53 protein-coding genes are annotated in these 57671 nt (G+C 69.2%); 28 read left to right on the plus strand and 25 right to left on the minus strand.

The features are described from left to right. Positions 1-230: 230 nt before the first annotated feature. From dnaN to AB0B96_RS23695, 3 genes are all read right to left on the minus strand, one after another. Complete coding sequence (gene dnaN / locus AB0B96_RS23685) at positions 231-1331, minus strand: DNA polymerase III subunit beta (RefSeq protein WP_362901872.1); 1101 nt, start codon at positions 1329-1331, stop codon at positions 231-233. Positions 1332-1551: 220 nt separating this feature from the next. After that, positions 1552-2205 (minus strand): response regulator transcription factor, encoded by a 654-nt coding sequence (locus AB0B96_RS23690; RefSeq protein ID WP_329093772.1) that lies wholly within the window; start codon positions 2203-2205, stop codon positions 1552-1554. A gap of 2 nt (positions 2206-2207) precedes the next feature. Continuing rightward, on the minus strand, positions 2208-3740 hold the full coding sequence (locus tag AB0B96_RS23695; RefSeq protein WP_362901875.1) for a histidine kinase: 1533 nt from the start codon (positions 3738-3740) through the stop codon (positions 2208-2210). A 156-nt stretch (positions 3741-3896) separates the two neighbouring features. On the opposite strand from AB0B96_RS23695, the gene AB0B96_RS23700 reads away from it, so the two are divergent. The 7 genes from AB0B96_RS23700 (at position 3897) to AB0B96_RS23730 (ending at position 9373) form a co-directional block, all read left to right on the plus strand. After that, positions 3897-4796: an ABC transporter ATP-binding protein gene (locus AB0B96_RS23700; RefSeq protein WP_362901877.1), complete on the plus strand. Its 900-nt coding sequence runs from the start codon at positions 3897-3899 to the stop codon at positions 4794-4796. Beyond that, positions 4793-5527, plus strand: a complete 735-nt coding sequence (locus tag AB0B96_RS23705) for an ABC transporter permease (protein ID WP_362901879.1) — start codon at positions 4793-4795, stop codon at positions 5525-5527. The genes AB0B96_RS23700 and AB0B96_RS23705 overlap by 4 nt, the downstream gene beginning before the upstream one ends. Positions 5528-5683: 156 nt before the next feature. Continuing rightward, positions 5684-6427, plus strand: a complete 744-nt coding sequence (locus AB0B96_RS23710) for a phosphodiesterase (protein ID WP_362901881.1) — start codon at positions 5684-5686, stop codon at positions 6425-6427. 331 nt (positions 6428-6758) lie between these two features. After that, positions 6759-6911, plus strand: coding sequence for a hypothetical protein (locus tag AB0B96_RS23715; RefSeq protein ID WP_362901883.1), 153 nt, complete (start codon positions 6759-6761; stop codon positions 6909-6911). Between the two features lie 134 nt (positions 6912-7045). Beyond that, positions 7046-7540, plus strand: coding sequence for a sigma-70 family RNA polymerase sigma factor (locus AB0B96_RS23720; RefSeq protein ID WP_350943522.1), 495 nt, complete (start codon positions 7046-7048; stop codon positions 7538-7540). Beyond that, positions 7537-8253 (plus strand): zf-HC2 domain-containing protein, encoded by a 717-nt coding sequence (locus tag AB0B96_RS23725; protein ID WP_362901885.1) that lies wholly within the window; start codon positions 7537-7539, stop codon positions 8251-8253. The genes AB0B96_RS23720 and AB0B96_RS23725 overlap by 4 nt, the downstream gene beginning before the upstream one ends. 73 nt (positions 8254-8326) lie before the next feature. Continuing rightward, positions 8327-9373, plus strand: a complete 1047-nt coding sequence (locus AB0B96_RS23730; RefSeq protein ID WP_362901887.1) for a CHRD domain-containing protein — start codon at positions 8327-8329, stop codon at positions 9371-9373. Positions 9374-9639: 266 nt separating this feature from the next. On the opposite strand, the gene AB0B96_RS23735 is transcribed toward AB0B96_RS23730, so the two are convergent. Then, positions 9640-10056 (minus strand): helix-turn-helix domain-containing protein, encoded by a 417-nt coding sequence (locus tag AB0B96_RS23735; protein ID WP_362901889.1) that lies wholly within the window; start codon positions 10054-10056, stop codon positions 9640-9642. Positions 10057-10150: 94 nt separating this feature from the next. Here AB0B96_RS23735 and AB0B96_RS23740 point away from each other — a divergent pair, with 94 nt between their 5' ends. After that, a complete protein-coding gene (locus tag AB0B96_RS23740; RefSeq protein ID WP_362901891.1) occupies positions 10151-11083 on the plus strand; it encodes an NADP-dependent oxidoreductase in 933 nt (310 codons plus the stop codon). A gap of 18 nt (positions 11084-11101) precedes the next feature. Here AB0B96_RS23740 and AB0B96_RS23745 read toward each other — a convergent pair whose 3' ends face one another. The 5 genes from AB0B96_RS23745 to AB0B96_RS23765 all read right to left on the minus strand — a co-directional run bounded on the left by AB0B96_RS23745 (position 11102) and on the right by AB0B96_RS23765 (position 15105). Further along, complete coding sequence (locus tag AB0B96_RS23745; protein ID WP_362901893.1) at positions 11102-11695, minus strand: NAD(P)H-dependent oxidoreductase; 594 nt, start codon at positions 11693-11695, stop codon at positions 11102-11104. A gap of 180 nt (positions 11696-11875) precedes the next feature. Further along, entirely contained in the window at positions 11876-12637 is a 762-nt protein-coding gene (locus AB0B96_RS23750; protein ID WP_362901895.1) for a sulfite exporter TauE/SafE family protein, read from the minus strand. After that, positions 12634-13239: a rhodanese-like domain-containing protein gene (locus AB0B96_RS23755; protein WP_362901897.1), complete on the minus strand. Its 606-nt coding sequence runs from the start codon at positions 13237-13239 to the stop codon at positions 12634-12636. The genes AB0B96_RS23750 and AB0B96_RS23755 overlap by 4 nt, the downstream gene beginning before the upstream one ends. Positions 13240-13275: 36 nt before the next feature. Next, positions 13276-14619 (minus strand): MBL fold metallo-hydrolase, encoded by a 1344-nt coding sequence (locus AB0B96_RS23760; protein ID WP_362901899.1) that lies wholly within the window; start codon positions 14617-14619, stop codon positions 13276-13278. A 216-nt stretch (positions 14620-14835) separates the two neighbouring features. Next, positions 14836-15105: a metal-sensitive transcriptional regulator gene (locus tag AB0B96_RS23765; protein WP_362901901.1), complete on the minus strand. Its 270-nt coding sequence runs from the start codon at positions 15103-15105 to the stop codon at positions 14836-14838. Positions 15106-15342: 237 nt separating this feature from the next. Here AB0B96_RS23765 and AB0B96_RS23770 point away from each other — a divergent pair, with 237 nt between their 5' ends. Together AB0B96_RS23770 and AB0B96_RS23775 are read left to right on the plus strand one after the other, a co-directional pair. Continuing rightward, positions 15343-16179, plus strand: coding sequence for an alpha/beta hydrolase (locus AB0B96_RS23770; protein WP_362901903.1), 837 nt, complete (start codon positions 15343-15345; stop codon positions 16177-16179). Then, positions 16172-16735: a TetR/AcrR family transcriptional regulator gene (locus tag AB0B96_RS23775; protein ID WP_362901905.1), complete on the plus strand. Its 564-nt coding sequence runs from the start codon at positions 16172-16174 to the stop codon at positions 16733-16735. The genes AB0B96_RS23770 and AB0B96_RS23775 overlap by 8 nt, the downstream gene beginning before the upstream one ends. A gap of 99 nt (positions 16736-16834) precedes the next feature. On the opposite strand, the gene dnaB is transcribed toward AB0B96_RS23775, so the two are convergent. Next, entirely contained in the window at positions 16835-19465 is a 2631-nt protein-coding gene (gene dnaB, locus AB0B96_RS23780) for a replicative DNA helicase (RefSeq protein WP_362901907.1), read from the minus strand. Positions 19466-19907: 442 nt separating this feature from the next. On the opposite strand from dnaB, the gene AB0B96_RS23785 reads away from it, so the two are divergent. Together AB0B96_RS23785 and AB0B96_RS23790 are read left to right on the plus strand one after the other, a co-directional pair. Beyond that, the gene (locus tag AB0B96_RS23785) at positions 19908-21227 is read left to right on the plus strand and encodes an MATE family efflux transporter (RefSeq protein WP_362902155.1); all 1320 of its coding nucleotides are present in this window, start codon (positions 19908-19910) and stop codon (positions 21225-21227) included. A gap of 220 nt (positions 21228-21447) precedes the next feature. Then, positions 21448-23016 carry an amino acid permease gene (locus AB0B96_RS23790; protein WP_362901909.1) on the plus strand — a complete coding sequence of 523 codons (1569 nt, stop codon included), beginning with the start codon at positions 21448-21450 and terminating at the stop codon, positions 23014-23016. A gap of 102 nt (positions 23017-23118) precedes the next feature. Here the strand turns inward: AB0B96_RS23790 and AB0B96_RS23795 are convergent, their stop codons facing one another. The 7 genes from AB0B96_RS23795 to rpsF all read right to left on the minus strand — a co-directional run bounded on the left by AB0B96_RS23795 (position 23119) and on the right by rpsF (position 27760). Continuing rightward, positions 23119-23862 (minus strand): amino acid ABC transporter ATP-binding protein, encoded by a 744-nt coding sequence (locus AB0B96_RS23795; protein ID WP_350941829.1) that lies wholly within the window; start codon positions 23860-23862, stop codon positions 23119-23121. Between the two features lie 70 nt (positions 23863-23932). After that, positions 23933-24799 carry an amino acid ABC transporter permease gene (locus AB0B96_RS23800; RefSeq protein WP_350941830.1) on the minus strand — a complete coding sequence of 289 codons (867 nt, stop codon included), beginning with the start codon at positions 24797-24799 and terminating at the stop codon, positions 23933-23935. Between the two features lie 115 nt (positions 24800-24914). After that, positions 24915-25802, minus strand: a complete 888-nt coding sequence (locus tag AB0B96_RS23805) for an ABC transporter substrate-binding protein (RefSeq protein ID WP_350941831.1) — start codon at positions 25800-25802, stop codon at positions 24915-24917. 230 nt (positions 25803-26032) lie between these two features. Continuing rightward, entirely contained in the window at positions 26033-26479 is a 447-nt protein-coding gene (gene rplI / locus AB0B96_RS23810) for a 50S ribosomal protein L9 (RefSeq protein ID WP_344744211.1), read from the minus strand. A 14-nt stretch (positions 26480-26493) separates the two neighbouring features. Continuing rightward, positions 26494-26730, minus strand: coding sequence for a 30S ribosomal protein S18 (gene rpsR, locus AB0B96_RS23815; protein WP_344892480.1), 237 nt, complete (start codon positions 26728-26730; stop codon positions 26494-26496). Between the two features lie 107 nt (positions 26731-26837). Beyond that, complete coding sequence (locus tag AB0B96_RS23820; protein WP_350941832.1) at positions 26838-27392, minus strand: single-stranded DNA-binding protein; 555 nt, start codon at positions 27390-27392, stop codon at positions 26838-26840. A 77-nt stretch (positions 27393-27469) separates the two neighbouring features. Beyond that, complete coding sequence (gene rpsF, locus AB0B96_RS23825; RefSeq protein ID WP_350941833.1) at positions 27470-27760, minus strand: 30S ribosomal protein S6; 291 nt, start codon at positions 27758-27760, stop codon at positions 27470-27472. A gap of 265 nt (positions 27761-28025) precedes the next feature. On the opposite strand from rpsF, the gene AB0B96_RS23830 reads away from it, so the two are divergent. Next, a complete protein-coding gene (locus AB0B96_RS23830; protein WP_350941834.1) occupies positions 28026-28328 on the plus strand; it encodes a hypothetical protein in 303 nt (100 codons plus the stop codon). Positions 28329-28501: 173 nt separating this feature from the next. Here the strand turns inward: AB0B96_RS23830 and AB0B96_RS23835 are convergent, their stop codons facing one another. Next, on the minus strand, positions 28502-28684 hold the full coding sequence (locus AB0B96_RS23835; protein WP_350941835.1) for a hypothetical protein: 183 nt from the start codon (positions 28682-28684) through the stop codon (positions 28502-28504). A gap of 95 nt (positions 28685-28779) precedes the next feature. On the opposite strand from AB0B96_RS23835, the gene AB0B96_RS23840 reads away from it, so the two are divergent. Further along, positions 28780-29538 (plus strand): deoxyribonuclease IV, encoded by a 759-nt coding sequence (locus AB0B96_RS23840; RefSeq protein ID WP_350941836.1) that lies wholly within the window; start codon positions 28780-28782, stop codon positions 29536-29538. A 165-nt stretch (positions 29539-29703) separates the two neighbouring features. Here AB0B96_RS23840 and AB0B96_RS23845 read toward each other — a convergent pair whose 3' ends face one another. The 3 genes from AB0B96_RS23845 to AB0B96_RS23855 form a co-directional block, all read right to left on the minus strand. Further along, a complete protein-coding gene (locus AB0B96_RS23845) occupies positions 29704-30858 on the minus strand; it encodes a hypothetical protein (RefSeq protein ID WP_362901914.1) in 1155 nt (384 codons plus the stop codon). Between the two features lie 300 nt (positions 30859-31158). Further along, positions 31159-32466, minus strand: coding sequence for a glycosyltransferase 87 family protein (locus tag AB0B96_RS23850; protein ID WP_350941838.1), 1308 nt, complete (start codon positions 32464-32466; stop codon positions 31159-31161). Further along, positions 32466-35165 (minus strand): transglycosylase domain-containing protein, encoded by a 2700-nt coding sequence (locus AB0B96_RS23855; protein WP_362901916.1) that lies wholly within the window; start codon positions 35163-35165, stop codon positions 32466-32468. The genes AB0B96_RS23850 and AB0B96_RS23855 overlap by 1 nt, the downstream gene beginning before the upstream one ends. 598 nt (positions 35166-35763) lie before the next feature. Between AB0B96_RS23855 and AB0B96_RS23860 the strand changes: the two genes are divergently transcribed. Both AB0B96_RS23860 and AB0B96_RS23865 read left to right on the plus strand, forming a co-directional pair. Next, positions 35764-36438 (plus strand): PadR family transcriptional regulator, encoded by a 675-nt coding sequence (locus tag AB0B96_RS23860; protein WP_350941840.1) that lies wholly within the window; start codon positions 35764-35766, stop codon positions 36436-36438. A gap of 33 nt (positions 36439-36471) precedes the next feature. Continuing rightward, positions 36472-37551, plus strand: a complete 1080-nt coding sequence (locus tag AB0B96_RS23865; protein WP_350941841.1) for an inositol-3-phosphate synthase — start codon at positions 36472-36474, stop codon at positions 37549-37551. A gap of 147 nt (positions 37552-37698) precedes the next feature. On the opposite strand, the gene idi is transcribed toward AB0B96_RS23865, so the two are convergent. Then, complete coding sequence (gene idi / locus AB0B96_RS23870; RefSeq protein WP_362901919.1) at positions 37699-38280, minus strand: isopentenyl-diphosphate Delta-isomerase; 582 nt, start codon at positions 38278-38280, stop codon at positions 37699-37701. Positions 38281-38415: 135 nt separating this feature from the next. Here idi and AB0B96_RS23875 point away from each other — a divergent pair, with 135 nt between their 5' ends. Beyond that, on the plus strand, positions 38416-39717 hold the full coding sequence (locus AB0B96_RS23875; protein ID WP_362901921.1) for an MFS transporter: 1302 nt from the start codon (positions 38416-38418) through the stop codon (positions 39715-39717). Positions 39718-39819: 102 nt separating this feature from the next. On the opposite strand, the gene AB0B96_RS23880 is transcribed toward AB0B96_RS23875, so the two are convergent. Both AB0B96_RS23880 and AB0B96_RS23885 read right to left on the minus strand, forming a co-directional pair. Next, a complete protein-coding gene (locus AB0B96_RS23880; RefSeq protein ID WP_362902157.1) occupies positions 39820-41034 on the minus strand; it encodes an adenosylmethionine--8-amino-7-oxononanoate transaminase in 1215 nt (404 codons plus the stop codon). A 106-nt stretch (positions 41035-41140) separates the two neighbouring features. Then, complete coding sequence (locus AB0B96_RS23885) at positions 41141-42577, minus strand: CCA tRNA nucleotidyltransferase (protein WP_362902159.1); 1437 nt, start codon at positions 42575-42577, stop codon at positions 41141-41143. Positions 42578-42733: 156 nt separating this feature from the next. On the opposite strand from AB0B96_RS23885, the gene AB0B96_RS23890 reads away from it, so the two are divergent. The 8 genes from AB0B96_RS23890 (at position 42734) to trxA (ending at position 52379) form a co-directional block, all read left to right on the plus strand. Next, positions 42734-43255: a YbaK/EbsC family protein gene (locus AB0B96_RS23890; protein ID WP_362901923.1), complete on the plus strand. Its 522-nt coding sequence runs from the start codon at positions 42734-42736 to the stop codon at positions 43253-43255. Between the two features lie 57 nt (positions 43256-43312). After that, a complete protein-coding gene (locus AB0B96_RS23895) occupies positions 43313-45439 on the plus strand; it encodes a DUF6049 family protein (protein ID WP_362901925.1) in 2127 nt (708 codons plus the stop codon). A gap of 37 nt (positions 45440-45476) precedes the next feature. After that, positions 45477-47081, plus strand: a complete 1605-nt coding sequence (murJ, locus tag AB0B96_RS23900; RefSeq protein ID WP_362901927.1) for a murein biosynthesis integral membrane protein MurJ — start codon at positions 45477-45479, stop codon at positions 47079-47081. Between the two features lie 195 nt (positions 47082-47276). Beyond that, a complete protein-coding gene (locus AB0B96_RS23905) occupies positions 47277-48800 on the plus strand; it encodes a protein kinase family protein (protein ID WP_362901929.1) in 1524 nt (507 codons plus the stop codon). 114 nt (positions 48801-48914) lie between these two features. Then, positions 48915-49562: an RNA polymerase sigma factor SigM gene (gene sigM / locus AB0B96_RS23910; protein WP_362513147.1), complete on the plus strand. Its 648-nt coding sequence runs from the start codon at positions 48915-48917 to the stop codon at positions 49560-49562. After that, entirely contained in the window at positions 49552-50475 is a 924-nt protein-coding gene (locus AB0B96_RS23915; RefSeq protein ID WP_362901931.1) for a zf-HC2 domain-containing protein, read from the plus strand. Before sigM ends, AB0B96_RS23915 begins: the two co-directional genes overlap by 11 nt. Before the next feature lie 258 nt (positions 50476-50733). Further along, positions 50734-51669 (plus strand): thioredoxin-disulfide reductase, encoded by a 936-nt coding sequence (gene trxB, locus AB0B96_RS23920; protein ID WP_362902161.1) that lies wholly within the window; start codon positions 50734-50736, stop codon positions 51667-51669. Between the two features lie 386 nt (positions 51670-52055). Further along, complete coding sequence (trxA, locus tag AB0B96_RS23925) at positions 52056-52379, plus strand: thioredoxin (protein WP_329088095.1); 324 nt, start codon at positions 52056-52058, stop codon at positions 52377-52379. 311 nt (positions 52380-52690) lie between these two features. Here the strand turns inward: trxA and AB0B96_RS23930 are convergent, their stop codons facing one another. Beyond that, positions 52691-53311, minus strand: a complete 621-nt coding sequence (locus AB0B96_RS23930; RefSeq protein WP_030919650.1) for a hypothetical protein — start codon at positions 53309-53311, stop codon at positions 52691-52693. Positions 53312-53612: 301 nt separating this feature from the next. On the opposite strand from AB0B96_RS23930, the gene AB0B96_RS23935 reads away from it, so the two are divergent. The 3 genes from AB0B96_RS23935 (at position 53613) to AB0B96_RS23945 (ending at position 57323) form a co-directional block, all read left to right on the plus strand. After that, positions 53613-54845: a PLP-dependent aminotransferase family protein gene (locus AB0B96_RS23935; RefSeq protein WP_350943528.1), complete on the plus strand. Its 1233-nt coding sequence runs from the start codon at positions 53613-53615 to the stop codon at positions 54843-54845. A gap of 185 nt (positions 54846-55030) precedes the next feature. Further along, on the plus strand, positions 55031-55984 hold the full coding sequence (locus AB0B96_RS23940; protein ID WP_362901933.1) for a D-alanine--D-alanine ligase: 954 nt from the start codon (positions 55031-55033) through the stop codon (positions 55982-55984). A gap of 268 nt (positions 55985-56252) precedes the next feature. Then, positions 56253-57323: a beta-eliminating lyase-related protein gene (locus tag AB0B96_RS23945; RefSeq protein WP_362901935.1), complete on the plus strand. Its 1071-nt coding sequence runs from the start codon at positions 56253-56255 to the stop codon at positions 57321-57323. Positions 57324-57671: the final 348 nt, after the last annotated feature.

Raw genomic sequence — 57671 nt, forward strand, 5'->3', positions numbered from 1 at the left:
CAATAAACACGTGCGAACGGGGCGACCCCCCGACACCCCGCCCCACCCCCTTCATCACCCTACCCGGCCCGCCCCCCCCCCCCCCTGGGGGGGGCCCCCCCGCGACATGAGAGCGCCTGACATGCGCGAGGGCACCCGGCAGGAGAGGCCGGTATGGGTTCGGGACGGACGCGGAGAGCGCTCGTATCGAGCACTCGTCTCGAAACGGCGCGGCCGGCGGCAGGGTCCGATCAGGTGAGGCGCAGGGACATCACGAGGTAGCGGAAAGCGGGGTCGGCATCGCCGGGAACCTCCGTGATGAGGGCCGGTCGGCTCGGTGACTCCATGTTGAGCCTGACGAGCTCGGTCTCGACCCCGTGCAGGCCGTCGAGCAGGAACTGGGACTGGAAGGCGATCTGGATGTCGCCACCGGAGATCTCCGCGTTGACGACCTCGGTGCCCCGGCCGATGTCACCACCGCCCGCCTGGATGAGGACCTGCCCCTGGGCGAAGGAGAGCCGGACCGCGGTGTTGCGCTCGGCGACCAGCGCGACCCGTTTGATCGCGTCGATGAACGGCGTCACCGGCAGGTCGGCCCTGATCGACCAGTCGTCGGTGAGCCGCGAGCGATAGTCGATGAACTGCTCGTCGAGCAGGCGGACCGTGGTGGCCCGGCCGATGCTCTCGAAACCTGCCACGCCGTCGCCCAGCGCGACCGACACCTCGCCGCCGCGCAGCGACCTGGCCACATCGACGAGCACCCGCGCGGGCACCATCGCGGCGGCCGTGGTGCCGGCCGTCTCCGGGCGCCAGTCGAACTCCCTGGCCGCGATGCGATAGCGGTCGGTGGCGGCCATGGTCACGTCGTCACCGGAGATGTCGACCCGGATGCCGGTCAGCATGGGGAGGCTCTCGTCGCGGCTCGCCGCCGGGGCCACCTGATTGACCGCGCTCGCGAAGACCACACCGCCGACCGCACCGATCTTCGGCGGCATCTCGGGCAGGGAGGGAAAGTCCTCGACCGGCATGGTCAGCAGGCCGAACTCCGCGCTTCCACAGGTCAGAACCGCTTCGGAGCCGCTGGTGAGGACCTCCACCACCTCGCCGGGCAGGCTGCGGGTGATCTCCGCGAGGATCCGGCCCGGGATCAGCACCCGGCCCGGCTCCGCCACGACGGCCTCGATCGAGACGCGGGCGGAGACGTCGTAGTCGAAGGCCGACAGCACGAGGTCGCCGTCGTCGGCCTCCAGGAGCAGGCCGGACAGGACGGGGATCGCCGGTCGGTTCGGCAGCACCCGGGCCACCCAGGCCACGGCGTCGGCCAGGACATCACGGTTAACCTGGAACTTCACCTGATCATCCCTTCGTCCCGAACGGCACACCGGGCGCGGAAGCCGTACTTCAACAGCACGCTATCCGCTGAGACCGACAGAACCGGTACCCGGCCGAAGAAAAGCGGATCGTCCGCGCGGGCACCGAGATGAGCCGGCTCGTCGGTGCGCGACGCGCTCGCCGGGAACGGGCTCGGCAGGTCGACCGCGCGGACGTCAGGGGAGATCGCGTCGAGGTGAGTCAGCCGCGGGCGGCGTTGAGGTAGGTCAGGACGGCGAGCACGCGACGGTTGTCGTCGTCGGAGGGTGCGAGGTCGAGCTTGGCGAAGATGCTGGCCGTGTGCTTGCCGACCGCGCTCTCGCTGAGGAACAGCCGCTGGGAGATCGCCGCGTTGGAGCGGCCCTCGGCCATCAGCTCCAGCACCTCGCGCTCGCGTGGGGTGAGCGCGCCGAGCGGCTGGTGCCTGGCGGTGCTCGCCAGCAGCTTCGCGATCACCTCGGGGTCCATCGCGGTGCCCCCCGCCGCCACCCGGCGGACCGCGTCGACGAACTGCTCGGCGTTGAAGACCCGGTCCTTGAGGAGATAGCCGATCGCACCCGAGCCGTCGGCGAGGAGCTCTCGCGCGTACAGCTGCTCGACGTGCTGGGACAACACGAGCACCGGCAGTCCGGGGACGGCCCGGCGCGCCGCCAGCGCGGCCTGGAGACCTTCGTCGGTGAACGTGGGCGGAAGGCGCACGTCGACCACCGCGACGTCGGGTCGCAACCCGGTCAGCGCTCCCAGCAGCTCCGGCCCCGACTCGACGGCCGCCACCACCTCGAAGTCGTGTGCCTGGAGCAGGTGGACCAGGCCGTCCCGCAGGAGATACAGGTCTTCGGCGATGACGACTCTCAGGCTCATCGGCCCAACCATAGGCGGGCCGGCAGGACCTCCGCCAGCCGCTGCTGGCGGGCGTGCATGACGGGGATGAGCGTGCCCGCGGTGTACATGGACAGGCCCAGGAGGATGTTGAAGACGATCAACGGCCACTGCAGGGGTTCGGGCAGGTAGAGCGCGAGGAACCAGCTGCGATACTCCGCGCCGAAGATCTTCATGAACATCGTCACCAGCCCCTGGGGGAAGAGCGGGAGCCAGCCGATCCCCCAGCAGATCCCGACGATGATCGCCTTGCCTCGGGGCAAAGACGACTTGTGGTCCGGCCCGTTCTCCCCCAGAAGGGCGTTGGGAAGGTCGAACGTGGCGGTGGTCGGGCCACCTTTCGGGCTGTTGACCACGAGCACCCCGTCGAAGGCCGCCAACCTGCGCTCGATGCCGCGCAGGCCGCTGCCGAGGGACGGATCGGCGCCCCCCGAGCCGTCGTCGGTGACCACCACCCGCAGCGCGCGGTCGTTGCTGCTGATGTCGATCCACACCCGCTCGGCGCCGCCGTGACGGGCCGCGTTGGTGAGGAGCTCGCTGATCGAGAAGTAGGCGGCCGACTCCACGGGTGAGTCGGGGCGACTTGCCAGGTCCACGGTGACGGTGACCTTCAGCGGGCTGTCCAGCGCGAGGGCCCGCACGGCGTCCCCGAGGCCGCGCTCGGCCAGGACCGGGGGGTGAATGCCCTTGACGAGGTCGCGCAGCTCGACGAGCGCCGTGGAGGAGGCCTCCCTGACCTTGCCGAGCAGGGCCTTGGCCGCAGCGGGGTCCTTGTCCATCAGCTCTTCGACCGCGCCGAGCGTCATGCCCATCGCGACGAGCCTCGCCTGCGCCCCGTCGTGCAGGTCGCGCTCGATCCTTCGCAGCTCGGAGGCCTGGGAGTCGACCGTCGCCAGGCGCGCCTGGTCGAGTCGCTGGACCCGCGCCGCGAGCACGGCCTTGGCCGTGGGCGACAGCAGCAGGTGGTTCCACCGCGCGTACCCCCGCAGCAAGATGGGCGTCGCGAGCAGCGTGAGGGCCGCGGCGAGCACCAGGAGCGGCGAGCCGGCCGCGGGGAGATCGGACCGGAGCGTGAGCAGGGCGTACCCGGCCAGGAGGAAGGGCAGCAGCAGAATGGTGCCGGCCAGCGGGTTGAAGAAGACCCAGAGCCCGTCCCGCCAGGTGGCCGGGTCGCCGAACATCCACTTCAGGCGGTTGTTCCAGTCGGGCCACCGCGGTGTCTTGTAGAGCTGGCGCTCGTAGCGGTACCAGCCGTCGGGCTGGGGACGCACCGGCAGCGGGGACGGCAGGTAGGGGACCGGCACCGCGATCCCGAGCCACCCGCCGGTCAGCCTCCTCGCCACCCCCGTGCGAAACCTGAGCAGCCGGACCATCGGCGGGAAGAAGAAGATCATTCCCAGCCCGAACGTCAGTAAGGACGTGACCAGGATCACGACGACGAGGGCCGCGTCCAGCAGCGCCATCGCTCCCAGGACGAGTGCCCTGCCGACCGTCACCGCGTACGTCTTCATGGGTCAAGTGTCGGTGATACGTCCAATATGTGCCCAGTGGTGGAGGGTGCCCTGCGGGGGTGGGGGTAGCCACACCCCCCTCGGGTGCCTGGCCCGCCCCCGCCGGGGGTGTAGACGGATTCTCCGCGTGCGGCGCGGCTCGTAGCGTCGGTGAGCATGAAGGTCATCGAGGTCAGCAACCTCCGCAAGCGGTACCGCGACCAACTCGCGGTGGACGACGTCTCGTTCACCGTGGAGGAGGGCGAGATCTTTGGAGTTCTCGGCCCCAACGGCGCCGGCAAGACGACCACCGTGGAGTGCGTCGCGGGCCTGCGCGTCCCCGACTCCGGCACCGTCAACGTGCTCGGAGGCCTGCACCGCACCGAACTCAGGGAACAGCTGGGAGTCCAGCTGCAGAGCTCCGCGCTGCCGGAGAAACTCAAGGTGTGGGAGGCACTCGACCTGTACGCCTCCTTCTATCGGAGGCCCGCGGACTGGGTGAAGTTGATGGAGCGCGTCGGGCTCGCCGACAAGCGCGACACCCCCTACGGCAAGCTCTCCGGCGGCCAGCAGCAGCGGCTCTCGATCGCGCTGGCCCTGGTCGGCACCCCCCGCGTGGCGATCCTGGACGAGTTGACCACCGGCCTGGACCCCCAGGCCCGCCGCGACACCTGGGAGCTCATCGAGCGGATCCGCGAGGACGGCGTGACGATCCTGCTCGTCACGCACTTCATGGAGGAGGCCGAGCGGCTCTGCGACCGGCTCGCCCTGATCGACTCCGGCCGGGTGGTCGCGATGGACACCCCGTCCGGCCTCATCGCCAGGGTCGGCGGGCGGCAGACCGTCAGGTTCCGGTTGTCAGGGCCGCTCGACGACACCAGGCTCGAAGCCCTTCCCGAGGTCACCGGGGTGAGCCGCAGCGGCGGGCAGGTCGCGGTCACCGGCACCGGCAACCTGCTCCTCGCGGTCACGACAGCCCTCGCCGCCGCGAATGTCGTACCCACCGACCTGCGCGTGGAGCAGGCCACCCTCGACGACGCCTTCCTCAGCCTCACCGGAAAGAAGATCTCCTCATGAACAAGATGCTCCTGACCGAGGCCAAGCTCTTCCTGCGGGACCCGGGCAGCCCGATCTTCGCGATGCTGCTGCCTCTCGCCCTCCTGATCGCGCTGGGGCAGATCCCCGGCTTCCGGGAGGCGACCCCCGAGCTGGGCGGGGAGCGGGTCATCGACACGCAGCTGCCCGGCATGATGGTGATCCTCGCGGTGGTGACGATGGCGCTGACCGTCCTGCCGGCGACGCTGGTGAGTTACCGGGAGAGCGGCGTGCTGCGCCGGATGTCCACCACCCCTGTCCATCCGATCCGGCTGCTGGTCGCCCAGCTCGCCAACAACCTCGTGGTGGCGATCGTCGCCACCGTCCTTCTGGTCGGCGCGGGCCATCTCGTCCTGGGGTCGATCCTGCCCAGGAGCCCGCTCGCCTTCGCGGGGGTGTTCGTGCTCGGCACGGCCTCGATGCTGAGCCTGGGACTGCTGATCGCCGCCGTGGCGCCCAACGCGAAGGTGGCGCCGGGCATCGGCTCGCTGCTGATGTTCCCGCTGCTGTTCATGGCGGGGATGTGGATTCCCCGGGAGCTGATGCCCGACCTGGTGCGACGGATCGGGGACTTCCTGCCCATGGCGCCGTTCGCCGACGCGCTCCGCGCCACGTGGGCGGGACACGCGCCGCAGCCGCTGCACCTGGTGGTGATGGTGGCGACCGTGCTGGTCATGGGCGGGCTGGCGGCGCGGTTCTTTCGCTGGGAGTAGCCGGTGCGGCCTACGGTCCGCCGGGGTCCGTCCCACGCGAGGGGCAGGGACGGACCCCGGCTTCTCCTGTTCACACCGGCTTTCCCCGCCCGGTGCGTTCCTGCTCGGCGCTCCGGATGCCCAGCGATGGGAAGCCGGATATGTCACTCTTGACTGATGCTGATCCTGGCGCACGTAAGTGACGTCCACATCGACGGTTCTCCCCGCAGCATCGACAGGACCCGATCCGTCATGCGACACCTGGAGAACCTCCCCGGTCCCCTGGACGCGGTCGTGGTGACCGGCGACATCGCCGACAACGGCCTGATCGAGGAGTACGAGATCGCGCGTGAGCTGCTGACCACGCGCCATCCGACGATCGTCTGCCCCGGTAACCACGACGCCCGTCCGGCGTTCCGCAAGGCCCTGCTCGGCCTCGACGAGGGCGGCAACGGGCCGGTCAACCAGGTCCTCAGGCTCAACGGGCTCACCGTCGCGCTGTGCGACTCCAGCGTCCCCGGGCGGCCCGAGGGCTTCCTGGAGGACGAGACGATCACCTGGTTGAACGGCGTGCTCGCCGAGGCTCCGGACACCCCGGCCCTCGTCGGCATGCACCACCCGCCGGTGTCCCTGGGCATCCCGTACGTCGACGGGATCCGGCTACGGAACCCCGAGCGGTTGGAAGCGGTCGTACGGCGGCACCCGCAGGTGGTTTCCGTCATCACCGGCCACGCCCACACCGCGGCGAGCACCGTCTTCGCGGGCCTGCCGCTCTCGGTGGCGCCGGGGGTCGTCTCCACGCTGCGGCTCAGCCAGGAGCTCGACATCCCGATCCCCGTCGACTACGACCTGCCGCCGCAGATCGCCATTCACGTCTTCGACGGTGGCCGTCTCGTCACCCACGTCCGTCCGGTCCTGTGACATCGCCGCGGCCCGCCCTCACGGCGTGCCGCGGCCTGAGCGGTACGCTCCAGGAGACCCGGCCACTTGACGGCCGTATGTCGTGGAAGATCTGACCTTCCCGTCGGGAGGCCCGTCCCCGGCGGCTCGCGCACCTCGGGAGAGCGGCCGGCCCGCATGTCCTGTCGGAGTGGTGCCGCGACCGGAAATCAGCCTGCTTTCACCCCTGGTGCGAAGGTTTTTCGGCTGACAATCGGAAAACCACATGATCCGTTGAACCCGCGGGGATCCGGCGACGTACTGCCTGCCGACACCGGAAAACGTCCGGCGCCCGAACCGGGGAGGGCACAGCGTGATCATGGACGCCCTGTGGTGGCCCGTTCCAGCGAGCACAGCCGTGATCGCGGAACCGCAGCCCGGCATCCGCGACCGCGAAGCGGCGGGCGACGCCACCCCGCGCTCCGGTCACGGCCGCCCGGCGCGAACCGCGGGAAGCGCGTGGTGACCCGGCAAGGCGCCTGTACCTCCCTGTCGGCCGATTCCCCCGGAGAAGACCCCATCGTGAAAGCCTCCTCCCGGTCCGGTGACCGGCCGCGCCGCTCCCATCGCCTGCGACCGGTCGACGCCCCCGACGACGAGTTGGTCGTCGCGGAGCTGTACCGGACGTACCGTCGGCCGTTGCTCTCCTTCGTCGTACGGCTCACCCGTGGCGACGTGCAGTGGGCCGAGGACGTGGTGCAGGAGACCATGGTGCGCGCGTGGCGCAGCGCGGACCGGTTCGACGCCGACGCGTCGTCCCTGATGCCTTGGCTCGCGACGGTCGCCAGACATATCGTGATCGATGACCAACGCCGTAAGGACGCGCGTCCCCACGAGGCGGGTGAGGGACCACTGGAGAGTGTGCCCATGCCCGATCAGATGGAAGATCTTTTGCGACAGGTCGTCGTGTCGGACGCGCTCAACTCGCTGTCCCCCGCCCATCGCGAGATCCTCAACGAGACCGTCCTGCGCGACCGGTCGGTGAACGACGCCGCCGAGGCGCTCGGCATCCCCGTCGGCACGGTGAAGTCGAGGGCGTACTACGCCCTCCGCGCGCTGCGCGTCGCCCTTGAGGAGAGAGGGGTGACGGCATGACCTCGCGGGTGGAGCACACCGATGTGGGCGCGTACGCCCTGGGCATCCTCGGGGAGCCCGACCGGACGGCCTTCTCCGACCACCTCGCCACCTGTCCGTCCTGCACCGCGGAGCTCCGGGAGCTGTCGGGGGTGGCGGACGCGCTCGCCGGCATCGGTCCCCTCAGGGACGACGTCGCGGGTGCCGGCGAGGGAAATCCCACCGAGGTGGTCAACCTGCTGCGCCGCCGCAGGACGGCTGACCGGCGTGCCCGCAGGGGCACGTTCGTGATCGGCGCCGCCGCGGCCGTCACCCTTGTCGCCGGAGGGATCGCGGCGGGCACCGCGATCTCCGGCGAGGGTGGCAGCGTCCCCGTCGGTCACTCCGCGCACGGTCCCGCGGAAGAGGCGTATCGGACAGGCACCCCGCTCGCCGGTAAGGGCGCCTCCGGGGTCACCGGCGGCCTGGTGCTGGAGGCGAAGGGCTGGGGCACCCACGCCGTCCTGGAGCTCAAGGGCGTCAAGGGGCCGCTGGAGTGCGAACTGGTCGCCGTCTCCCCGACCGGCGAGCGGCGTGTGGTCACCGGATGGGCGGTGCCCGAGCGGGGATACGGGGTTCCCGGTTCCCCGGAACCGCTCTACGTGCACGGCGGGGTCGCCTGGGGACCTGCGGGGATAGACCACTTCGAGGTGCGCACGAACGGCGGGGACACGCTGCTCACCGTCGCGGTCTGACCGGGCATTGTAGCCCTCCCGTTCTGCGGGGGGGCTTTTTCCCGGCCGTTTCCCTCTGCGTATTTTTACGTATTTGAATGTTGAACCATCGTCGGACGTGGCGCCGTACAACCGGCTGAAGAACGCAGCAGCCCCTTACAGCTACGAGAGGTCCACGATGTCCAAGCGGTCCATGCGCAGCACCCTCACCGTCTCCGGCGTGGCCATCGCCGCGACCATGCTCTCGGCACTCTCCGCGACCCTCGCCCCGGTCGCGCAGGCCGGCACGACCGCGGCCACACCGTCCGGCACCGCGAGCACCGCGGACGCCTACTTCGCGGGCACCCTGCTCGGCAAGAACGAGGTGCCGACCAGCGGCGGTCCCGCCGTCGGTGACAAGGACGGCAAGGCCGTCGCCGTGGTCCGCATCCGCGGCAACGAGGTCTCCTACGCCGTACGGTGGGAAGGGACGGACACCCCCACCGCGTTCCACATCCACCAGGGCAAGGCCGGCAAGAACGGCGACGTGAAGGTCGGCTTCTTCATGGAGGCCCTGCCCGGCGGCAGCAAGGCCATCCTCGGCAGCGTCAGGATCAACGACGGCGGCCTGCTGGCGGGGATCAGGAAGAACCCGAAGAACTGGTACCTCAACCTGCACACCGCCGAGTTCCCGGGTGGCGCGGTACGCGCCCAGATGCACAGGATCAGCCCGACCAACCTGTCCAACGTGCTCGCCGCCGGCGTGCGTCCCGTCTACCACTCCAACGCCGATGGCCGCCAGGAGGTCCCGGTCCCCGGCAAGAAGGTCGGCGACCCGAACGGTCGCGCCGAATGGCTCGTCGGCATCAAGGGCTCGAAGGTCTACTACGCCACCATCTGGGAGAAGCTCGCCGCCCCCACCAACGGGCACATCCACCGGGGCAAGAAGGGCAAGAACGGCGATGTCGTGATCGACTTCTTCGCCGACTCGAACGGCCTGCCCAAGGGCGTCACCGGGATCGCGGGCACCGCGTCGGTGAAGCCCGACATCGCCCGGGGCATCAAGAAGAACCCGAAGAACTGGTACACCAACCTGCACACCACCGAGTTCGGCGGCGGCGCGGTGCGCGGTCAGCTCTACAGGTCCGGCGGCGGCTGGTGAACCGACGTCCGGGGATCGCGCCGCGGCGGTGAGTCCGGGACGCGGAGGGGATCCACGGTCGTCACAGATCACCCGTGACCCCGGAGACGACGGCGCCCGCCACACGGAGTTCGTTCCGCGTGGCGGGCGCCGCCGCGCGTGGTGACCGGCGGCGGGCCCGGATCCCGGACGGGGACCGCGCACGCCCGGGTCCTGGACGGGCCGAGATCCGCTCGGTTCGTCCAGGGGCCGCGCACGCTCGCCCCGCAGACGAACGCCGGGTCCGCTCAGCTCGTCCGGACCGGTCTGGGCTCCTCGGCCGTACGGAGGTCGTAGCGCTCGCGAGCGGTCATGATCTCGGCCACGTGCTTCTCCGACCAGCTCTTGATGCCCTCCATCAGCGCGACCACGCTGTGCCCCAGCGTGCTGAGCTCGTACTCCACCCGGGGCGGGATCGTCGGGTAGATCGTGCGGATCACCATCCCGTCGCGTTCCATGTTCCGCAGTGTCTGGGTGAGGCTCTTCTGGGTGATCCCATCGAGCCTGCGGCGAAGCACGCCGAACCGGACCGGACCGTCCCGCAGGGCGTCCACCAGCAGGCAGGTCCACTTGTTCGCGATCGCCTCCAGGACCTTCCGTGAGCCGCACTCCTTCAGGTACGCGTTGACGGCGCCGTGATCTCGCAGGTGAGAAGTGGTTTCCATAAGGTACCTATATCGCTAAAAGGTGCCTTCTTCCATATAGATACCGACTCCAGGGAGATTGATCTCGACAAACTTCCCTTCAGAGGAGATCACGATGCGTGTCATCACCCAGTCCGCCGTCGGCGCCCCTTCCGTACTCGATGTCGCCGAGGTCGACCGGCCGGAGCCGGATCACGGACAGGTCCTGATCAAGGTCGGCGCCGCCGGGGTGAACCCGGTCGACGAAGTGGTCCGCGCCGGGCTCATCCCACTGCTCGGCCCGCCGCCCTTCACCCTCGGCTGGGACGTCGCGGGCACGGTCGAGTCCACGGGACCCGGCGTGTCCGCGTTCGCCCCCGGTGACGAGGTTCTGGGCCTGCTCGCCTTCCCCGACGCCGGCAACGCCTACGCCGACTACGTGCTCGCCTCGCCCAACGAGATCGTCCACAGGCCCGCGCCCCTGCCCGTGGAGCAGGCGGGAGGACTCCCGCTCGCCGGGCTCACCGCCTGGCAGGCGCTGGTCGGCATCGCCCGCCTCGACGAGGGGCAGCGGGTGCTCGTTCACGCCGCCGCGGGAGGGGTCGGCCACCTCGCCGTCCAGATCGCCGCGTACCTCGGGGCGCACGTCACCGGCACCGCCCGTGCCGCCAAGCACGACTTCCTGCGCGGGCTCGGCGTGGACACCCCGATCGACCACACCGCCGTCGACTTCGTCACGGAGACCGAGCCGGTGGACGTGGTGTTCGATCTGGTGGGGGGCGAGTACGGAGAACGTTCCGCCGCCACGCTCAAGCCCGGCGGCCTGCTCGTCGGAGCGCTGGGACGCAACCTCGGCATCACGCCGGAACGCGCGGCCGAGCTGGGCATACGGCTCGCGGTGGTGAGTGTGCGTCCCTCGGCGGCCGACCTGTCGCGGCTGACGGCGCTGACGGAGTCGGGACGGCTCAGGGTTCACGTGGATCAGACACTGCCGCTGGCCGAGGTGGCGAAGGCGCACGAACTCCTGTCGACCCGCCGCACCACCGGGAAGATCGTCCTGATCCCCTGACCTACCGTCCCCCTCGGCTCAGGTGACGTAAGGGCGGGCGGTCCTTCCCTCACGCAGCGTCCGCGCCCACCAGGTCAGCTGGTCGAGCAGGACCTTGGCCGCGCCGTCGTAGCCCTGCGGGTCGACCGGCTCCCCCTTGTCGTCGAAATTCCTCCGGGCGCCGTGGAAGCTGACGGTGTCTCGGATGGTGACCGCGTGCAGCTCCGCGAAGACCAGGCGGAGCTGCTCGACCGCTCGAAGGCCACCGGAGATGCCGCCATAGGAGATGAAACCAACTGGTTTGGCGTGCCACTGCCGGTCGTGCCAGTCGATGGCGTTCTTCAACGAGGCCGGAAAGCTGTGGTTGTACTCGGGCGTCACGATGGCGAACGCGTCGGCTCTGGCCAGCCGCGAGGTGAGCACCCCCAGAGCCCGCGCCACCTCCGCGGCGGGCGCGGCCCCGAAGCGGGGCATCACCATCGGCAGAGGGGTCTCGGCAAGGTCGATGACATCGACGTCCAGGCTCTCGTGCCGCCGGGCCCGGCCCGCGAACCACTCCGCGACGGTCGGGCCGAGCCGCCCTTCGCGGACACTGCCGACGATCACCGCTAACCGGATCTGCTCTTCGGGCATGACGGTCCTTTGCTGGTCACAGTGGGTCTGTCCGCGCCCTCGCGGCGCCGTACGAACAGGTTCGTACCTCAACCTTGGTTCACGTCAAGCCGGAACCGCGCACCCATCGGCATCGGCTGCCCCCGCCCACGGCGTCCACGGCGGTGGCGGCGCCCTTCCGGCGTGATTCTCCCCGCCCGCTCACGTCGGCACGGTGACCTGCTGGGCGATCACGAACACGCCCATCGCCAGGACGAACCAGCCGAACGCCTTGCGCAGCCGATCAGGGTCGACATGTCCGGCGTATCGGCCGCCGAGCAGTCCGCCCACCGCTGCGGCGACGGTGACCACGGTGGCCAGACTCCAGTCGATGCCGACCGCGCTCAGGTAACCGGCCAGCCCTGCCAGTGACTTCATGCTGATGACCAGCAACGAGGTGCCGACGGCGGCGGCCATCGGCATACCGCCGAGCAGGACGAGCGCCGGCACCACGAGGAAGCCGCCGCCCGCGCCGACCAGGCCGGTGACGACGCCGACGACCGCCCCATCCAGAATGATCTTGCCGAGAGGCAGATGCTCCCGCGTTCTCCCGTCTGCGATCCGGCGTCCGCGAATCATGGCGATCGCGGTGGCCACCATCATCACCGCGAATGCGCCGAGCAACAGCTGCTCGGGCAGATGCGGTCCGAGCAGGCCGCCGCCGTAGGCTCCGGCCATGCCTGCCGCACCGAAGATCAGTCCGGTGCGCCAGCGCACCTGGCCCGTGCGGGCCTGCGAGAGGAGGGCGGTGGCGCTGGTGACCGCGACCACCAGCAGGGACATGGCGATCGCGCTCTTGCCCGCTACTCCGGCGACGTACATGAGCATGGGCACCATGAGGATGGAGCCCCCGCCGCCGAACAGACCGAGTGCCACCCCCACCGCGACGGCGGCCGCAGCGGTGAGCGCCAGGGTGGTGGTCACGAGGTAGCCCGGCCGTCCGGGTGCTCGCCACGCAGCCGCCGCAGGGTGGCCTCGGCGTCGAAGCGCGGTCCTCTGTTGTAGGGCAACCTCGCCAGAGCCATGCCCATGGCACAGGTGTCGGTGATGGCGGCGAACGTCAGTCCGGCACCGATGAATCCCGCCAGATAGCCGGCCGGCGGCCACCAGACGCCGGCCAGCACCGAGGAGGCGACGATACCTCCGGCCATCAGGCGCACCTGCCGCTCCAGGCTCCAGCGCGGCCTGCCGCCGTCATCGGCGCCGGAGGTGGGACCACCGGCCGCGTTCCAGGCGTTCATACCGCCGGCCAGGATCGTGGAGCCCTCAAGGCCGGCGCCGGTCAGCCTGGCGCAGGCCTGGGTCGCGCGGCCACCGGCCTGACAGACGAGAAGCAGTTGGCCGCCGGCGTCGGCGACGATCCGGTTCAGGTGGACGTCGACCTGGTCTAGCGGCAGGTTGACGGCACCGGGGATGTGGCAGGTGGCGTACTCGCCCGGGGTGCGCACGTCGACCACGAGCACGTCGGGATTGGCCGCGATGAGCGCACGGGCGGCGGACACGTCCAGGGAAGGGGTGGAGGTCATGCGTTCGAGATCCTTGTCGTTCAAGGGGAATGGAGGTCAGGTGGTGGTGAAGGTGGCAGCGAGCCGTTCACGCAGCTCGGCTACGCCTGCGCCGTTCAGCACGATCGGCCGGTAACCGGACCGAAGCAGCAGTCCGGCCGCGATGGAGGCACGCCTGCCTGAGCCGCAGGCGATCAGGACCGGCCGTTCCCGGTCCAGCTCGGCGGGAAAGCCGTCGGACACCAGGTCGGGCAGGAAACGCTCGACGGCCCCGGGCATGGGCGTGGCTCGCTGCTCACCGGGCATCCGGACGTCCAGCAGCTGTGCGCCGGGCGCGGTGAGCCGGTCGGCGAAGGCGGGCAGATCCAGCAGCTCGAAACTCGAGGTGACCGCCTGGCCGAGGTCGGTGACGACACCGAGTACGGTGTCGATACCGATCCGCGCGAGCTGGGTGACCGCCTCGCGAGTGTCCTGGCCGGGGGTGGCGATCAGGACGATCGGGACCCGATAGGGCAGCAGCCAGCCGGCCCAGCTACCGAAGTCGGCGCCGAGCTCGATGCCCACGGAGTCGGGCAGCAGGCCCGCGGCCTGGGCGGCCCGGGGGCGGATGTCCAGTAGGCGGGCTCGGCCGGGGACCTGCTCCAGGATGAGTACCGGCACGTCGGTCGCGGGCATGGGGGGCACGCCGAGGGTGTTGGCGGGCCCCATGTGCCGGTAGAAGGTGGGGATCGGCATGGGGGCGGCCAGCAGATGGTCGGCGAAGCTCTCGGGGTCGGCGATGGCCAGCAGCGGGTTGCCGGTTCTCTCCTCGCCGATGGTGGAGGTGTAGCGGCCCGCGCCGGTGGTGGTGCAGAAGGAGCCCTCACCGTGGGTGGGCAGTAGCCGGACGTCACCCGGCAGGCCGGCCAGACGGTGCAGCGAGCCGTACTGGTGGCGAGCCAGGGTGCGTGCCCGTTCTGGCCCGAGCAGGTCCGGGCGCCCGGCTGAGGAGACCAGCAGGCTGCCGCCGGAGAAGACGGCCATCGGCTCGCCGTCGATCAGCACCAGGTAGGAGGTGTGCTCAGGGGTGTGTCCCGGGGTGTGGATAGGGCGCAGGGACAGGCCGCGCTCGCCGGAGATGTCTTCCAGGTGGAAGGCGGGCGTGTGCGGGTAGGCGGCCGCCGCCGCCGCGGGGAGCACGAGTTCGGCGCCGGTACGGCGAGCGGCCTGTTGACCGCCGGAGACGTAGTCGTTGTGCAGGTGGGTCTCCAGCACGAAGCGCAGATTCACGTCGCGCTCCATGGCGGCTGTCAGGAAGCGGTCGATGTCGCGCTGGGGGTCGACCAGCACCCCCTGACCTTCGTGGGTGAGCAGGTAGGTCTGGTCGCCCAGTCCAGGAGTGCGGAAGGAGACGACTTCCATGAGGTACACCTTTCGCTTTCTTATACCCCGGGGGGTATACAAAGGATAAAAAAAGGAACAGCCTGCTCGAATGTCCCGCCTGTCGGCCCTATCGGCCGGGATTCGGCCCGGCGCCGAGCGGCGGCGCTCCAGCGACGGAGGCGCCTCATATACCCGGGGGGGTATATGAGAGACACGGTCGAACCCGAAGTCGATCAGGCCCGGCCAGGAGAGGGTTCAGGCGAGCGCCATGAACAGCTTCTCCAACTGTGCTCTGTCCATAGGGGCCTGCTCGCCGCGGCTTTCGGCCGCCTCGCAGTAGCGCATCCCGGTGGCCACGATCTTGAACCCGGCCCGGTCCAACGCCTTGGAAACGGCGGCGAGCTGGGTCAGGACCTTCTCGCAGTCCTCGCCGGCCTCGATCATCGCGATCACACCACCGAGTTGCCCCTGAGCCCGGCGCAAGCGGGTGACGGCGTCGCCAAGCATCGACTCTTTCAGTTCCATGGCCTCACTATACCCAGGGGGGTATAAACGACAAATCAGCCTGAGCCCCATCGAGACAGGACACCACGCTCGCCGTCGGCTCGCGAGGCGCCACCCGCGCCCTTGAACCCCAACGGTTGCGGTACACGACATTCCGACAGGGGGCGATCGAACAGACTTCCGGGGCCTCGTAGTTGACAGGATAGGCTAATCAGATTAGCTTTTAGCTAACTTAATTAGCCAAACCCGGAGGATGACATGACCGAACACCTCGCCGTCGACGGCGGCACGATCGCCTACGAGGTGACCGGATCCGGCCCGCTGATCGTTCTCGCTCACGGCATGGGCGACAGCCGCGCCGCGTACCGCGCCATGATCCCGTCGCTGGCGGCGGCGGGATACCGGGTCGCCGCGGTCGATCTGCGCGGCTGCGGCGAGTCCAGCGTCGACTGGCCGTCCTGGAGCCGCACCGCCGCCGCCGGCGACCTGCTCGCCGTGATCCGTCACCTGGGCGGTCCGGCCGTGCTCGTCGGCCACTCGTTCTCCGGCGGTGCCGCCACCATCGCCGCGGCGCAGGAGCCATCGCTGATCACCGCGGTCGTCGAGCTGGCGCCGTTCACCCGCAAGCAGTCGATCCGCGTCGGCGACCTGCGGACGAAACGCTTCCGGCAGGGCATGCTGCGGCTGCTCGGCACCGCTGTGTTCGGCAGCGTGCGGCTCTGGCGCTCGTACCTCGAGGTGGCCTACCCCGGCGCGAAGCCGGCCCACTGGGCCGAGCGGATCGGCCGCGTCGACTCCCTGATGCGCGAGCCGGGCCGGATGAAGGCCCTGCAGGCCATGGGCCGCAGCGCCCCGACCGACGCCGGCGCACAGCTCGGCAACATCCGCTGCCCGGTCCTCGTCGTGATGGGCACGCTCGACCCCGACTGGGCCGATCCGCACGCCGAAGGTTCGGCGATCATCGAGGACCTGCCCTCCGGCCTCGGCCGCCTTGAGATGATCGAGGGCGCCGGGCACTACCCGCACGACCAGTTCCCCGACCAGGTGGTCTCGCTCACGCTCGCCTTCCTCCGCTCGGACGCCGCTCGTGCCTAGGGCCGGTCTGGACCCGGCGACCGTGGTCGCGGCCGGTGCCGCCCTCGCCGACGAGGTGGGCCTCGCCAACCTGACGATGGGGTTGCTGGCCGAACGACTGAACGTGCGCACCCCCTCCCTTTACAAGCACGTGAGCGGACAGGAAGACCTCAGCCGTCGTATCGCGGTCCTGGCGCTGAACGAGGTCGCCGACGCCATCGGCGGCGCGATCCAGGGATACGCGGGTCGTGACGCCCTGGCGGCCGCGGCGCACGCCTTCCGCGCCTTCGTCCTGAATCACCCCGGCCGGTACGCCGCGACGATCGGCTTGAAACCGTCCGATCCGGACGATCCGCTGATCACCGCGGCTCAGCGATCGCTCGGCACGTTCAGGGCGGTGCTGCGCGGCTACGAGATCGGAGAGGCCGACATGGATCACGCCCTGCGCATGCTTCGCAGCCTCTGCCACGGCTTCGCCACCCTGCAGGCGGCCCACGGCTTCCAGATGAGCGCGGACATCGAGGAAAGCTTCGAGTGGCTGATCGCCTTCACCGACCGTGGCCTGCGCGCCATTTGAGAATGCCGCCGTCTGGGGCGGGTCCCTCCAGATCCCTCCGGCACGTGGGGGCACGCCATGCGGAACGGTTCACCGGTCGCGGCCCCCCTACGGCGAGGTCTAGTGGGGAGCCATGTCGACGAAACGGCTGTAGTGGCCCTGGAACGCCACGGTGACCGTCGCGGTGGGGCCGTTACGGTGCTTGGCCACGATCAGGTCGGCCTCACCCGCCCTGGGCGACTCGCGCTCGTAGGCGTCCTCCCGGTGCAGCAGGATGACCATGTCCGCATCCTGCTCGATGCTCCCTGACTCGCGAAGGTCGCTCACCATGGGCCTCTTGTCCGTTCGCTGCTCGGGGCCACGGTTGAGCTGGGAGATCGCGATCACCGGGACCTCCAGCTCCTTGGCGAGGAGCTTGATGGCCCTGGAGATCTCGGAGACCTCGTTCTGGCGACTCTCGGTCTTCTTCGGCGAGGACATCAGCTGCAGGTAGTCGATGATGACGAACCGCAGGTCGTTGCGCTGCTTGAGGCGACGGCACTTGGCCCTGATCTCCATCATCGACATGTTGGGCGAGTCGTCGATGAACAGCGGCGCCTCGGCCACCTCGCCCATCCGCCGGGCCAGCTTCGCCCAGTCGTCATCGGTCATCGTGCCCGACCGCATGGCGTGCAGCGCCACCCGCGCCTCGGCCGACAACAGGCGCATCGTGATCTCGTTGCGCGACATTTCCAGCGAGAACACCACAGTGGTCATGCCGTGCTTGATGGCGGCGGATCTCGCGAAATCCAGGCCAAGAGTGCTGTTGTGCGTTGGAATGCAGGTCCTTCCGGCAAGGTACATGTGGTCGGCGTTGTCGACCTCCACGCATCTCACCGGCGTCGAGGGCACCGGCCGCACGTCGACGATGTATCGAACGAGCGCCGACGGATGAGGGGTGGTCACCTGCCGGACGGCCTTGCCGGACAGCCGGAACACCTTGTCCGCCGCCGTGAAGTCGATCATGTAGAAGGTGGAGGAGCCGACGCTTCCGTCTTTGACCGTCCGTGTCCTCGTCGTCGCCCGGTAGCCGAGACTCAGCACCAGTTCGCAGGCGTCCTCGGCCAGTCTCCTGTCGGTGACCTCGAGCTGGATCCGGCCGTCGCGACCGACGTGTCCGTCGGTGTCGAGGAGACCGGCGAGCAGGGCACGCCGCTGCTTCTCGGAGGCTCGCAAATAGATCTGGGGAATGTGCTTGTCTCCGAGGACACCGAGGGTGCGCAGGATGGCCCGCACCGTGTCATGACCGTTCCGGCACGCCTGGCACTGCCGCAGACCGCTGGACGGACCACCGCAGTCGGGACACGTGGTCGCCGGAACCGGACGGGCCCTTCCGCCGCACGAGCGACCGCACGTCCGCGCCTGGGACATCCGGGGCACGAACAGGGCACCGCATACCGTGCAGGGCCGCTCCGTCACGGGCGACGGATGCGGCAGACCGAGTGCGTAGGGGAGGTCGGAGCTCGTACGGGTGACCCGCACCCCTTCGGCCTCCAGGTTGAGAGCGATCTCCGAGTCGATGGTGGTGAACCCGGCACCGTCGGGGTGACCGTCGCCAAGCCATACTCCGAGCGCGTAGGCGGGCAACGGCAGATCCCGCTCGGGCAGGTCGAACGCCGCCGCGACGGCGACGGCGTGGTTCGGTCGCCTGTCCGCCGAGGCGCAGCGCAGTGTGCGGGCGATCTCCTCGGTCGTCACGACGTCCTCGTGGGCGGCGGTCGCGGAGGCGTTCGTCGGCTCCGCCGTCGACGTCTCGTACGCGCTCCCGACGTGCTCGATGAATTCGGCGGGCAGGTGGCTCTCCGAGTCCTGCCGGCGACGCGCGCGCGTGGTCGTCCGCCACTGGTGCCGGGCGTCCGCGACGATCACGGTGCCGTCACTGAACTCCACCTCGTAACAAGGCCGTCCGTGCATCACCTCGGTCGCCGCGACCACCCGTGTCGGCCTGCCGTCCGCACCGATCAGGTGGTCACCCGGCTCGACCTCCCCCATGGTCGTCCAGCCGGCGGGAGTGGGCAGCGGCGTGTCGAGAGCGAGCGCCTTGCCGATGGCGGGCCGGGCCGCCACAACGATCATCTGGCCCGGGTGCAGGCCGTTGGTGAGGGAGTCGAGGTCCTGGAAACCGGTGGGGACCCCGACCATCTGGCCGCTCCGGCCGCCGATGGCCTCCAGCTCGTCGAGGGCGCCCGGCATGATGTCCGCCAGGGGGACGTAGTCCTCGGAGGTGCGGCGCTCGGTGACCTTGTAGATCTCCGCCTGGGCGCGGTCGACGAGGTCGTCGACCTCCTCGTCCTGACCGCCGTAGCCGTAGGAGACGATGCGGGTGCCGGCCTCGATCAGGCGGCGGAGGATGGCCTGCTCGCGGACGATCCTCGCGTAGTAACCGGCGTTGGCCGCGGTCGGGACGATGGCGGTCAGCGTGTGGAGGTAGGCGCCACCGCCGATCCTGGCGACCTCGCCCCGCTTCTGCAGCTCGTCGAGGATCGTGATGGCGTCGGCGGGGTCGCCGCGGCCGTAGAGGTCGGTGACGATGTCGTAGATGATCTGGTGGGCCGGGCGGTAGAAGTCGTCGGACCGCAGGATCTCGACCACGTCGGCGATGGCGTCCTTGGACAGCAGCATGCCGCCCAGGACCGACTGCTCGGCCTCGATGTTGTTCGGTGGGGTGCGCTCGAATCTCGGCTCGAAGACCGGCGGCTCCGCGACGCTCACCACACACCCCCTCTTTCGAACACAGTTACGTTATCTCTATTTGTAGCGGACCGCTGTGACAGTTTCGCGGCTCCACGCCCGGCTGGCAACGCGACCTGTCGACAGAGGTGTGGATAAGCTGTGCACTTCTTCCCCAGAGGTGTGGGCACCCTGGGGACAGTTCTGTGGATAACTCTTGTCCACAGCTGTGGATAACGCTCTGACCAGGGAAAACTCCATCCACCGCCTGTGGAGAAAAGAAAGTTGGGGCGACACGCTGAAAGTCGCCCCAGATGGCATGTCCTGAGAGGTTCATCCCGCCGGAGATCCGCTGGGAGGTAAGAGGCACAATGGATAGGTGCCTCTTACCCCTCGATCCGGCCGACCCGATAGGGCCGACCAGGCCGATCGACCCGACCGGTCCGGTCGGTCCGGCTCCGGCTCATCCGACAAACCAGGTCAGATCGGTCGAGCCGATCGGCCCGGCGGCTCCGGGCGCGACCACGACAGGCAGATCCTGCGGCTCGCGCTGCCCGCGTTCGGCGCCCTGGTCGCCGAACCGCTCTTCCTGCTGACCGACAGCGTCGTCGTCGGCCGGCTGCCCGCCCCCGCGCTCGGCGCCCTGGGAGTGGCGAGCACGGTGCTGACCTTCCTGGTGGGGCTGTGCGTGTTCCTCGCGTACGGCACGACCGCGGCGGTGGCCAGGCAGATCGGCGCGGGTGAGACCGGCCGGGCGCTGCGGCAGGGGGTGGACGGCCTCTGGCTGGCCGCGGGGGTGGGATTGGCGATCATCGTGGTCGTCTGGCCCCTCGCGCCCTCGCTGGTCCACCTGATCGGCGCCGAGGGCGAGCTCGCCCGGCAGGCGGTGACCTACCTGCGGATCAGCCTGCTGGGCGTCCCCGCCATGCTGCTGGTACTCGCGGGCACGGGCGTGTTGCGCGGCATGCAGGACACCACGACCCCCCTGCTGGTGTCGGTGGGAGCCTTCGGACTGAACGCGGTGCTCAACATCGTCTTCGTTCTGGGACTGGGCTGGGGGATCGCGGGCTCGGCCTGGGGCACGGTGCTGGCCCAGTCGCTCGCCGCCGCCGTCTACCTCCTCCTCATCCTCGTCCGGTACCGCGCGCCGTTCCGCCCCGACCTGGCGGGCGTACGGGCGGCGGGCTCGGCGGGGGTCGCCCTGATCATCCGCACGGCGTGCCTTCAGGTGGTGCTGGCCGTCGCGACCACCGTCGCCACCCGCATGGGGGAGCAGCAGATCGAGGCGCACACCGTCGCCATCAGGATCTGGACCCTGATGGCGTTCGCCCTGGACGCGATAGCCATCGCCGGGCAGGCGATCACCGGCCGCGCGCTGGGCGCCGGTGACGTGGCGGGAGTCCGCGGCGCGACCCGGAGGATGGTGGCCTGGGGAGTCGGCTCGGGCGTGCTGCTCGGCCTCCTCGTGGTGGTGGTCAGGCCGTTCGTGCCCTCGCTGTTCGACGCGGGCCCCGTCGTCTCCGCCGAACTGCTCGGCCTGCTCTGGGTGGTGGCCGCCCTGCAGCCCGTCGCCGGGGTGGTGTTCGTGCTGGACGGCGTGCTGATCGGTGCCGGAGACCGGCGCTACCTCGCCTGGGCGGGGGTGTGGACGACGCTCGCCTATCTGCCCGCCGCGTTCCTGGTGGATCTCCAGGGCGGCGGTCTGGTCGCGCTCTGGCTGGCGCTCGGGCTGTGGATGGCGGCCCGGCTGGTGACCCTGTCGACGCGGGCGTACGGCACGGCGTGGTTGGTGGTCGGCGGCTGAGACGGTCGAGCGTCCACGCGTGGTCAAAAAGTAACGCATCGTATCCGGCGGACAGGTAATTCTTGCGTGACACTGTGGTGTCCACCACGTGATGGGATAGCCCTTGACCTGCGAAACTCTCCTGCGGCACTGTGAGACAAGTCCCTCGATACAGGGTTAAAAGCCCACCACGATTGGTCACGTCGTGCCCAAAGGCCCTTCCCCCTCGATCGTTCGCCGCATGCCGCCGGGCCATGCCACCGACCGGTGGACCGGTGCGCGCCACGGCCTCCCCACGGCCTATCGCGGGGCGGACCTCATCGTCCTCGGCATCGGTGTCATGATCGGCGCGGGAATCTTCGGCCTCGCCGGCCGCCAGGCGGCGAGCATGGCCGGACCCGGCGTGTTCCTCTCCTTCATGATCGCTGGAATCACCAGCCTGCTCGTGGCCTTCTGCTTCGCCGAGCTCGCCTCCGCGATGCCGACCGCGGGAAGCGCCTACACCTTCGCCTACGTCATCTTCGGTGAGGTCTGGGCCTGGGTCGTGGGCTGGGCGCTGATCCTGGAGCTCCTCCTCGCCGCGGCGGCGGTGGCCCGCGCCTGGTCGCTCTACGCCGCCCAGATGCTCACCGACCTCGGGGTGAACCTTCCCGGGGCGGTCGCGGGCATGGTCGGCCAGAGCATGGGTTTCGACCTGTTCACGCTGTTCATTCTGGTGATCCTCACCGCCGTGGTGGCCCTGGGCGCCCGTGTCGGACTGCGCACCCTGTGGATCATCGTGATCGCCAAGCTGCTCGCCATCGGCGCGGTCATCGTGATCGGCGCCCTCCACTTCGACCGGCGCAACCTCGCGGCCATCCCGGTGCCGGCGACGCCCGGGGGAAAGGCCGAGGACGCCCTGCACTCCCCGTTGCTCGGTCTCCTCTTCGGCCAGACGGGCGCGTTCGGCTGGTTCGGCATCTTCGCCGCCTCGGCGGCCATCACCTTCGCGTACATCGGTTTCGACGTCGTGGCCACCGCCGCCGAGGAGGCCGAGGACGCCCCGCGCTCGATCCCGAAGGGAATCATCCGCGGGCTGGTGATCACCACGGTCATCTACATCGCGGTCGCGGTGGTCATGGTCGGGATGATCCCGTACGACGAGATCGACACGGACGCACCGCTCGCCAGCGCCTTCCGCGACGCGGGCGTGGGTTTCATGGTGCACGTCATCAACATCGGGGCGGTGCTCGGCCTCACCACCGTCATCCTGGTGCTGCTCGTCGGCCTGACCCGGGTGATGTTCTCCATGGCGCGCGACGGGCTCATTCCCCGCCCGCTCTCCAAGATCAACCGCAGCTATCACAGCCCGACAAGGGTCACCCTGGTCATCGGCTTCGTCGCGATCCTGCTGGCCGAGCTCGTGGACGTGCTGACGCTCGAACCACTGGTCGTGATCGGTGCCCTGTTCGTGTTCATCGTCGTGGCCGGCGGGGTGATCCGGATGCGGCAGACGATGCCGGAGCTGCCGAGAGGTTTTCGCACCCCGCTCTCTCCCGGCCTGCCGATCGCCACGATCCTCGCCTGCCTGTGGCTCATGGTGAACCTCCAGCTCATCACCTGGCTGTACTTCATCATCTGGATGGCCTTCGGTGTGCTCGTCTACCTGGTGTACGGCAGACGCAACAGCGTGCTCGCCACGATGGCGCGCCCCGTCCCCGAGGCTCCCGCCGACCCCGCTCCGGGGCGGTACGACCCTGCACAGGGCCCTCCCGGCCGGCCCGGCGGCCCCGGGCCCACGGCCGGACCTCGCGGCAGGCACCGGCGCTGAGCGGACCGTCCACCGCGCGGGCCATGAGGCCCGCCGGGCCCCCGAGACGCCCGTGGACCTCACGACCTCGTGCGGCTTCGGGGACGGGCGGGCGAGAAGGGCTCAGAGACGCCGGGCGTCGATCACGTTCTGCACGAACTCCCTGGTGCGGGGCTCACGAGGATCGGTGAAGATCTGCTCAGGGGTGCCGCGTTCCAGGAGCACGCCGCCGTCGAGGAAGCAGACGGTGTCGGCGATCTCCCGGCAGAAACCCATCTCGTGGGTGGTCAGGACCATGGTCATGCCCCCCTCCTTGAGCTCCCTGATGATCCCGAGCACCTCCTTGACCAGCGCGGGGTCCAGGGCGGAGGTGACCTCGTCCAGCAGCATCAGGCGGGGCCGCGTGGCCAGCGCCCTGATGATGGCGGCACGCTGCTGCTGGCCGCCGGAGAGCTGGTCGGGGTAGGCGTCCGCCTTGTCCCCCAGGCCGAACCTGGCCAGCAGGTCGCGGGCCTGTGCCTCGGCCTCTTTCCCGCTCACCTTGTGGACCTTGCGCGGGGCCAGCGTGATGTTGTCCAACACGCTCATGTGCGGGAACAGATTGAACGCCTGGAAGACGATGCCGATGCGTTTGCGCACGTCGTCGGGGTCGACCCTGGCATCGGTGATCTCCTCGCCGTCCAGGGTGATCGTGCCGTCGTCGGCGGTCTCCAGCAGGTTGACGCAGCGCAGCAGGGTGGACTTGCCCGAGCCCGAGGCGCCGATCAGGCAGACCACCTCGTGCGACTCGACCTCCAGGTCGATCCCGCGCAGCACGTTGTGGCCGTGGTAGTTCTTCCACAGCCCCTCGATGGTGAGCAGGCTCATGCACTCTCCTCCCGTGCCGTCATCGTCTCGCCGGGCGACGGGACGCCGCCGTACGCCGGGGTACGCACGCTCACTGGCCCCGCCGTCTCTGCGAGCGAGCCGCCAGATAGTCGGTGAAGCGGGCCATCGGGATGGTGAGCAGGATGAACAGCAGCGCCGCCGCGAGGTACGGCGTGTAGTTGAAGGTGCTGGCGACGTGGATCTGCGCCTGCCGCAGCGCCTCCAGGGGGCCGATCGTCGCGACGAGCGCGGTGTCCTTCTGCAGTGAGACGAAGTCGTTGAGCAGCGGCGGCACCACCCTGCGCGCGGCCTGCGGCACCACCACGTGGCGCATGGTCTGGCCGTGGCTCAGCCCGAGGGACCGGGCGGCGGCCCGCTGGCTGGGATGCACCGACTCGATGCCCGCACGGAAGACCTCCGCCACGTACGCGCCGTAGGAGAGGGTGAGCGCGATGATGCCCAGCGTCGCGAGGTCCGTCGGTGTCCCCTGCAGGCCGAGCGCGGGCAGGCCGAAACCGACGAGATAGATGATGAGGATCGTGGGCACGCCGCGGAAGACGTCGGTGTAGATCACCGCCAGGGCACGCAGCGGGAAGAACACCGGCGCGGTGAGGTTGCGGGCGAGCGCGACGAGCAGTCCCACGATGAGGATGAGCGGCTCGGCGATCAGAAAGATCTTGACGTTGAGCAGGAACCCGCTCAGCACGTCCGGCAGCGCCCCTGTGAACTGGTCGAGGTCGAAGAACGTCTCCCGCACCCTCGGCCAGCCGGGGGAGGCCGTGAAGAGCCAGAGCAGCAGGACGATCACGAGGATCGTCGAGACCGTCGCGACGGAGCTCGAACGGATCGACGCCCTCCTGCGGAGCCGCTCGCGCTCAAGCTGCCGTTCGCTCTTCTGCCAGTCGACGGGAACCCGCAGGCGCTCGTCGTTCTTCATCGAGCGCCGCCGTGGCGCGGACCGTACGCGCGCCGCGCCCGCGGCGAGACCCGGGCGTCCGCGTCGGCTCCGGGGCCGGGTCCGGTCGCGGGCGGTGTCGGAGGGTGTTTCAGGGTCACTTCAGCTCCGGTGCGCCCGCGGCGGAGCCGAGCCACTCGGTCTCGATCTTCGCCAGCTCACCGGAGGCGGTCAGCTTGTCGATGGCCTCGTTCACACAGCTCACCAGCGGGCTGCCCTTCTCGAAGACCGCGCCGAAGACCTCGGGCTCACCGGAGGCCGCGCCGAACTGACCGACGATCTTGGAGTTCTCGACCTGTGCGGCGGTCACGTAGAAGGCGGTGGGCAGGTCCACCACCACGGCGTCGACCTGCTTGTTCTTCAGCGCGTTGACGGCGTCGATCTGCTCGTTGTAGACGTTGGGCTCGGACGAGGGCTTGATCACGTCCTTGACCGCCTGCAGCGAGGTGGTGCCGATCTGCACGCCGATCTTGGCGTCCTTCAGGCCCGCGAGGTCCGTGGTGGAGGCGATCTTGGAGCCGTCCAGCGCGACCACGGCCTGCTTGACCGTGTAGTAGCCCTTGCTGAAGTCGACGACCTTCGCCCGGTCGGGGGTCACCGAGACCTGGTTCACGTCGAAGTCGAACTGCTTGGCGCCCGGCGCGAACGCGGAGTCGAACTTCACCGTGGCCCAGGTGACGTCATCCTTGGCGAAGCCCAGCTGGTCCGCGACGGCGTAGGCGACCGCGCTCTCGAAGCCCTTGCCGTTGGTGGGGTCGTCGTCGCTGAACCACGGGTCGTAGGCGGGCTTGTCGGTGCCGATGGTCAGCTTCCCGGGGGTCTTCAGCGCGGGGCTGTCCTTGGCGCAGGCGCTGGGGGCCGCGGAGGCGTCGCCGGACGTTGAGGATGCGGGGCTCGCCGGGGTCGCCGTTTCCGAAGCCGGCGCACAGGCCACCGCGGTCGCCGCGAGGGCACCGAGCGCGAACAGCATCGAGGGACGGACCATGACAAAACCTCCAGGGCGAAGCAACGATTTCCGAATTGTATGTATTCGCGGTGACCTGGGGTAACGGGGTACCAGCATATGAATTCTTCCCGGCGGGAAAGGGGACTTTCATCGGTCCCCCGGGCTCCCCGGAGGACGGGAAAGAGCGCTGCCCGGATCCGCGGGAGGACCGGGAAAGGACAAGGGCCCCTCCCCGCGAACGGAGAGGAGCCCTTGTCTCACGGGGCCTGTCAGGCCGCGACGACCTCGACATCGAGGGACGCGGAGACCTCCGGGTGCAGCTTGACGCTGACCCGGTGGGAGCCGAGGCTCTTGATCGCGGAGGCGATCTCGATGCGACGGCGGTCGAGCAGGGGGCCACCGGCGGCCTTCACGGCCTCGGCGACGTCACCCGTGGTGATGGAGCCGAAGAGGCGGCCGGACTCGCCGGCCTTCGTCTTCAGGACCACCTTGAGGGCCTGCAGCTGACCGGCGACCTCCTTGGCGGTGCCAAGGTCGCGAATCTCGCGGGCGTCGCGGGCCTTCTTGATCGAGGAGATCTGCTTCTCGCCGCCGCGCGTCCAGAGGATCGCGAAGCCGCGGGGAAGCAGGTAGTTGCGGCCGTAACCGCTCTTGACCTCGACGATGTCGCCGGGGGCGCCGAGGCCGGTGACCTCACTGGTGAGAATGAGCTTCATCTGTCCGGACCTCCTTAGCGCGCGGTGCTCATGTACGGCAGGAGCGCCATCTCACGAGCGTTCTTGATAGCGGTCGCCACGTCACGCTGGTGCTGGGTGCAGTTGCCCGTCACCCGGCGGGCACGGATCTTGCCGCGGTCGGAGATGAACTTCCGAAGCAGCCCCGTGTCCTTGTAGTCGACGTAGGAGATCTTGTCGTGGCAGAACAGGCAAACCTTCTTCTTGGGCTTGCGCAGTGCCGGCTTGGCCATCGTGGTGCTCCTTTCAGAGCCCCGCCGTCAGGCGGGAATGGTCGCTGCGGATATGGACTGGGACGCGGGATGCCGGGCGCGGTCGTGACCGTCCCGGAGGAGCGTCCCTAGAAAGGCGGTTCGTCGCTGAAGTCGCCGCCGCCGAAGCCGCCGCCACCCTGCTGCTGCTGACCGCCGCCACCGTAGTTGTTGCCGCCGCCGCCGGAGAAGCCGCCACCTTGCGGTGCGGCCGGCGCCGCGGAGGCCCACGGGTCGTTGGCGGGACCGCCGCCGAAGCCACCGCCACCGCCCTGACGGGCGGTCTTGTTGACCTTGGCGGTCGCGTTTCTCAGGGAGGGGCCGACCTCGTCGACCTCGACCTCGTAGACGGTGCGCTTCTCGCCTTCCTTGGTCTCGTAAGACCTCTGGCGGAGCCGTCCCTGAACGATGACCCGCATGCCGCGCTGGAGGCTCTCGGCGGCGTTCTCCGCCGCCTGCCGCCACACGTTGCAGGTCAGGAACAGGCCTTCGCCGTCTTTCCACTCGTTGGTCGTCTTGTCGAGGAACCTCGGAGTGGACGCGATGCGAAACCGGGCCACCGCTTGCCCCGTGGGGGTGAAGCGCAGCTCCGGATCGTCGACGAGGTTGCCGACGATGGTGATCGTGGTGTCGCCTGCTGCCATGGCTAGCGCTGCCCTTCCTGCGGCCTTCGCTGGTTATCGGCTCAGAGTACGGCTGCCGTCCGACAAAATGCCGGAGATTAGTGCACGTCCGGGCGCAGGACCTTGGTGCGCAGGATTCCCTCGTTGAGGTTCATCTGCCGGTCGAGCTCCTTGACCGTGGCGGGCTCGGCGCTCAGGTCGATGACGGCGTAGATGCCCTCGGGCTTCTTCGCGATGTCGTAGGACAGCTTGCGGCGACCCCACACGTCGACCTTCTCCACGGTGCCGCCGTCGTTGCGGACGACCGTGAGGAACTGGTCGAGGGAAGGGGCGACCGTACGCTCATCGAGCGAGGGGTCAAGAATGACCATCACTTCGTAACGGCGCATGCTGACTTCCAACCTCCTCTGGACTCTTGCGGTCACGACACCGTGCCGTGACAGGAGGACGCTGACGTGCTTCACCCCGGAACTCCCATTTCGGCGCTCGGGGTGGAGGGTGGGCCATGACACACCCATTCGACGTAGCCGTGCCAGCCTACCAGCCCGTCAAGGGTTGGGCCGTCGCCTCGCCGGGCACGTCCCCACACAGGAAACGGGTTCGTCCTCTCCAGGACACGCCCTCATGGGAAAGGGGGCGATGAAGGTGCCTCATGTGTCCGGACAGAGCCCGAGCGGGCGTTTCCGGTTCAGGCTGAACAGCGACGGGCGGCGTCATCCCCTGGAGAACGTGCTGAGCGTCTGCACGATCCTCTGCGGGCTGGTCGCCTTCGTGGCCGGGCTCATCCCCTCCGCGCACCCCGTCGCGTCGTGGCTCGGGGTGCTCGGCTTCTGCGGAGGTCTCTACTCCCAGTACGTCTCCGCCACGACACCGGAGCGCGCGCTGAACATCGTGGGCATCGTGGCCTCGTTCGTCGGTGTGGCCTTCGGCATCCGCAACGGGGGTTTCCTCCCGTAGGGTCCCGAACCTGACGAGGGCCACACCGACGAGGACCGGGCCGCGAGCGGCCCTGGAAGATCTCGAACGCGAGCGGGGAACGACCGGCCCCGTCCTCGGTACGTGCCGCCTCGCCGCGGGTCGGCGGCCGTGTCCGATCCGATGCGATCGGGGGGCGCGTACGGGACGCGGGATCAGCCGAGGCGCAGATCCACGCCCAGCAGGATGAGGAACCACAGGAAGACGGCGAGCAGTGCCTCGGCGATGTCCTTCAGGAGCGCGGGGGTGATGTAGTCGTACAACCAGGCGACGTAGATGCCGATCAGGATGTAGATGAGACCGATGAGACTGATCCCTCTGCGATAGCGAGCAGCCACTTGGAACTCCTTGGGGTCGGCCCGTGGGGGCGGGCGGTGGGGCGCGACCTGCGACTGCCCCTGCCCTCGGCGTTGAAACGGCTACTCTCGGATACATGCCGCTTATCGGAGCTCACGTCGACCAGGACGACCCGTTGGCCCACGCCAGGGCACGCGACGCCCAGGTCGTGCAGTTCTTCCTCGGTGACCCGAAGGGGTGGAAGGCCCCGGTCATCGGCGAGAAGACCCGGGAGATCAAGGACTCGGACGTGGAGGTCTACGTCCACGCCCCCTACGTGATCAACGTCGCGACCGTCAACAACCGGGTGCGCATTCCCAGCCGCAAGCTGCTGAGCGCGCACCTCGCGGCGGCGGCCGAGCTGGGCGCCCGGGGTCTGATCGTCCACGGCGGGCACGTCGGCGCCGGAGACGACCCGCAGAAGGGCTTCGACAACTGGCGCAAGGTGTTCGAGCGCCTTGAGGAGCACGGGGTCCCCGTCCTCATCGAGAACACCGCGGGCGGCGGCAACGCGATGGCGCGCAAGCTCGAGCGCATCGCCCGGCTGTGGGACGCGCTCGACGGCTTCGACGTGGGCTTCTGTCTCGACACCTGCCACGCGCACGCGGGTGGTGAGGACCTGGCGGACGTGGTCGAGCGGGTCATGGCGATCACCGGCAGGATCGACCTGGTCCACTGCAACGACTCGCGCGACGCCTTCGACTCCGGCGCCGACCGGCACGCGAGCCTGGGTGCGGGTCAGATCGACCCCGAGCTCATCCTGGGCGTGTGCCGGAGCGCGAACGCGCCGATCGTGGTGGAGACCCCCTTCGACGGTCAGGCCGAGGACATCGCCTTCCTCCGGACGAAGCTCTGAGGCGAGGTTCCGGGACCCGGGTGGCGGTGCCGCCGGACGGCGGCACCGCGGAGAACGTCTCGCCGGTGGGCGAAAGCCGATCCACAGCCTGTTGATCCACAGCCTGTGGATAACTTCATGGGATTACTTTTTCCGGAGAGTGGGTAAAGGGGCAACCCCTGCGGCTCAGCCCACCCAGGCGCCGTCGGCGAAGATCAACGCGTTGAGCGCCATCAACGGTCCCAGCACCAGGGCGTAGCCGAGGATGATCCATCGTCGCCACGGCTCAGGACCGCTGCTCGCCCTGCCGATCAGGACGAAGAGCGGCCACCACAGCAGCGCCGAGCGCGGTACCGACAGGTAGTAGGCGGAACACACCAGGGCGCCCACCTGGAGTCCCACATAGACGAACTCGCTCCATCTCCGCAGGTAGAGCAGGAGAAGCACGAGCGCGACCCCGACGATCGCCCCCGCGATCTCCAGCCGGAACGCCCAGGCCATCCGCCCCTCGCCCATCGCCGCGCCCAAGGTCGTGTTCCACGACTCCCAGGGCCAGACCATGTAACGTCCCCAACCGGCCTCCTGCGCGGTCTTCCAGGCCAGCCAGTCACCCGTACGGGAGTACTGGTAGGCGGAGTAGAGGGCGAGCGGCACGAACGGAAGGAGCAGCCACCCCACCTGCCGTAGCGGGTGCCTGCGGACGAGAAACTCCACGATCAGCGCGACGGCGAGGAACAGGCCGGTGATGCGCACGCAGGAGGCGCCCGCCGCCAGGGCCGCGGCGAGCGGCCAGCGGCCCTGACGCGCCGCGAGCCAGGCGGGGATGGCGAAGGCGAGGAAGAGCGCCTCGCTGTAGCCCGCGAACAGGAACACCGCCATCGGCCAGAGCAGCAGCGCGAGCACCGCGTACCGGCCCGCTCCCCGCGGCCCCTCGAACTCGGCGAGCCTGGCGAGCGCCGTCATCGCGACGGCGCCGGCCACCAGGGAGATGAGCAGCCCGGCGAGCGTCCAGTCGTCGATCACGAGATGCACCGCGCGGAGCATCAGCGGCATTCCGGGGAAGAAGGCGGGCAACCCTCTGTCGGGCTCGCTGCCCGGAGGCCCGCCGTACCCGTGTTCGGCGATGGTGATGAGCAGGTTGGCGTCCCAGTTGCGCCATCGCTCCAGGAAGGGCGCCGGTAGGGCGTCCCCCTCCATGAGCGCCTGGGAGCCGATGACGACCAGGACGACGATTCCCAACCTGGAGGCCAGCCAGAGCAGCAGCCCTTCCGTCGCGACATCGCGCCCAGGAGCGGAAGGCGCGGGAGGCGCGTCTCGCGGAGGAGCGGGGGGAGTGGTCACAAGGTCGAATTGTCCCGGATCATCTTGGCGAACCGCCAGATGTGAACGCTCACCGAACAGTCCCATCCGACCCCCTGTCACCCCGGCTGTCACCTCGGCCGAGCCCTGGACGCCCCGGCCTTTCCCCCTGCCCCCTGTCGCCCCGAGAGGGCTCGGCTCGCCGAACGGCCCCGAGGTCGGAGCACCGGTCAAGTAAAGCCCACGCGGTGTCCGGCCTTCGGCTGAACCGCAGGTCGCGACAGGTCGGCCCGGCCGCATTCGGTGTTGATCAACACTTTGTGCGGTTACTTGACCGGCTCCCTAGGAGAGCGCGAGCCGGAAACGGTCGGGTGCCTCGTCGAAGACGCCACCCGCCTGGTCGTCGGTCCCGTCCTGGCGGATCACGTCCTTGTCGGGGACGAAGATGTCCCGCACGACGAACGCCATCATGATCAGGATAGTGATCGCGCGGCCCCACACGGCGGTGAAGTAGGTGTCGCCCGCGATGCCCAGGGCCTCGTTGCCCGGCTGGATGCCCACCAGATACAGCCAGATCGCGAAGAAGTACCAGCACTCGGCGAGCTGCCAGAGCGCGATCGGCCTCCAGCCCGGCCTGGCGAGCACCGCGAAGGGGATCAGCCAGAGCACGTACTGCGGCGACCACACCTTGTTGGTCAGCATGAACGCCGCCAGGGTGAGGAAGCACAGCTGCATCAGGCGGGGACGGGTCTTCGCGGTCAGCGTGATCACGGCGATCGCGAGACAGAACGCGGCGAGCGAGACGACGCCCAGCCTGTCGAGGAGTTCGGCGTCACCCAGGATCGGCCACTGCTTCTGGTTGAAGAAGTACCAGATGGAGCCCCAGTCAGCCGGTCGCTCCTGGCTGAAGACGTAGAACCTCTTCCACCCCTCGAAGGCGAAGATCATGATCGGCACGTTGACGACGAGCCAGGCGCCCGCGGCACCGCCGATCGTCTTGAGGAACGGCACCCACTTACCGGTTCGCAGCGCGAGCAGGAACAGCGGGCCGAGGAACATCAGCGGATAGAACTTGGTGGCGATCGCGAGGCCCAGCAGGATGCCCGCGAGCCACTGCTTCCGCTTCGACCAGGCCAGCAGCGCGCCCAGCGCGAGGGCGTTGGCCGCCAGGTCCCAGTTGATGTACGCGGTGAGGATCAGCGCGGGGGCGAGGGCGTACCAGAGCGCGTCCCAGCGCCTGGCGGGACCGGCCAGCGCGGCCATCAGCAGCACGCCGACGACCAGGCAGAGCGCCATGAGGATGACGGTGAGGTCGTAGAACGCCGTCCCCGGATCGCTCATGGGGGTGACGATCCGGCGGAAGAACTCCATGATCCCGCCGATGCCGACGGGGTATTCGACCGGATAGTCGAAGTAGGGGACCATCCCCTCGTTGAGCTTCTCGTTCCACCACAGGGGATAGATGTCGGTGTAACAGAAGTTCGTGAACTGCAGGGTCCCGTCGTTCCATGCCCCGTCGACGCGGCACGGCCACTTCCAGAACCAGGCCAGAACCGCCCCCAGCCCCGCGAACAGGGCGAGGGGCGTGTACGGAATGGCCCGGTTGCCGAACTCGGACAGCGACTCCCGCTGCGGCAGAAGGTTCTTCATCAGGGACGTCGTCCGCTCGCTGTGGGTGTCGGCACGAGGGCCCCGGCAGGTGTTCCCGGTGCGCCGACCACGCCCGGCGCGCCGTTCTGCTCGATCACGCCGTTCGGCGGCCCGTCGCCGCCCCAACCGCCGTCGTCGCCGCCGTCACACGAGGGGTCCCCGGGCATGCACTCGTTGCCGCCGAAGTCGCCACCGTCGTCGGGGTTGTCGTTCGGCCAGCCGTCGTCGCCGTTCTCGTCGGGGAAGGGGTTGGTGTCCTCCATCGTCGGCGTCGGCGAGGGCGTCGGCTTGGGCGTGGCCAGGTTGTGCAGCGATCCGGTGTTGGCCCTCGGCGGGAACTGCACGACCTCGTCCTTCGCGGTCACGGTCTGCATGAAGTCGTGCCAGATCTGGGTCGGGGTGCCGCCACCGCCGATGAAGGAGGGCATGGGCTCCTCCTTCCAGACGATGTTCTCGTCCTTGATCTTCCTGCTCGGCAGGCCGTACTTGTCGACCTTGAGCTTGCGCGTCCCGGCCTTGTTGTAGGGCACGTCCTTGGACATGCCGACCGCGGTGACGATCTGCGGGGTGAAACCGACGAACCAGGCGTCCTTGTAGTCGTTGTTCGTGCCTGTCTTGCCGGCCACCGGCCGGGTGCCGATGTTGGCCGCGCCACCGGTGCCGCTCTTGACGACGGCCTGGAGCGCGACGGTCGCGTCGGCCGCGGACTCGGGGGTGATGACCTGCCTCTCGTCGGCCAGTTCCTTGAGCACGACGGTGCCGTCGTGCTTGGTCACCTTGACGACGGTGTGCCAGTCGACGTGCTTGCCCTCGTTGGCGAAGATCGAATAACCGGCGGCCTGTTCGACCGTGGTCACCGAGGCCACACCGATGGTGGTCAGGTAGTTCTGGTGCTCGACCGCCCAGTCGACCGCGTTCTTGTCGCCGTAGGCCGGGTTCTGCTTCGCCGTCTCGCCGACCCCCGCCTCCCTCGCGATCCTCGCCACCTCTTCGAGGGTGACCTCCTTGCCCATCTGGGCGAAGACGGTGTTGACCGAGCTGGCCATGGCCTTGACCATGTTGATCGGCCCGAACGGCTGGTTCCCCGAGTTCTTGATCGGGGTGGTGTTCGGCATCTTGATCGACGCCATGCCTTCGACGTAGCTGTCGAGCGACTTGCCGCTCTCCAGCCAGGCGGCGAGCACGTAGGGCTTGAACGCCGACGCCGCCTGCTTGGTGGAGTCGAACGCGCGGTTGTTGAAGTCGTTGGTGAAGTCGTCACCGCTGTAGAAGGCGAGCACCCGGCCGTTCTTCGGGTTCACCGAGGCCAGCCTGGCGTGGATGGTCGGGTCCAGGCCGGCGGTCCTCGCCTTCACCGCGTCCCTGGCGGCCTTCATCATGTTCTTGTTGAACGTGGTGTAGACCTTGAAACCGCCGGTCTCCAGGTCCTTACGAGAGATGCCCCGGCCGTTGAGCTCACGGAAGACGATGTTGAGCATGTAGCCCTTGAGCCCCTTGAAGGTCTCCGTGACCTTGACGTCCTTGAACTTCAGGTCCTCGAAGGAGCTGTTCGCATACTTGCCGTACTCGGCGGGGTTCATGTCCGCCATGTTCCTGAGGGCCGCCTGGAAGCGCTCCTTGGTCGCGGCGTAGTTCTTCTTCTCCGACTCCTGGACGTCGAAGGCGGTCGGGTTCTGGATCCGGCCGGCGAGGTAGGCGCCCTCGGGCACGGTCAGATCGCCGACGTTCTTACCGAAGAACTCCTTCGCCGCGGCCTGGATGCCGTACGCGCCGCGCCCGAAGTAGACGAGGTTGAAGTACTCCTCAAGGATCTCGTCCTTCTCCAGCGTCTTGCTGATCTTGACCGCGACGAAGATCTCCTTGATCTTTCGCTGGATCGAGACCTCCTGGCTGAGACCTTCGTAGTAGCCGCGGGCCATCTGCTGGGTGATGGTCGAGGCGCCCTGGAGCTGGGCGCCGCTCACGGTGCTCCAGACCGAGCGGGCCATGCCCGCGACGTCGATGCCGCTGTCGGTGCGGAAGGTCTTGTTCTCCAGGGCGATCACCGCGTCCTGGACGTGGACGGGGATCTGCTTGAGCTTCACCGGGGTCCGCTTGGTGCCGTAGCGGGCCATCACGGTCTTGCCGTCGCCGTAGTAGATGACGCTGCCCCGGTCGTCGACGCCGGCCTGCCGGGACGAGGGGACGGGCGTGTTGGCGTAGGCGACCGCGATCATGCCGAAGACGCCCGCGGTGAGGACCACGAAGCTGGCCATCACGATCTTCCAGTTGGGCAGGAAGCGCGTCCACCTCTTCGGGGGGTCGTCGTCGCCGTCGAAACCGTCTCCGCCGGGGCCCTCGGGTCCTTCCGGGCCTCCTGGTCCCTCCGCGGCGAGAGCGCTCGCACCGCGTCCTCGGCGCCTGCGGCCGCCGTCGCCCGGCCTCGAACCCGCGGAACGCCCGCCGCCCGACTGGGCGGCGAGCATCGCCTGGGTGTCCTCGAAGGCGGCCTCGGCGCGGCGGCCTGTCGGGTCGGTGTCACGGCGGCGCATCTCGCCGGGAGCACCGGGGCCGGGCCGAGGCGTCCCACCGGGAGCGCCGGGACCCGCGGGACCGCGCGGGGGCACGCCGCCGGGAGCGCCCGCGTCGCGCCGGGGTGGTCCACCGGGCTGCTGGGACGTGCCGCCGGAGTAGGGCATGCCGCCGTGCTGGGGCATCATCGCGGTCCGGGGATCGGCTCCCGCCTGCGGTGCCTGTCGAGGAGAATCCCACCCCGCACCGGTTTGAACGTTTTGTGGAGGGGGGACTGCACGGGAAGCGGCTCCTGGGCTTGAGCGACGGCGCCGCCCCTGGCGAGCCGACTCGTCGGCGCCCTGACGGCGCCCGTCCGGCTCCGGGTCATTGCTGTTGCTGTAACTCACGCGTCCTCGTTCGGTCATCGGGGTCTACGACGGCGTGCAGGCGGGCGAGACTACCTCCTGATCACCGGAGATCTCGTCGCCTTGGCTCACTGGTGGCCGGCCCATTCGGGTGGATCTCCATTCCCGGGGACGAACGAGATCGTCAGGTGGTTCCGGCAACAACCTTGGCAGACCTCTCCCACATTGAGGTGGGATTCCCGGTATTGAAAAGCGGCCCACGCCACGTGGGGGCCATCTCCCACCACCGTCTGCTGTGACCACATAGGCGCCAGACTACGGCTTTTTGGCGTTTGCTCCCAACCTCTTGGGAAAGTCGCTGATTGCAGCCTTATGTTGAATGGACGTATCCTGTCGATGTATCGGTTCGATACATCGACGCGAGAGGTGGTGGTTTCCAGTGGCCGGCGGACGTGGCGGCGTGCTGGAGCTGGCCGTGCTCGGGTCGTTGCACGAGACCCCCCTACACGGCTATGAGCTGCGCAAACGGCTCAACGCCCTGCTCGGTATGTTCCGGGCGTTCTCCTACGGCTCGCTCTACCCGTGCCTCCGCCAGTTGCTCACCGACGGACTGATCGTCGAAGACGGCGACGCCGCCGCGGCCACCACGGCCACCGACAGCGCCATCGTGCTCCCCGGCCGCCGTTCGAAGATCGTCTACAAGCTGACCGCGGAGGGCAAGGAACGCCTGCAGGAGCTCCTCACCCAGGCGGGCCCTTCCGCCTGGGAGGACGAGAGCTTCGGCGTGCACTTCGCCTTCTTCAGGCACACCGAGGCCGAGGTGCGCCTGCGCATTCTCGAGGGCCGCCGCAGCCGGCTTGAGGAACGTCTGGACAGCGTGCGCACGGCACTCGCCCGTACGCGCGAGCGGCTGGACAGCTACACCCTTGAGCTTCAGCGTCACGGCCTGGAGTCGGTCGAACGCGAAGTGCGCTGGTTGAATGAGCTGATCGCCACCGAACGGCAGGCATCGCCGCCGGAGGGGGAGCGGCGACCCGCGCGAGAGGAGACGTCCAGGGCGCCCGCGCCAGGGACGGGCACGACGGGGCGGCACGCCACCCCGGAAGAAAACTGACCATTGAGAAGAACAAAAAGGGGAGCGAGTGCCATGGGTTCGGTGCGCGTAGCCATTGTCGGTGTAGGCAACTGCGCCACGTCGCTCATTCAGGGCGTGCACTACTACCGGGACGCCGATCCCGGTATGCGGGTGCCGGGCCTGATGCACGTCAAGTTCGGCGATTATCACATCGGCGACGTGGAGTTCGTCGCGGCGTTCGACGTGGACGCCAAGAAGGTCGGACGTGACCTGTCCGAGGCGATCGTCGCCTCGGAGAACAACACGATCAAGATCTGCGACGTGCCGCCGCTCGGCATCACGGTGCAGCGTGGCCCCACCCTCGACGGCCTTGGCGAGTACTACCGGGAGATGGTCGAGGAGTCCGACGAGGCTCCGGTCGACGTCGTGCAGGTCCTCAAGGACAGCAAGGTGGACGTCCTCGTCTCCTACCTGCCGGTGGGCTCGGAGGAGGCCGACCGCTTCTACGCGCAGTGCGCCCTCGACGCGAAGGTCGCGTTCGTCAACGCGCTCCCGGTGTTCATCGCCTCCGACCCCACGTGGGCGCAGAAGTTCGTCGACGCGGGCGTCCCGATCGTCGGCGACGACATCAAGTCCCAGGTCGGCGCGACCATCACACACCGCGTGATGGCGAAGCTGTTCGAGGACCGCGGCGTCGAGTTGCTCCGCACCTACCAGCTGAACTTCGGCGGCAACATGGACTTCATGAACATGCTGGAGCGCAAGCGCCTGCAGTCCAAGAAGATCTCCAAGACCCAGGCGGTCACCTCGCAGATCCCGCACGAGATGCAGAAGGCCGACGTGCACATCGGCCCTTCCGACCACGTGCCGTGGCTCGACGACCGCAAGTGGGCGTACGTGCGCCTGGAGGGCAGGTCCTTCGGCGACACTCCCCTCAACCTGGAGTACAAGCTGGAGGTATGGGACTCCCCCAACTCCGCCGGCATCATCATCGACGCGGTACGCGCCGCCAAGATCGCTCTTGACCGGGGCATCGCCGGGCCGATCCTGTCCGCCTCCTCCTACTTCATGAAGTCGCCGCCGGAGCAGTACTCCGACGACGAGGCGCGCGAGTACGTGGAGAAGTTCATCCGCGGTGAGGTCGAGCGCTGACCTTCCCGAGCCTTCCGGCATCGAACGGCGAGAGCCCTCGGCCCATGTGGGCCGAGGGCTCTCGCCGTTGGACGACCGCCGGTGTGAGAGGCACCCACACCGCCGGAGCGGAAGGTCTCGATGGGAGGCGGGTGGAAGGCCGGCGCGTCAGCGGGCGGCGGGCGGGAGGTCGGCGGGGTCCGCGGCCCCCCAGGCGAGCGGGTCGGCGCCGAGCTCGACCAGCTGGGGAACCTGTTCGCGGCACCAGGGGGAGATCGCCAGGCGGTCGCCGAGCACCCCGTCGGTGAACTCCTTCCACGGCATCCAGCGGATGTCGTCGACCTCGTCGGGGTTCGGCGCGGCCTCCGCGGTCACGAGCACCCGGTAGACCGGGCACAGCTCCCGCTCGACGATGCCGTTGTCCATGACCGCCCGGTAGGAGAAGCGCGGCAGGAGGAGGTCGACCCGGTCGGCCGCGAGTCCGAGCTCGTGGGAGAGCCTGCGGGTCACCGCCTCGGCGAGCGGCTCCCCGGGGAGGGGGTGGCCGCAGCAGCTGTTGGTCCACACCCCCGGCCAGGTCGTCTTGTGCAGGGCGCGGCGGGAGAGCAGGACCCGCCCCTGCTCGTCGAACACGTAACTGGAGAAGGCCAGATGGAGGGGAGTGTCGAGACCGTGCACCGTGGCCTTCGCCGCCGTGCCGATCGCGTTTCCCTCTGTGTCGACGAGCACAACGTGTTCATCAGGTGTCACTCGAACGAGGGTACGTGATCATGTTGGTTTACCGCGCCCCCTAAGTGATACGTAGGCAAAGGTGGTAAATGCCCGCTAACACAATCAGGGAGGTTCCCGATGCCCGTCCAGGCCGCCCACGCATAGGCTGAGCGCGTGTCATTTGCATCCGATCTACGCGTGGTCCTGGAAGGTCGGGACTTCCGGAGGCTGTACGCGACCCGCCTGGTCTCGCAGTTCTCCGACGGGATCTTCCAGTTCGCCGTGGCCGGATTCGCGTTCTTCAGCCCGGAGAAGAGCACGAGCGCGGTGGAGATCGCCGCGGGGCTCGCCGTGCTGCTGCTGCCGTACTCGATCCTGGGACCCTTCGTCGGGGTGTTCATCGACCGCTGGTCGCGGCGGCAGATCCTCGTCATCGCGCCGATGGTCCGCGGGGCGCTGCTGCTCGTGGCGGCGGCACTCGTCGCCGCGAACGCCCCGGACGGCATCTTCTACGTCGCCGCGCTCGGCGTCCTCGGGGTGAACCGCTTCTTCCTCGCCGCGCTGGGGGCCTCACTCCCGCACGTCGTGCCCGCCGACCGGCTGATGGTGGCCAACGCGGTCACCCCGACCTCGGGCACCGTGCTCACCTTCGTGGGCATAGGCGCCGGATACCTGCTCCGGGCGGCCTTCGGCTCCGGCCACCCGGGTACGGCCGTGCTGCTCGTCGTCTCCGGTCTCGTCTTCGGGCTCAGCGCGCTCATCGCCATGACCATGGGAAGGCGTCTGCTCGGTCCCGCCGACGACCCCGACCGGCCGCAGGCCCGCGAGGCCGTACGCCACGTGCTGACCGGCCTGGCCGACGGCGCGAGGCACCTCGTCCGGCACCGGGCCGCCGCGGCGGCGATGGGCGCGATGGCCACCCACCGGTTCATGTACGGCATGTGCACCGCGATGCTCGTGCTGCTGTCGCGCTACTACTTCGCGGAGAACGCCGAGGACGCGCTGAACGCGGTCTCCGTCGTGGTCGCCACCTCGGGGGTCGGCTACTTCCTGGCCATCCTGGTCACGCCGTGGGCCACCGAGCGCTTCACCATCGAACGATGGGTCCCGGCCATGCTGATCACCTCCGGGGTGCTGACGCTCGCGTTCTGCGCGGCGTTCCAGCAGTGGGGGTTCGCGGCCGCGGGCTTCGTCCTCGGCATCGCCGGGCAGAGCATCAAGATCTGCGCCGACACCGCCGTCCAGCGGGATCTCCAGGACGCCTACCTCGGCCGGGCCTTCTCCATCTACGACATGCTCTTCAACGGCAGCTACGTGCTGGCCGCGGCACTGGCGGCGGCACTGCTGCCGCCGGACGGCAGGTCGCTGCTCGTGCTGGTGCTCATCGCCACCGGATACGTCGCGGGCGCGGTGATCTACCGGGTCGTCACACCGGCCCGGGTGGCCGAACCGCTGCCGTCGCAGCCCTCGCAGTGAGCGGGCGTCGTCGCCCCCGTACCCTTCACGACGACCGCACCACCGCCACCGTCGGGCCCCTCACGACGACCGGGCGGCCGCCGTCGCCCGCACGCACACCCGTCACAGTGACCTGGCCGCCGCCGTCATCGCCGTCGTGACCCTCTCCAGGTCGTCGTCGCCGATCGAGTAGGGCGGCATGGCGTAGATCAGCCGTCCGAACGGGCGGAGCCAGACGCCGTGCCGCATGACGAGGTCCTGGACGGCGGGGACGTCGACGGGCTCACGGGCCTCGATCACCCCGATCGCGCCGAGGACCCGCACGTCCCTCACCCCGGCCGCCCCCGAGGCCCCCTTCAGGCCCGCGAGGAGACCGGTCTCGATCCGGCCGACCTCCTCGCGCCACGGGCGCTCCCGCAGGAGCTCCAGGGAGGCGCTCGCGACGGCCGCGGCCAGCGGGTTGCCCATGAAGGTCGGCCCGTGCATCAGCACCCCGACGCCCCTCGCCACCCGTTCGGTGCACAGCGTCGCGGCCAGCGACATGTAGCCGCCGGTCAGGGCCTTGCCCAGGCACATGATGTCGGGCCTGATCCCGGCGTGGTCGCAGCCGAACAGCTCCCCGGTCCTGCCGAACCCGGTGGCGATCTCGTCGGCGATCAGCAGGACGCCGTGCTCGTCGGCGAGCTCGCGGAGCAGCCGCAGGTAGGCCGGGTGGTAGAAGTGCATGCCGCCCGCCCCCTGGACGACCGGCTCCACGATGATCGCGGCCAGCTCGTGGGCGTGCCGGGCGACCAGGTCCGACAGTCGTGCCGCGTAACCCTCGTCGTACTCGCGCGGCGGCCGGTCGGCGAACACGTGCTCGGGCAGCACACCGGAGAACAGGTGGTGCATGCCGTTGACCGGGTCGCAGACCGACATCGCCCCGAAGGTGTCACCGTGGTAGCCGCCCCTCACCGTGAGCAGCCGTCCCCTGCCGGTGAACTGGAACGCCATCTTGATCGCGACCTCGACGGCGACCGACCCGGAATCGGCGAGGAACACCCTCGGCAGCCCGGTCATGGAGGCGAGCGTGGCGGCCAGCCGTACGGCGGGCTCGTGGGTGAGCCCGCCGAACATGACGTGCGCCATGTCCTCCAGCTGGTCCTTCAGCGCCCGGTTGAGCCGGGGGTGGTTGTAGCCGTGGATCGCCGCCCACCAGGACGACATGCCGTCGACCAGCTCGCGCCCGTCGGCGAGGGTGAGCCGCACCCCGTCCGCGCGGGAGACCACGTGCGGCGCCACCGGCTGGGGCGCGGCCGCGTAGGGGTGCCACACGTGCTCCCGGTCGAGCAGGGCGATCCCGGCCCCGTCGAGACCGTCGAGGCCGCCGCGATCGGCCCGCGGACCGGAAGCGTCAAGGGCGTCACCACCGGGACGGGAACCGGGGGTGACATGATCGTTCAGCTCAGGGGCGCCGTTCAGAGCCCACCTCGCTCATTCCTCCCGCGCCACCGGCCTCGTCAGCCCGCGCCCACTCCCGGAGGGCGTCCGCGGCGGCCTCCTTGCCGATGACACCCCTGTCGAGGCGCATCTCCAGCAGGAACCTGTAGGCGCGGCCCACGACAGGCCCCGGCGGAACGCCGAGGAGCTCCTGGATCTCGTTGCCGTCGAGCTCGGGGCGGATCTTGCCGAGCTCCTCCTCCTCGGCCAGCCGGGCGATGCGCTCCTCCAGCTGGTCGTAGGTCTGCGACAGGGCCAGCGCCTTGCGCCGGTTGCGGGTGGTGCAGTCGGCGCGGGTCAGCCTGTGCAGGCGCTCCAGCAGGTGTCCGGCGTCGCGGACGTAGCGGCGCACGGCCGAGTCGGTCCACTCGCCCGTGCCGTACCCGTGGAAACGCAGGTGCAGCTCCACCAGGCGGGAGACGTCGGCCACCACGTCCTTGGGGAACTTCAGCTCCGTCATGCGCTTCCTGGCGAGCTGGGCCCCGACCACCTCGTGGTGGTGGAAGGAGACCCTGCCGCCGGGCTCGTGACGGCGGGTCTTCGGCTTGCCCACGTCGTGCAGGAGCGCGGCCCAGCGCAGGATCTGGTCGGGGCCGTTCTCCTCAAGGTCGATCGCCTGCTCCAGCACGATCAGCGAGTGCTCGTAGACGTCCTTGTGCCGATGGTGCTCGTCGATCTCCAGGCGGAGCTTCGGCAGCTCGGGCAGCACGTGGGCGGCGAGCCCCGACTCGACGAGGAGCCGCAGGCCCTCGCGGGGGTGGTCACCGCCGATGAGCTTGTCCAGCTCGTCGCGGATGCGCTCGGCGGAGACGATGTCGATCCTGTCGGCCATCGCGTCCATCGCGGCGAGCGCCGCCGGATCGACGGAGAAGCCGAGCTGGCTGGCGAACCTCGCGGCGCGGAGCATCCGCAGCGGGTCGTCGCCGAAGGAGCGCTCGGGAGGGCCCGGGGTGCGCAGCACCTTGGCGTGCAGATCGTCGAGGCCGCCGTGCGGGTCGACGAACTCGCGGGACGGCAGGCGCAGCGCCATCGCGTTGACCGCGAAGTCGCGCCGGGCCAGGTCGCCCTCCAGCGTGTCGCCGTAGGCCACGTCGGGCTTGCGCGACTTGGGGTCGTACGACTCGCTGCGATAGGTCGTGATCTCCAGCAGCCACCCGCCCTTGCGGACGCCGACGGTGCCGAAGTCGATGCCGATCGTCCAGATGGAGTCGGCCCAGTCGCGGACGAGCTCCAGGACGGTCTCCGGCCTCGCGTCCGTGGTCAGGTCGAGGTCGTTGCCGATCCTCGCGAGGAAGACATCGCGGACGGAGCCGCCGACGAGGGCGATCTGGTAGCCCCTGGCCGCGAAAAGCTCGCCGAGCTCGTCCGCCACGGGTGCGATCTTCCGGAACAGCTCGCTCATGCCGTGGCGCTGGCTCTGGGTCAGATTTGAAAGGGACAAGCCGGGTAGGTCCTTCGGTTACGGAACATGTTCCCTGCGGGGATACACCTGAAGCGATCACCAGGTTACGGTCGGTCAGGAAACCTCGGGGACTGTGCGTCGAGGCAAGGAGCACACATGAAGGATGCGCTCGCGATCCACCGCTGGCTCCTCGCACACCAGGTCCATCATGAGATCGTACGCCTTCCGCGCGCGATGACATGTTCGGACGAACTCCCCGAGGTGCTGTCGGTGAGTCCTGAGATATGCGTGGGGGTCACGGTTTTCGAGGTCACGACACGACTCGGCCGCGATCCCGTGGCGGTCGTCACCTCCGTCGGCTCCCCGCCGCGTCCCGGCGTGGTCGGCGGCATCCTGGGGGCGAGAAGGGTGCGGGTGGCTCCGGCCTTCACCGTCAACTCCGCCACCGACTACGCCTCGGGACTGGTCTGCCCGCTGCTGTTGCCCGACACGCTCACCGTGCTGGTGGACGAGCGACTCACCCACGGCGCCACACTCGTTTACGTGCCCACCGGGGAGCGCAGGACGGCACTCCAGATCCGTGCGGACCACCTGCTCACACTGGTGTCAGGCAAGATCGTCGACCTGACCCGGCAGGGCTCCCGCGGGGAGCCGGCGATCTTTCCGCTCGCCGGTTAGGCGCCGGTTAGGCCATAGCATTACCGGCGTGCGCCGTACTCGACCCCTGGCCGGCACGTGATCCGCAAAGCCGCGCTGCTCGCCCTGTTCGTCACCACGCTGCTCGTTCCCGCGGCCGTGGTCGTTCCGGGTATGGCGAGCGCCCGGACGACCTCGGCGAGCCGGGCGGGCCTTCAGGTCGTGATGGAGGCGATCGGTCCCGACGCCCCCCGTGACCCGACCACCGAGATCAAACTGTCGGGCTCCCTGGTCAACTCGGGCGCCGAACCCATGAGCGGGCTGCGCATCCGGATGCACTTCTCGCCGCAGCCGTTCGCCAGGCGCGCCGACATGGAGGCGTACCTGGCCGGGCAGACCCTCCCGAGCTCGTGGTGCTGCGAGAGTTTCGTCCAGGCGTCGATCGCGCCCTCGGGCAAGCTGCCGTGGCAGTTCGCCTTCACCCCGCAGGAGCTGAAGTTCTCCGGCTTCGGCGTCTATCCGATCATGGTCGAGGTGCGCGACGCCTTCGGGCAGCAGGTCTCCACCCTGCGGACCATGGTGACCTACATGCCCAGGGAGACCAGGGTGCCCCGCACCCGGCTCGCCATGGTGCTGCCCATCGTCGACCAGCCGCGCCGGTCGGAGGACTCCACCTTCGCCGACGGGAACCTGCCCGCGGTGATGGCCCCCGGCAAGCGCCTGGGCGACCTTCTCAAGATCGCCCAGGACACCTCGTCCGCCAAGGGCCTCACCTGGATCGTCGACCCCGCCCTGCTCGACGACGCGCGGGCGATGGGCAAGCCGCACACGGTCAGGGTCAAGGACCGCGGCCAGCGGCGCCCCGCGGCCCCCGAGGCCGCCCGGTGGCTGAGCGACTTCCGTGAGGCCGTCGCCGACCAACCGGTGGTCGCCACCCCCTACGCCGACCCCGACGTCGTGGCGCTCGCCCACAACGGTTTCGACGACGCCACCCGGACCGGGATCTCGGCGGCCGGGATCGTCGCCAGGGAGACCCTCGGCCGCGACGTGATCACCAACGTGAACTGGCCGGTGGGCGGCCTGATCGACTACGACGGGCTTGACCTGCTCGCCACCGGCGGCGTCGACACCGTGCTGCTGAACGTGCTGAACCTGCCGCCGACGACGCCCCCGGTCACCACCCCCGACGCCTCGGCGACTCTGGAGAGCGTGAACGGCCCGCTCACCGCCCTCGTCGCCGACGCGACGCTGAGCGAGACCGTCGGCGCCGACACCTCCACCCCCGGCGCGGCGCTGACGAACCGCCAGCGGTTCATCGCGGAGACGGCGATGATCAGCTCGGAGCCCGTCACCACCGCCAGAACGGTGATCGCCGTCCCGCACCGCCGCTGGGACCCCGATCCCGCCTATGTCACCGACCTGGTCGAGACGGCCGCCGCCCTGCCCTGGCTGGCACCCGTCACGCTCGACACGGTCAAGCGCGGCAAGGGCGCCGCGGTCCCCAGGTCCGGCCTGACCTACACCGACGCCGACCGCAAGCTGGAGCTTCCCAAGCAGTACATGACGGGCGTCAGGAAGGTCGGCGCCCGCGCCGACCTGACCTCCGCGATCACCACCGCCCAGGACCTCGACGTCTTCGACCTGGCGCTGCTGCGCCTGACCTCCTCGGCATGGCGGGGCAGGACGGGCAACGCGACCCCGTACGTCCAGCAGGTCGCGGGGGCGATCGACGGCCGGATCGCCATGGTCAACATCACCGGCAGCGAGCAGTCGCGGCTGCGCACCCTGGCCGGCAGCAACGGCGACGTGCCGATCAGCGTGCGCAACGATCTGAGCGGCGAGGCCAGCCGGATCGCGGTCCGGCTCAGGGTGACCTCCGACCAGCCGGATCTGCTCAAGATCGAGCCGTACGAGGACAAACTGGAGATCCTCGGCGGCCAGAACCAGACCATCCGGATCCCGATGACCTCGACCTCCACGGCCAGCGGCCAGACGACCGTGACGGTCCAGCTCACCACCGACGACGGCCGCAAGTACGGCAAGCCGGTCGAGCTGACCGTGCGGACCACCGGCTACACCGGGGTCGCCCTGGTGATCGTCGGAGCCGCCCTCGTGGTGATGCTTGCCGCCGTCGTCCTGCGCGTCCTGCGCCGCAGGGGAGGCCGCCGCCCCGCGGCCGCTCCCCCGCCCGAGCGCCTGCACGAGCCCGCCGGCACCGAGTCCTGAGCGCCTGGCGCTCCCAGCACGTAGCGGAGGAAAGCGCATGAGCAGGGTTCTGCGCGCGAGCGCGATCATGGCGGCGGGGACGATGGTCTCCCGCGTCACCGGCTTCGTCCGGACGGCGGTGCTCGCGGCGGCCATCGGCACCTTCGCGCTGGGCGACGCCTACAACGTCGCCTACACGATTCCGCTCATCCTGTTCGACCTGCTCATCGGCGGGATCCTGAGCAGCGTCGTGGTTCCGATGATCATCAGGCGGCAGAAGTCCGACCCCGACGGCGGCCGGGCCTACGAGCAGCGTCTGATGACGCTCGGGGTGATCACGCTCACCCTGCTGGCGTTGGTCGCGGTGGTCCTCGCCGGACCGCTGATCAGCCTCTACAGCACCGACTGGGGGCCCAGGCAGACCGAGGTCGCGGTCAGGCTGGCGCAGTTCATCCTGCCGCAGATCGCCTTCTTCGGGATCGGCGCGATCGCCGGCGCGATCCTCAACACCCGCGACAGATTCGCCGCGCCGATGTGGGCACCGGTGCTGAACAACATCGTGATGATCGGCGTCGCGATCGTCTACTACGTGAAGCTGGGCGGGGCGGGCACCGACGTCGACACGATCGCCGATGCTGACCTGGCGCTGCTCGGGCTCGGCACCACGGCCGGCATCGTGGCGCAGTGCGCGGTGCTGGTCATCGCGCTGCACCGGGTGGGATTCCGCTTCCGGCCCAGGTTCGACCTGCGCAACGCCGGGCTCGGCGAGATGAGCAGGACCGCGGTCTGGACCTTCGCCTACGTGGGGATCAGCCAGCTGGGCTTCCTGATCACCACCAAGCTGGCGACCGGCGCGGGACAGCGTGCCCCCGGTGCGGGAAACGCCGCCTACTCCTACGCCTACCAGTTCTTCCAGCTCCCCTACGGGATCATCGCGGTCTCGGTGATCACCGCGATGCTGCCCAGGATGAGCCGGGGGGTGGCCGACGGCCAGCTCGACACGGTCCGCGAGGAGTTCGCCTCCGGGGTGCGGCTGGTGTCGGTGCTGCTGGTGCCCGCCGGGCTGCTGCTGATGGTGCTCGGCCCCGCGGTGACCGTGCTGATCTTCTCGTGGGGCAACATGACCGTCGGCTCGGCGGTCTACATCGGCAACGTGCTGCAGGTCTTCGGGCTCGCGCTGGTGCCGTTCTCGATCTTCCAGCTCCTGCTGCGCGTCTTCTACTCCTTCGGCGACACCCGCACCCCGGCGTTCCTCGCTCTCGGCAACGTGGCGGTGAACGCCACGCTCAGCCTCGTGGCCTACTACACCCTGCCCGCCAGGTACATCGTGATGGGCCTCGCGCTCGCGTTCACCGTCGCCTACGTGGCCGGTGCCGCGATCGCCTGGACGATGGCCTCGCGCCGCGTGGGGGGCCTGGCGGGACGCACGGTGGCCGCCGGACTGTCCCGGATGTATCTGGCCGCCCTCCCGGCGGCCGCGTTCGCGCTCGGCGTGCTGTGGCTCACGCAGGAACTCACCGCGTTGGACGCGCTGAGTGCGGCCGTCATGCTGGCGGCGGGCGGCGGACTCGGTATGGTTCTTTACTTGGCGATCGCCCACCGGATGCGCATCCCCGAGGTGAGTTCGATCGTTGGAATGGTCGCAGGACGGGTAGGCCGGTAAGCCAAAGACTTGTCTTAAACGTCTGACAAGACGAACACGGGCGGAACCGGTGCGGGACTACCATGGTGCGACGCGTGTGGTGACATGCGGCTAATGGAAGCAGGAGGGCGTGGGCGGATCCACCCAGCATCATGTGATGTGTCTTGATGTGCTGACCGGGCATGGTGTTGTCGTGTTCTCAGGTACGGGGTCCTCGTGAGTTCCCCCGCCGTAGAGCCCGGCACCAAGCTGGCCGAGCGTTTCCGGCTCGAAGACCGCGTTCACGAGTCGGGCGGAGCCACCCTGTGGAAGGCCATCGACGAGGTGCTCGCCAGGCCCGTCGCCGTCCACACCTTCGATCCCGACTTTCCCCGCCTGAACGAGGTCGTCACGGCCGCCAGGGTGGCGAGCCGGCTCACCGACCCCCGTCTCACCCAGGTCTTCGACGCGACCGAGGACGACGGCCACTCCTATGTCGTCAGCGAGTGGGTGAGCGGCGAGTCCTTCGGCGACATGATCGCGGGCGGGCCCCTCGACCCCGAGCGGGCCGCCGCGATGGTCGCCGAGGCCGCGGAGGCCCTGGCGCACGCGCACGAGGCGAACCTCGCCCATCTCTGCCTCACCCCCGAGCACCTGGTCTGGACGGCGGGCAGCACGGTCAAACTGCTCGGCCTGGGAGTCGACGCCGTCCTGGACGACGTGATGAGCGACGACCCCGCCCGCGAGGACGCCGAGGGCCTCGGCCGCCTGCTGTACGCCGGGCTGACCGGCCACTGGCCGGGCGACGAGCAAAGCAGCGGCGGCCTGCCCGTCGCGCCCTTGACCGACGGGCACTTCTGCACACCGCGCCAGGTCACCGCGGGCGTTCCCGGCTACCTGGACGCCATCGTCTGCCGGGCGATACTGCCGGAGACCAGGCGCGGGCTCGAACCGCTGACCACGCCCGCCGAGGTCGCCGAGGCCCTGGCCTCGGTGTCGCGGCCCAGTCCCCTGCCGATGCCGACGCCGATGCCCATGACGGCGCTGCCTGTGGCGGCCTCGCGCTCCGAGGGGGTCGACACCGCGGCTCCCCAGCGCCACACACCTCCCTCGCAGCATCAGACCCAGCACCAGCACCGCCCGATGCCCCGGCAGGGGGGCGGCATGGTCAACAAGGTCGCCATGACCGTCGTCGTGCTGCTGGTGATGGTCGCCGTCGGTCTGGGCGCCTGGACCCTCGGCCGCAGCATCGGCAACGCCGGCACCCCGGTGCCCGGCGAGGAGAGCACCACGCCCACACCGACCGCGACCGTCGCGATCCGCGAGGTGAAGTCCTCCTCGGCCATCGGCTTCGACCCGCTGGGCGACAGGGAGGAGCGCGGCGAGCTCGCCGGCTTCGCGGTCGACGGTAAGGATTCCACCGACTGGCACTCGGAGTCGTACGACTCCGCCGACTTCGGCCGGCTCAAGACGGGTGTGGGCCTCCTGCTGGACATGGGCGAGAGTGTCCCGGTGAAGCAGGTGACGGTCGATTTCGGCGGCACCTCGGGAGGCACCGCCGAACTCAGGGTGGGCGACTCCCCGCAGTTGGAGTCCCTCTCGGTCTTCCAGAAGGTCAACGGAGTCTCCGGCAAGAAGACGTTCAGCGCGGAAGAGCCGAAGAAGGGCCGCTACGTGCTCGTCTGGTTCACCAAGATGCCTTCCTACCAGGGGAAGTTCCGCGGGCAGGTGCAGGAGATCAAGGTCTTCGCTGCCAAGTGACACCGCTCCGATTTGATCTGTTTTGCATGGCTTCTGACAGATCATCGGAGAATTCGTGGCACCATCTATCCCGTAGAGGTGTTCTCCCCGGATCGGTATAGCAGGACTCTCCTTGTGAATTCCCCACCCGAGACCCCGCCAGCGGCGGACGAGCAGACGGCGAAGGCCCCCGTGTCCGACGCTGACCTGCTCACCCGGCACATCGCCGGGGATCCGCACGCCTTCAGTGAAATAGTCAAGCGACATCGAGACCGCATGTGGGCGGTCGCCCTGCGTACGCTGGGCGATCCCGACGAGGCGGCCGACGCCGTTCAGGACGCCTTCGTCTCGGCCTATCGCAAGGCCGGGAGCTTTCGCGGCGAGGCGGCCGTGACCACGTGGCTGCACCGCATCGTGGTCAACGCCTGCCTCGACCGCATGCGCAGGAAATCGGTGCGCCCGGTGGCCGACGACGAGCTCGTCGAGGCCGCGGAGCGTGATACCCCGGTGCTCGACCAGACGGCCGAGCGCGAAGTGTCCATGGAGGTTTCCGCGGCACTGAAGCTGCTGCCCTCCGACCAGCGCGCCGCGCTGGTGCTCGTGGACATGATGGGCTACTCGATCGAAGACGCGGCCCAGGTGCTGGAGGTGCCGAGCGGCACGGTGAAGAGCCGGTGCGCGCGCGGAAGGGCGAAACTCGCCCCGATTCTTTCCCATTTACGGAACCGATCAGACCTGTCTCGCGTCTCATCCGCGAAGGGAGCAGAACTTCGTGACGGGTGATACGCACTACGACCTGGAGATCTTGGCCGAACTGGCCGAGGGGCTCCTCGACGCCGCCACCGCCATGCGGGTACGCGAGCATCTCGCGATCTGCGACCCCTGTGGCGAAAGCCTCGCCGATCTCGCAGCAGTCCGTGAGGTCCTGGCGGCGACCCCCACACCGGCGATGCCGATGGGAGTCGCGCTGAGGATCGACCGCGCGCTGGCCGCCGAGGCGGAAAGCTTCCGTGGAGGTGGAGTGGGCCTGGTGGAAGCACCGGCCTGGGACGACATAATGCGCGACGCGCCGTGGGAGACGTCCTCTCCCGCACAACCGGCGCCATGGGAGACGACCCCTCACCGGGACCCGATCCCCGAAAAGGAGCCAGAGCTCGAACCAGCCGTGCGGCTGGGGGTCGTCGACGATGACGGCACCGTGGTCCCGGTGGTCCCCACCAGACGTCGCGGCGCGAACCGACGGCGCCGGTGGGCGATGCCCGCCACCGCCGCGGCGGGCGTGGCGGCGGCGGTGATCGGCGCGACCGCGCTGGCGACCGGGACGCTGACGGCGTCCGGCACGCCCGGCGCCACTCCGATCCCCTACGCCGCACCGGCGCCGGCGGACACGATCCAGTACACGCTGACCGACAGCAACTACAACTACACCGACGCCGAGCTCCGCGGCTCGCTGCTCGACTACATCGGTCCCGGGACCATCGTCGGAACGACCGACAACTCCGGGATCGACAAGTGCGTCCGGCAGATCTCGGCGCGGGTCGGCACGTCGCCCTTCGCCGTGGACCAGGGGTTCTACAACGGGCAGGAGGCCAACATCCTGCTCTTCTGGCAGAACAAGGCCAAGAACACGGTGCGCGTCCACGTCGTGGGTCCGCAGTGTGACGACGTGCGCAAGCCAGGTCTCGCGAGTTGGTGACCGGGAGGGGGCGGCCCCGGGGGACCTCGGCAGGCCGCGCGGAACGATCGGTGGGGAGATACACGGGGTGATCGGCGGCGGGTAATCCGCTCCCAAAACCCCCGCACCTTCTCCGTACTCTTCGGCTGCGCCCGGCATGGATTCGTCCGTGCCGGGCTTTCCCGTTCCATCGGCGGATCCGTCACCGCGCCCGGTGGGAATCAGCGGCGCCTAGGATCTGTTGACGCCGGTGGCAACGACAGAGGAGAGGCGCGAGCACTGATGGACGTCCGGAATGTGATCATCATCGGATCGGGTCCCGCCGGTTACACGGCCGCCGTGTACTCCGCGCGTGCCGACCTCAACCCGCTGGTCTTCGAGGGCTCGGTCACCGCCGGTGGCGCCCTGATGAACACCACCGAGGTGGAGAACTTCCCCGGCTTCCCCGGTGGCATCATGGGCCCGGACCTGATGGACGGGATGCGCAAGCAGGCCGAGCGGTTCGGCGCCGAGCTGGTCGCCGACGACGTGATCGAGGTCGACCTGACCGTCACCCCGAAGGTCGTCAAGACCGCCACCGACACCTACTACGCCAAGTCCGTCATCCTCACGACGGGCTCGGGTTACCGCGAGCTGGGCGTGCCCAACGAGAAGCGCCTCTCCGGCCACGGCGTGTCGTGGTGTGCCACCTGTGACGGGTTCTTCTTCCGCGGCCAGGACATCGTGGTCGTCGGCGGCGGCGACACCGCGATGGAGGAGGCGATCTTCCTGACCCGGTTCGCCGCTTCGGTGACGGTGGTGCACCGTCGCGACGAGCTCCGCGCCAGCAAGATCATGCAGGACCGGGCGTTCGCGAACGAGAAGATCCACTTCCTGTGGGACAGCGAGGTCGTCGACGTGCTGGGCGAGTCCAAGGTGAGTGGGGTGCGGGTGCGCAACCTCAAGACCGGCGCGGAGGCGGAGATCGCCGCCACCGGCCTGTTCGTCGCGATCGGGCACGACCCGCGCGTCGAGCTGGTCAAGGGCCAGGTGGACCTGGACGACGAGGGTTACATCAAGGTCGACTCGCCCTCGACCCGCACCAACCTGGACGGTGTGTTCGCCGCGGGCGACGTGGTCGACCACATCTACCGGCAGGCGATCACCGCCGCCGGCACCGGCGCCGCCGCCTCGCTCGACTCCGAGCGCTGGCTGACCGAGCACGAGAACGCGTAACCCCCGGGCGGAAGAGAGCGACGGGCGGTGCCCGCACCGCCCGTCGCTCTCTTCCGTCAGGGCGGGCCTCAGGCGCCGTGAGCATCGTCACGGGTCGGCAGGGCTCTCGCCCGCCGGGCACACGTCGCGCACCGTCGAACGGCGCGTCGGGCGTGCGCCGGTCGCCATGCCGGTGATCCCATCGGTATCGTCCTCGCCGCCAGGTCGGCGGAGAGGTGAAACGCGTGTCGGGCCGGTGCGAGACCCCGGGGAGGGTTCTCCTCGGCGGGTGACCGGCGACGAAGCGGGAACACCCTCGCGGGCGACCGTGGGAACCCCCCTCGTTCACGAGGGGGAAAGTCAACAGCAGCAGTCCTCAGGCAAGAGCAAGAGGGAGAGCAGGAACCTTGGGCACCATCAAGCACGTGACCGACGCCAGCTTCGAGGCCGACGTTCTCAAGAGCGACAAGCCCGTGATCGTCGACTTCTGGGCCGAGTGGTGCGGCCCGTGCCGCCAGGTCGCGCCCATTCTGGAGGAGATCGCCGGCGAGAACGCCGAGAAGCTGACCGTCGTCAAGCTGAACGTCGACGAAAATCCGGCAACGGCGACAAACTACGGCGTACTCCAGATTCCTACCCTGAACGTCTATAAGAACGGAGAGGTTGTGAAGCAGATCATCGGCGCCAAGCCGAAGGCCATGCTGCTTCGCGAGCTTGAGGGCATCATCTAGGCCCCCTGCGGTCGGCCGTCCCCCACGGCGTCCGGCCGTATCACCCGCTTCCGAGCGGCACACCCACCCACTGAAGGCCCCCCGTCTCACCACGGGGGGCCTTCACATGAGCGGGCACATGCGCGGGGCCTTCCCACCGCGCCGGGACGGGCCGACGGATCCGGGGACGGGTTCGGCCGGGGAGAAGAGGGGTTCGACCGACGCGTTCGACCTCGGAAGCCCGGCCCCCGCGGGAAGGGCCGGTGCGGCTCCGGAGGGCCTCGGAAGGGTGCGTTCGGCCCCAGAGCGTGCCGTACGGGCTCCAGAAGGTCTCAGACGGGCCGTAGCGCCCTCTCGGGACTCATCGACCCGAGGAGCCTCTCCAGTGCCACCTCGACGTCCTCACGCCACGAGACGGCGTTCTTGAGCTCCAGGCGGAGGCGGGGGAAGCGCAGATGCGGGCGCACCGTCTTGAACCCCACGGAGAGCAGGTAGTCGGCGGGCATCAGGCACGCGCCCGGCTGCTCCCACTTCAGATCGCCGAACGCCTCGATCGCACGCACCCCGCGCCGGGTCAGATCCTTGGCCACGCCCTGGACCAGCATCCGGCCCAGGCCGCCCCCGGAGAACTCCGGGATGATGTGCGCGGTCATCAGCAACACCGCGTCCGCGCTCACCGGCGAGGTCGGGAAGGCCACCGAGCGCGGCACGTAGTGCGGCGGCGCGTAGAGGACGAATCCGGCGGCCACCCCGTCCACGTAGACGATCTTTCCGCAGCTTCCCCACTCCAGCAGGGTCGAGGAGATCCAGGCCTCTTTCTCCAGTCCCGGGTCGCCGGCCTTCATCGCCCGGTCCGCGTTCACGGGATCGAGCTCCCAGAAGACGCACCGGCGACAGCGGCGCGGCAGGTCGTCGAGATTGTCGAGGGTGACGTTTGCCAGCCGACGCGACACCTGTTGGCCCCAATCCTGGCGAGACGAGTGCAAGCCATGGCGAAAAACGCGCGAAAACGGCGTCTCCAGCTGGCATCGTAGCCCAGTGCGGGTCCTGCTTTCAGGAGGTCCTCTCCCTACACGCAGACGAACTGCGACCCCTGACGTACGCTGGTTTCTCTGGTATGAGCGCTTTGTGTGCTCCACACAACCTAGGAGGTGGACCGTGCCCCAGAACCATGATCACGGTCAGGCCGTCACCCCGGCCCAAGGTTCGCGCATCGACGCCTACGTCGACCGTTACGCGGCACGGGCAACCGGGATGGTCGCCTCCGAGGTACGAGCTCTCTTCTCCGTCGCGTCGAGGCCCGAGGTGGTCTCGCTCGCCGGCGGCATGCCGTACGTCACCGCCCTCCCGCTGGACGTGGTGGGGGAGCTGGTCGCCGACCTGATCGCCAAGCGCGGCCCCGTCGCGCTCCAGTACGGCTCGGGGCAGGGCGACCCGCACCTGCGCGAGCAGATCTGTGACGTCATGCGGCTGGAGGGGATCGAGGCCAACTCCAACGACGTCGTCGTGACCGTCGGTTCCCAGCAGGCCCTCGACCTCATCACCCGGATCTTCATCGACCCGGGTGACGTCGTGCTCGCCGAGGGACCCTCCTACGTCGGAGCCCTGGGCACGTTCTCCGCCTACCAGGCCAATGTCATCCACATCGCGATGGACAACGAGGGGATCATCCCCGAGTCGCTCGCCCAGACCGTCTACGCCCTGAAGAGCGCGGGCAATCGGATCAAGTTCCTCTACACGATCCCCACCTTCCAGAACCCGGCGGGCGTGACGCTCAGCGCCGAGCGCAGGCAGCGGGTCCTGGAGATCTGCCAACGGGCCGACGTGCTGATCGTCGAGGACAACCCGTACGGCCTGCTCCGCTTCGACGGCGACCCCGTCCGGACGCTACGCGCCGACAACCCCGAGGGCGTCGTCTACCTCGGCTCGTTCTCCAAGACCCTCGCCCCCGGTTTCCGGGTCGGCTGGGCCCTCGCCCCGCACGCCATCCGCGAGAAGCTGGTGCTGGCGATGGAGTCCGCGGTCCTGTCACACTCCTCCTTCACCCAGCTCGCCGTCGGCCAGTATCTGGCCACCCAGCCCTGGCGCGAGCAGATCAAGACGTTCGGGGAGCTCTACCGCGAGCGCCGCGACACCATGCTCTCCTCGCTGGAGGCTCTGATGCCCGACGGCGTCACCTGGACCCGCCCCGACGGCGGGTTCTTTGTTTGGGCCACCCTTCCCCAGGGACTCGACTCCAAGGCGCTCCTGCCCCGCGCGGTCGCGGAGCGGGTGGCCTTCGTGCCGGGCACCGGTTTCTTCGCCGACGGCGGCGGCGCGCGGCACATGCGGCTCTCCTACTGCTATCCCGAACCCGACCGCATCCGCGAGGGCGTCCGCCGCCTGGCAGGGGTGATCGGGCAGGAGCTCCGTCTCCGCGACACCTTCGGGACCGGCTCGCCCACCGAACGCGTCGGCATCGACACCCCGGGACCCGACCTCGCGTAACCTCGCCCCCGTAAGGTGCCCCGTGCCACGGGGCACCTCCGGCATGAGTTCCTCCCCCTCGGTGCCGTACGGTGACTTCCTGCGCCGGTGCGCGGTGATCGATCCCGATCCGTCGGGACGACCGCGCACGCGGGACGAGAGCGACAGGACAGGCTCGGAGCGGGCCATGACGAGAGGTATGTCGGATGAGTGACCTGGGCCATGTGCTCGTCCTGGCGGGCGGGCTCTCCTACGAGCGGGAGGTCTCGCTGCGATCGGGCCGACGGGTGAGCGAGGTGCTGCGGGGAGCGGGCGTCTCCGTGGAGACCCGCGACACCGACGCGTCCCTGGTTCCCGCCGTGCTCGCGGACCCGCCGGACGCGGTCTTCGTCACCCTGCACGGCGGAGCGGGCGAGGACGGAGCCATCCGCTCGGTCCTCGAACTCCTCTCCGTCCCGTACGTCGGCGCCGGCCCCGACGCCTGCCGGGTCGCCTACGACAAGCCCACCGCCAAGACCGTCGTCCGCTCCGTCGGACTGCGCACCCCCGACTCGGTGACGCTGCCCAAGGAGACCTTCCACGACCTCGGCGCCTCCGCGGTGCTGGCCCGCATCGTGGACCATCTCGGCCTTCCCCTGTTCGTCAAGCCGTCCCGCGGCGGTTCGGCGCTCGGCGCGTCGATCGTCCGCAGCGCGGAGGATTTCCCCGCCGCCATGGTCGGCTGCTTCGCCTACGGCGACACCGCGCTGATCGAGCGCTGCATCGAGGGGGTCGAGGTCGCCGTCTCCGTGGTCGACCTCGGGGACGGGCCCGTGGCACTGCCCCCCGTGGAGATCGTCGCCGACGAGGGCGTGTACGACTACGCGGCCCGCTACACCGCCGGGCACACCGAGTTCTTCGCCCCGGCACGCCTCACGCCCGAGGTATCGGCCGCATGTGCCGAGATGGCCGTAACCGCGCACACCGCCCTCGGTCTCCGGGACATCTCACGCACCGACCTGATCGTCGACGCGAACGGCCTGCCCTACTTCCTTGAGGTGAACGTCGCCCCGGGGATGACTGAGACGTCGCTCCTCCCCATGGCCGCCGAGGCCGCGGGGGAAGATCTCGGCACCCTCTGCCGGACCCTCCTGGAACAGGCCGTCATCCGCGGATCCTGACCTTCACGGGCTCCTTCGCGGAAGGCAGCCGGGGAAGGTCCTCTCCGCCTCGACGGCGATGGGGATGACCGAGACGTCGCTCCTCCCAATGTCGGGGGAAGACCTCGGCACCCTCCTGGAACAGCCGCCGTCGCTCGCGGAGTTCCCTCCCGCGAAGGTCTTGCACAGGTGAGGGCCACACGGTGAAATCAGGATTTCCCAGACGAAAGTCGAGCCGACGAGCGGGGCGAGCCCGGTAACGGACCGGGTTTGCCCATACGCTGACCGTGTGCTGACCTCCACCCCATTCCCCAAGAGATTCCCCAAGAGCTTCGCGAGCGACAACCACGCGGGCGTGCACCCTGCGGTTCTCACCGCCATCCTCAAAGCGAACACCGGAGACGCCCTCCCCTATGGGGGGGACGTCTGGACCACCGCTATGGAGGACGCCTTCCGCGCCGAGTTCGGCGCCCGCGCGACCGCATATCCCATGTTCAACGGCACCGGCGCCAACGTCGTAGGGCTCGGACTCGTACTCCGGGCGTACGACGCGGTGCTCTGCCCCACCACCGCCCACATCAACACCAACGAGTGCGGCGCCGCCGAACGCATGCTGGGTGCCAAGCTGGTCACCCTCCCCACGGACGACGGCAAGCTCTCCGTGAACGACATCCGTGGCCAACTGTCCGTGCTCGGGAACGAGCACCACTCCCAGCCCAGGGTCGTCTCCATCTCCCAGGTGACCGAGTGCGGCACCTGTTACACCGTCGACGAGATCGCGGAGCTCGCGGAGTTCGTCCACGAGCACGACCTCTTCCTGCACATGGACGGCGCCCGGCTCGCCAACGCGGCGGCCGAGCTCGGCTGCTCGCTCCGTTCCCTCACCACGGACGCGGGCGTGGACCTGCTCAGCTTCGGGGGTACCAAGAACGGTGCGATGGGGGCCGAGGCACTCGTGGTCCTCCGCCCGGAGCTGGACCCCGCCGCACTGTTCCTCCGCAAACAGGGGATGCAGCTCGCTTCCAAGATGCGCTTCGTCTCCGCCCAGCTGACCACCCTCCTCACCGGGGAGCTCTGGCGCGAGAACGCCGCCCACGCCAACGCGATGGCCCACCGCCTCGCCAACGGCATCGCCGGCCTTCCGGAGGTCTCGCTCCGCTACCCCGTACAGTCCAACGCCGTCTTCCCCGTACTCCCCGAGAAGGCCATCGCGGAACTGCAGCAGCGCTATCTCTTCCATGTCTGGGACGCGGCGGAGAACGTGGTCCGCTGGGTCACGGCCTTCGACACCGCTCCCGAGCACGTCGACACCTTCGTCGCCGACATCCGTCTCGCCGTCCAAGAAGCCGTTGGCTTCTGAGGGGCGTTTGTTTCACGTGAAACAGCCTTCTCCCGGAAGGGGCGGCTGTTTCACGTGAAACACCGGTCGCCGTCCTGGTGGGCCGTCGTCCACACGCCACGGGTAAGGGCGTCTCGAACCTGGTCTCGTGCGCGATGCGCGTCCTGGCGGGCCGTCCACACGCCACGGGTAAGCCCTGCCATTGACGACGAGAGTCCGGCTCTCGGCGACAAGCCCGGCCTCCGGAGGACGAGAGTCCGGCTCTCGCTCCTCGTCGCCACTCCCGCCCTTCTCGGCGAGGCCCGTCGTCCCGTCTCCGAGCTCGGTCCGCATGGTCGCCCCTATGTGTTTCACGTGAAACGATGCCGT

It is taken from the genome of Streptosporangium sp. NPDC049046 (assembly GCF_040649155.1).
In the GTDB taxonomy this organism is placed as follows: domain Bacteria; phylum Actinomycetota; class Actinomycetes; order Streptosporangiales; family Streptosporangiaceae; genus Streptosporangium.

Bases quoted from the DNA above. Each gene is read 5' to 3' on its own strand.
- AB0B96_RS23850 (WP_350941838.1), bottom strand. From the start codon at position 32,466: ATGAAGAACCTTCTGCCGCAGCGGGAGTCGCTGTCCGAGTTCGGCAAC.
- AB0B96_RS23765 (WP_362901901.1), bottom strand. From the start codon at position 15,105: ATGGAACTGAAAGAGTCGATGCTTGGCGACGCCGTCACCCGCTTGCGC.
- AB0B96_RS23725 (WP_362901885.1), top strand. From the start codon at position 7,537: ATGACCTCGCGGGTGGAGCACACCGATGTGGGCGCGTACGCCCTGGGC.
- AB0B96_RS23800 (WP_350941830.1), bottom strand. From the start codon at position 24,799: ATGAAGAACGACGAGCGCCTGCGGGTTCCCGTCGACTGGCAGAAGAGC.
- AB0B96_RS23760 (WP_362901899.1), bottom strand. From the start codon at position 14,619: ATGGAAGTCGTCTCCTTCCGCACTCCTGGACTGGGCGACCAGACCTAC.
- AB0B96_RS23700 (WP_362901877.1), top strand. From the start codon at position 3,897: ATGAAGGTCATCGAGGTCAGCAACCTCCGCAAGCGGTACCGCGACCAA.
- rpsR (WP_344892480.1), bottom strand. From the start codon at position 26,730: ATGGCCAAGCCGGCACTGCGCAAGCCCAAGAAGAAGGTTTGCCTGTTC.
- rplI (WP_344744211.1), bottom strand. From the start codon at position 26,479: ATGAAGCTCATTCTCACCAGTGAGGTCACCGGCCTCGGCGCCCCCGGC.
- AB0B96_RS23710 (WP_362901881.1), top strand. From the start codon at position 5,684: ATGCTGATCCTGGCGCACGTAAGTGACGTCCACATCGACGGTTCTCCC.
- AB0B96_RS23755 (WP_362901897.1), bottom strand. From the start codon at position 13,239: ATGACCTCCACCCCTTCCCTGGACGTGTCCGCCGCCCGTGCGCTCATC.
- AB0B96_RS23855 (WP_362901916.1), bottom strand. From the start codon at position 35,165: ATGATGCCCCAGCACGGCGGCATGCCCTACTCCGGCGGCACGTCCCAG.
- AB0B96_RS23790 (WP_362901909.1), top strand. From the start codon at position 21,448: ATGCCGCCGGGCCATGCCACCGACCGGTGGACCGGTGCGCGCCACGGC.
- AB0B96_RS23890 (WP_362901923.1), top strand. From the start codon at position 42,734: ATGAAGGATGCGCTCGCGATCCACCGCTGGCTCCTCGCACACCAGGTC.
- AB0B96_RS23805 (WP_350941831.1), bottom strand. From the start codon at position 25,802: ATGGTCCGTCCCTCGATGCTGTTCGCGCTCGGTGCCCTCGCGGCGACC.
- AB0B96_RS23735 (WP_362901889.1), bottom strand. From the start codon at position 10,056: ATGGAAACCACTTCTCACCTGCGAGATCACGGCGCCGTCAACGCGTAC.
- AB0B96_RS23865 (WP_350941841.1), top strand. From the start codon at position 36,472: ATGGGTTCGGTGCGCGTAGCCATTGTCGGTGTAGGCAACTGCGCCACG.
- AB0B96_RS23695 (WP_362901875.1), bottom strand. From the start codon at position 3,740: ATGAAGACGTACGCGGTGACGGTCGGCAGGGCACTCGTCCTGGGAGCG.
- AB0B96_RS23705 (WP_362901879.1), top strand. From the start codon at position 4,793: ATGAACAAGATGCTCCTGACCGAGGCCAAGCTCTTCCTGCGGGACCCG.
- AB0B96_RS23740 (WP_362901891.1), top strand. From the start codon at position 10,151: ATGCGTGTCATCACCCAGTCCGCCGTCGGCGCCCCTTCCGTACTCGAT.
- AB0B96_RS23795 (WP_350941829.1), bottom strand. From the start codon at position 23,862: ATGAGCCTGCTCACCATCGAGGGGCTGTGGAAGAACTACCACGGCCAC.
- AB0B96_RS23770 (WP_362901903.1), top strand. From the start codon at position 15,343: ATGACCGAACACCTCGCCGTCGACGGCGGCACGATCGCCTACGAGGTG.
- AB0B96_RS23745 (WP_362901893.1), bottom strand. From the start codon at position 11,695: ATGCCCGAAGAGCAGATCCGGTTAGCGGTGATCGTCGGCAGTGTCCGC.
- AB0B96_RS23840 (WP_350941836.1), top strand. From the start codon at position 28,780: ATGCCGCTTATCGGAGCTCACGTCGACCAGGACGACCCGTTGGCCCAC.
- AB0B96_RS23885 (WP_362902159.1), bottom strand. From the start codon at position 42,577: ATGAGCGAGCTGTTCCGGAAGATCGCACCCGTGGCGGACGAGCTCGGC.
- AB0B96_RS23820 (WP_350941832.1), bottom strand. From the start codon at position 27,392: ATGGCAGCAGGCGACACCACGATCACCATCGTCGGCAACCTCGTCGAC.
- AB0B96_RS23935 (WP_350943528.1), top strand. From the start codon at position 53,613: ATGGTCGCCTCCGAGGTACGAGCTCTCTTCTCCGTCGCGTCGAGGCCC.
- murJ (WP_362901927.1), top strand. From the start codon at position 45,477: ATGAGCAGGGTTCTGCGCGCGAGCGCGATCATGGCGGCGGGGACGATG.
- rpsF (WP_350941833.1), bottom strand. From the start codon at position 27,760: ATGCGCCGTTACGAAGTGATGGTCATTCTTGACCCCTCGCTCGATGAG.
- AB0B96_RS23940 (WP_362901933.1), top strand. From the start codon at position 55,031: ATGAGTGACCTGGGCCATGTGCTCGTCCTGGCGGGCGGGCTCTCCTAC.